48 protein-coding genes, 1 tRNA gene and 1 pseudogene (1 of these 50 only partly in view) are annotated in these 56,363 nt (G+C 63.7%); 25 read left to right on the top strand and 25 right to left on the bottom strand.

Annotated features, from left to right (window positions below; all coding sequences use genetic code 11):
- Positions 1 to 993 carry the 5' portion of a S1C family serine protease gene (locus AC0L3K_RS00930; protein ID WP_473365388.1) on the bottom strand. 249 nt of this gene lie to the left of the window's left edge, so only the first 993 of its 1,242 coding nucleotides appear in the window; it begins with the start codon at positions 991 to 993; its stop codon lies beyond the left edge, outside the window.
- 203 nt (positions 994 to 1,196) lie between these two features.
- On the opposite strand from AC0L3K_RS00930, the gene AC0L3K_RS00925 reads away from it, so the two are divergent.
- The 5 genes from AC0L3K_RS00925 to AC0L3K_RS00905 all read left to right on the top strand — a co-directional run bounded on the left by AC0L3K_RS00925 (position 1,197) and on the right by AC0L3K_RS00905 (position 4,160).
- Entirely contained in the window at positions 1,197 to 1,814 is a 618-nt protein-coding gene (locus AC0L3K_RS00925; protein WP_219679873.1) for a hypothetical protein, read from the top strand.
- Positions 1,801 to 2,175, top strand: coding sequence for a winged helix-turn-helix domain-containing protein (locus AC0L3K_RS00920; RefSeq protein WP_007598229.1), 375 nt, complete (start codon positions 1,801 to 1,803; stop codon positions 2,173 to 2,175). The genes AC0L3K_RS00925 and AC0L3K_RS00920 overlap by 14 nt, the downstream gene beginning before the upstream one ends.
- A 31-nt stretch (positions 2,176 to 2,206) precedes the next feature.
- Positions 2,207 to 2,947 (top strand): di-trans,poly-cis-decaprenylcistransferase, encoded by a 741-nt coding sequence (locus AC0L3K_RS00915; RefSeq protein ID WP_473365387.1) that lies wholly within the window; start codon positions 2,207 to 2,209, stop codon positions 2,945 to 2,947.
- Between the two features lie 121 nt (positions 2,948 to 3,068).
- Positions 3,069 to 3,617 (top strand): GNAT family N-acetyltransferase, encoded by a 549-nt coding sequence (locus tag AC0L3K_RS00910; protein ID WP_473365386.1) that lies wholly within the window; start codon positions 3,069 to 3,071, stop codon positions 3,615 to 3,617.
- A 57-nt stretch (positions 3,618 to 3,674) separates the two neighbouring features.
- Positions 3,675 to 4,160: a Crp/Fnr family transcriptional regulator gene (locus AC0L3K_RS00905; protein ID WP_473253889.1), complete on the top strand. Its 486-nt coding sequence runs from the start codon at positions 3,675 to 3,677 to the stop codon at positions 4,158 to 4,160.
- Here AC0L3K_RS00905 and AC0L3K_RS00900 read toward each other — a convergent pair.
- Complete coding sequence (locus AC0L3K_RS00900; protein ID WP_473253888.1) at positions 4,099 to 4,926, bottom strand: metallophosphoesterase family protein; 828 nt, start codon at positions 4,924 to 4,926, stop codon at positions 4,099 to 4,101. The genes AC0L3K_RS00905 and AC0L3K_RS00900 overlap by 62 nt on opposite strands.
- Positions 4,927 to 5,145: 219 nt before the next feature.
- Between AC0L3K_RS00900 and AC0L3K_RS00895 the strand changes: the two genes are divergently transcribed.
- Entirely contained in the window at positions 5,146 to 5,832 is a 687-nt protein-coding gene (locus AC0L3K_RS00895) for a DNA-3-methyladenine glycosylase I (protein ID WP_473365385.1), read from the top strand.
- A gap of 240 nt (positions 5,833 to 6,072) precedes the next feature.
- Positions 6,073 to 6,366 (top strand): hypothetical protein, encoded by a 294-nt coding sequence (locus tag AC0L3K_RS00890; protein WP_007598221.1) that lies wholly within the window; start codon positions 6,073 to 6,075, stop codon positions 6,364 to 6,366.
- 115 nt (positions 6,367 to 6,481) lie between these two features.
- Here the strand turns inward: AC0L3K_RS00890 and dinB are convergent, their stop codons facing one another.
- Positions 6,482 to 7,585, bottom strand: a complete 1,104-nt coding sequence (gene dinB / locus AC0L3K_RS00885; protein WP_007598220.1) for a DNA polymerase IV — start codon at positions 7,583 to 7,585, stop codon at positions 6,482 to 6,484.
- 167 nt (positions 7,586 to 7,752) lie between these two features.
- On the opposite strand from dinB, the gene AC0L3K_RS00880 reads away from it, so the two are divergent.
- Complete coding sequence (locus AC0L3K_RS00880) at positions 7,753 to 7,962, top strand: hypothetical protein (protein ID WP_007598219.1); 210 nt, start codon at positions 7,753 to 7,755, stop codon at positions 7,960 to 7,962.
- A gap of 83 nt (positions 7,963 to 8,045) precedes the next feature.
- Here AC0L3K_RS00880 and AC0L3K_RS00875 read toward each other — a convergent pair.
- The 10 genes from AC0L3K_RS00875 to AC0L3K_RS00830 form a co-directional block, all read right to left on the bottom strand.
- A tRNA-Arg gene (locus tag AC0L3K_RS00875) sits at positions 8,046 to 8,122 on the bottom strand.
- Between the two features lie 73 nt (positions 8,123 to 8,195).
- Positions 8,196 to 9,251 carry a sensor domain-containing diguanylate cyclase gene (locus AC0L3K_RS00870; protein WP_473365384.1) on the bottom strand — a complete coding sequence of 352 codons (1,056 nt, stop codon included), beginning with the start codon at positions 9,249 to 9,251 and terminating at the stop codon, positions 8,196 to 8,198.
- Between the two features lies 1 nt (position 9,252).
- Positions 9,253 to 12,363 (bottom strand): bifunctional diguanylate cyclase/phosphodiesterase, encoded by a 3,111-nt coding sequence (locus tag AC0L3K_RS00865; protein ID WP_473365383.1) that lies wholly within the window; start codon positions 12,361 to 12,363, stop codon positions 9,253 to 9,255.
- A gap of 136 nt (positions 12,364 to 12,499) precedes the next feature.
- Complete coding sequence (locus tag AC0L3K_RS00860) at positions 12,500 to 13,585, bottom strand: branched-chain amino acid ABC transporter permease (RefSeq protein WP_354200238.1); 1,086 nt, start codon at positions 13,583 to 13,585, stop codon at positions 12,500 to 12,502.
- Entirely contained in the window at positions 13,582 to 14,592 is a 1,011-nt protein-coding gene (locus AC0L3K_RS00855) for a branched-chain amino acid ABC transporter permease (protein WP_354200237.1), read from the bottom strand. Before AC0L3K_RS00855 ends, AC0L3K_RS00860 begins: the two co-directional genes overlap by 4 nt.
- Complete coding sequence (locus AC0L3K_RS00850; protein ID WP_473365382.1) at positions 14,589 to 15,311, bottom strand: ABC transporter ATP-binding protein; 723 nt, start codon at positions 15,309 to 15,311, stop codon at positions 14,589 to 14,591. The genes AC0L3K_RS00855 and AC0L3K_RS00850 overlap by 4 nt, the downstream gene beginning before the upstream one ends.
- Complete coding sequence (locus tag AC0L3K_RS00845) at positions 15,308 to 16,084, bottom strand: ABC transporter ATP-binding protein (RefSeq protein WP_007598207.1); 777 nt, start codon at positions 16,082 to 16,084, stop codon at positions 15,308 to 15,310. Before AC0L3K_RS00845 ends, AC0L3K_RS00850 begins: the two co-directional genes overlap by 4 nt.
- Before the next feature lie 89 nt (positions 16,085 to 16,173).
- Positions 16,174 to 17,340: a substrate-binding domain-containing protein gene (locus AC0L3K_RS00840; protein WP_246648586.1), complete on the bottom strand. Its 1,167-nt coding sequence runs from the start codon at positions 17,338 to 17,340 to the stop codon at positions 16,174 to 16,176.
- A 237-nt stretch (positions 17,341 to 17,577) separates the two neighbouring features.
- On the bottom strand, positions 17,578 to 19,314 hold the full coding sequence (locus AC0L3K_RS00835) for a putative bifunctional diguanylate cyclase/phosphodiesterase (protein ID WP_035993821.1): 1,737 nt from the start codon (positions 19,312 to 19,314) through the stop codon (positions 17,578 to 17,580).
- 208 nt (positions 19,315 to 19,522) lie between these two features.
- Positions 19,523 to 20,488 (bottom strand): sensor histidine kinase, encoded by a 966-nt coding sequence (locus AC0L3K_RS00830; RefSeq protein ID WP_007598200.1) that lies wholly within the window; start codon positions 20,486 to 20,488, stop codon positions 19,523 to 19,525.
- A gap of 195 nt (positions 20,489 to 20,683) precedes the next feature.
- Here AC0L3K_RS00830 and AC0L3K_RS00825 point away from each other — a divergent pair, with 195 nt between their 5' ends.
- Positions 20,684 to 21,526, top strand: coding sequence for an SDR family NAD(P)-dependent oxidoreductase (locus tag AC0L3K_RS00825; protein ID WP_354166223.1), 843 nt, complete (start codon positions 20,684 to 20,686; stop codon positions 21,524 to 21,526).
- A 100-nt stretch (positions 21,527 to 21,626) separates the two neighbouring features.
- Here AC0L3K_RS00825 and AC0L3K_RS00820 read toward each other — a convergent pair whose 3' ends face one another.
- A complete protein-coding gene (locus AC0L3K_RS00820) occupies positions 21,627 to 23,003 on the bottom strand; it encodes a cytochrome P450 (protein WP_354200234.1) in 1,377 nt (458 codons plus the stop codon).
- Positions 23,004 to 23,067: 64 nt separating this feature from the next.
- Positions 23,068 to 24,303, bottom strand: a complete 1,236-nt coding sequence (locus tag AC0L3K_RS00815) for an LLM class flavin-dependent oxidoreductase (RefSeq protein WP_354200233.1) — start codon at positions 24,301 to 24,303, stop codon at positions 23,068 to 23,070.
- A 235-nt stretch (positions 24,304 to 24,538) separates the two neighbouring features.
- On the opposite strand from AC0L3K_RS00815, the gene AC0L3K_RS00810 reads away from it, so the two are divergent.
- Positions 24,539 to 25,951, top strand: coding sequence for an MFS transporter (locus AC0L3K_RS00810; RefSeq protein WP_354200232.1), 1,413 nt, complete (start codon positions 24,539 to 24,541; stop codon positions 25,949 to 25,951).
- A gap of 141 nt (positions 25,952 to 26,092) precedes the next feature.
- A complete protein-coding gene (locus AC0L3K_RS00805) occupies positions 26,093 to 27,259 on the top strand; it encodes an extracellular catalytic domain type 1 short-chain-length polyhydroxyalkanoate depolymerase (RefSeq protein WP_354200231.1) in 1,167 nt (388 codons plus the stop codon).
- A 171-nt stretch (positions 27,260 to 27,430) separates the two neighbouring features.
- Here the strand turns inward: AC0L3K_RS00805 and AC0L3K_RS00800 are convergent, their stop codons facing one another.
- Positions 27,431 to 28,111, bottom strand: coding sequence for an MBL fold metallo-hydrolase (locus AC0L3K_RS00800; RefSeq protein WP_007598186.1), 681 nt, complete (start codon positions 28,109 to 28,111; stop codon positions 27,431 to 27,433).
- Between the two features lie 172 nt (positions 28,112 to 28,283).
- Here AC0L3K_RS00800 and AC0L3K_RS00795 point away from each other — a divergent pair, with 172 nt between their 5' ends.
- The gene (locus AC0L3K_RS00795) at positions 28,284 to 29,882 is read left to right on the top strand and encodes an alpha-amylase family glycosyl hydrolase (RefSeq protein WP_219679821.1); all 1,599 of its coding nucleotides are present in this window, start codon (positions 28,284 to 28,286) and stop codon (positions 29,880 to 29,882) included.
- 155 nt (positions 29,883 to 30,037) lie between these two features.
- Here AC0L3K_RS00795 and AC0L3K_RS00790 read toward each other — a convergent pair whose 3' ends face one another.
- Entirely contained in the window at positions 30,038 to 31,735 is a 1,698-nt protein-coding gene (locus AC0L3K_RS00790) for an alpha-amylase family protein (RefSeq protein ID WP_473365381.1), read from the bottom strand.
- A 241-nt stretch (positions 31,736 to 31,976) separates the two neighbouring features.
- Between AC0L3K_RS00790 and AC0L3K_RS00785 the strand changes: the two genes are divergently transcribed.
- A complete protein-coding gene (locus AC0L3K_RS00785) occupies positions 31,977 to 32,465 on the top strand; it encodes an MmcB family DNA repair protein (RefSeq protein WP_354200229.1) in 489 nt (162 codons plus the stop codon).
- 121 nt (positions 32,466 to 32,586) lie between these two features.
- Here the strand turns inward: AC0L3K_RS00785 and AC0L3K_RS00780 are convergent, their stop codons facing one another.
- Both AC0L3K_RS00780 and AC0L3K_RS00775 read right to left on the bottom strand, forming a co-directional pair.
- On the bottom strand, positions 32,587 to 33,141 hold the full coding sequence (locus AC0L3K_RS00780; RefSeq protein ID WP_007598178.1) for an ActR/PrrA/RegA family redox response regulator transcription factor: 555 nt from the start codon (positions 33,139 to 33,141) through the stop codon (positions 32,587 to 32,589).
- A 103-nt stretch (positions 33,142 to 33,244) separates the two neighbouring features.
- Positions 33,245 to 34,555 (bottom strand): ActS/PrrB/RegB family redox-sensitive histidine kinase, encoded by a 1,311-nt coding sequence (locus tag AC0L3K_RS00775; RefSeq protein ID WP_354200386.1) that lies wholly within the window; start codon positions 34,553 to 34,555, stop codon positions 33,245 to 33,247.
- A gap of 105 nt (positions 34,556 to 34,660) precedes the next feature.
- Here AC0L3K_RS00775 and AC0L3K_RS00770 point away from each other — a divergent pair, with 105 nt between their 5' ends.
- The 4 genes from AC0L3K_RS00770 (at position 34,661) to AC0L3K_RS00755 (ending at position 38,898) form a co-directional block, all read left to right on the top strand.
- A complete protein-coding gene (locus AC0L3K_RS00770) occupies positions 34,661 to 35,464 on the top strand; it encodes an ABC transporter ATP-binding protein (protein WP_354200228.1) in 804 nt (267 codons plus the stop codon).
- A gap of 108 nt (positions 35,465 to 35,572) precedes the next feature.
- Positions 35,573 to 36,391: an ABC transporter permease gene (locus AC0L3K_RS00765; RefSeq protein WP_219679809.1), complete on the top strand. Its 819-nt coding sequence runs from the start codon at positions 35,573 to 35,575 to the stop codon at positions 36,389 to 36,391.
- A gap of 121 nt (positions 36,392 to 36,512) precedes the next feature.
- On the top strand, positions 36,513 to 37,841 hold the full coding sequence (locus AC0L3K_RS00760) for a polyhydroxyalkanoate depolymerase (protein ID WP_007598173.1): 1,329 nt from the start codon (positions 36,513 to 36,515) through the stop codon (positions 37,839 to 37,841).
- Between the two features lie 217 nt (positions 37,842 to 38,058).
- Positions 38,059 to 38,898, top strand: a complete 840-nt coding sequence (locus AC0L3K_RS00755) for a M48 family metallopeptidase (RefSeq protein ID WP_354200227.1) — start codon at positions 38,059 to 38,061, stop codon at positions 38,896 to 38,898.
- A gap of 175 nt (positions 38,899 to 39,073) precedes the next feature.
- On the opposite strand, the gene AC0L3K_RS00750 is transcribed toward AC0L3K_RS00755, so the two are convergent.
- Both AC0L3K_RS00750 and AC0L3K_RS00745 read right to left on the bottom strand, forming a co-directional pair.
- Positions 39,074 to 39,733, bottom strand: coding sequence for a hypothetical protein (locus AC0L3K_RS00750; RefSeq protein ID WP_035993812.1), 660 nt, complete (start codon positions 39,731 to 39,733; stop codon positions 39,074 to 39,076).
- Between the two features lie 352 nt (positions 39,734 to 40,085).
- Positions 40,086 to 42,299: a transglycosylase domain-containing protein gene (locus AC0L3K_RS00745; protein WP_473365380.1), complete on the bottom strand. Its 2,214-nt coding sequence runs from the start codon at positions 42,297 to 42,299 to the stop codon at positions 40,086 to 40,088.
- A 167-nt stretch (positions 42,300 to 42,466) separates the two neighbouring features.
- Between AC0L3K_RS00745 and AC0L3K_RS00740 the strand changes: the two genes are divergently transcribed.
- Positions 42,467 to 42,892, top strand: a complete 426-nt coding sequence (locus AC0L3K_RS00740; RefSeq protein WP_354200225.1) for a DUF1330 domain-containing protein — start codon at positions 42,467 to 42,469, stop codon at positions 42,890 to 42,892.
- 60 nt (positions 42,893 to 42,952) lie between these two features.
- On the opposite strand, the gene AC0L3K_RS00735 is transcribed toward AC0L3K_RS00740, so the two are convergent.
- The 3 genes from AC0L3K_RS00735 to AC0L3K_RS00725 all read right to left on the bottom strand — a co-directional run bounded on the left by AC0L3K_RS00735 (position 42,953) and on the right by AC0L3K_RS00725 (position 46,231).
- A complete protein-coding gene (locus tag AC0L3K_RS00735) occupies positions 42,953 to 44,179 on the bottom strand; it encodes an ABC transporter substrate-binding protein (protein ID WP_007598165.1) in 1,227 nt (408 codons plus the stop codon).
- A gap of 246 nt (positions 44,180 to 44,425) precedes the next feature.
- A complete protein-coding gene (locus AC0L3K_RS00730; RefSeq protein WP_007598163.1) occupies positions 44,426 to 45,652 on the bottom strand; it encodes an ABC transporter substrate-binding protein in 1,227 nt (408 codons plus the stop codon).
- 135 nt (positions 45,653 to 45,787) lie between these two features.
- Positions 45,788 to 46,231, bottom strand: coding sequence for a DUF1304 domain-containing protein (locus AC0L3K_RS00725; protein WP_007598162.1), 444 nt, complete (start codon positions 46,229 to 46,231; stop codon positions 45,788 to 45,790).
- 9 nt (positions 46,232 to 46,240) lie between these two features.
- Between AC0L3K_RS00725 and AC0L3K_RS00720 the strand changes: the two genes are divergently transcribed.
- A complete protein-coding gene (locus AC0L3K_RS00720; RefSeq protein ID WP_007598160.1) occupies positions 46,241 to 46,771 on the top strand; it encodes a methylated-DNA--[protein]-cysteine S-methyltransferase in 531 nt (176 codons plus the stop codon).
- Positions 46,772 to 46,913: 142 nt separating this feature from the next.
- Here AC0L3K_RS00720 and AC0L3K_RS00715 read toward each other — a convergent pair whose 3' ends face one another.
- On the bottom strand, positions 46,914 to 49,703 hold the full coding sequence (locus tag AC0L3K_RS00715) for a [protein-PII] uridylyltransferase (protein ID WP_007598158.1): 2,790 nt from the start codon (positions 49,701 to 49,703) through the stop codon (positions 46,914 to 46,916).
- A 187-nt stretch (positions 49,704 to 49,890) separates the two neighbouring features.
- On the opposite strand from AC0L3K_RS00715, the gene AC0L3K_RS00710 reads away from it, so the two are divergent.
- The 6 genes and pseudogenes from AC0L3K_RS00710 to AC0L3K_RS00685 all read left to right on the top strand — a co-directional run bounded on the left by AC0L3K_RS00710 (position 49,891) and on the right by AC0L3K_RS00685 (position 56,191).
- Entirely contained in the window at positions 49,891 to 50,862 is a 972-nt protein-coding gene (locus AC0L3K_RS00710; protein WP_473365379.1) for an aliphatic sulfonate ABC transporter substrate-binding protein, read from the top strand.
- 202 nt (positions 50,863 to 51,064) lie between these two features.
- On the top strand, positions 51,065 to 51,910 hold the full coding sequence (locus AC0L3K_RS00705) for an ABC transporter permease (RefSeq protein WP_473365433.1): 846 nt from the start codon (positions 51,065 to 51,067) through the stop codon (positions 51,908 to 51,910).
- Between the two features lie 4 nt (positions 51,911 to 51,914).
- The gene (locus AC0L3K_RS00700) at positions 51,915 to 52,700 is read left to right on the top strand and encodes an ABC transporter ATP-binding protein (protein ID WP_473365378.1); all 786 of its coding nucleotides are present in this window, start codon (positions 51,915 to 51,917) and stop codon (positions 52,698 to 52,700) included.
- 70 nt (positions 52,701 to 52,770) lie between these two features.
- Positions 52,771 to 53,280, top strand: a complete 510-nt coding sequence (locus tag AC0L3K_RS00695; RefSeq protein WP_212303282.1) for an OsmC family protein — start codon at positions 52,771 to 52,773, stop codon at positions 53,278 to 53,280.
- A 66-nt stretch (positions 53,281 to 53,346) separates the two neighbouring features.
- A pseudogene (locus AC0L3K_RS00690) lies at positions 53,347 to 54,155 on the top strand (hypothetical protein).
- Positions 54,156 to 54,514: 359 nt separating this feature from the next.
- Complete coding sequence (locus AC0L3K_RS00685; protein ID WP_007598150.1) at positions 54,515 to 56,191, top strand: methyl-accepting chemotaxis protein; 1,677 nt, start codon at positions 54,515 to 54,517, stop codon at positions 56,189 to 56,191.
- The last annotated feature ends 172 nt before the right edge of the window (positions 56,192 to 56,363 follow it).

Raw genomic sequence — 56,363 nt, 5'->3', positions numbered from 1 at the left:
CTGCCCGGCGGTGTCGAACAGCGGGCCGCCGCTATTGCCGGGCTGCACCGGCGCACTGATTTGCAGGAAACGCGAATCGTTGCGCATGCCGCTGAGCGAGCTGACGATGCCAGTCGTCACGGTGAAATCCGAAGTCAGCAATCCATGGAACGGAAAGCCGATCGCGACGACGGAATCGCCGGAGCGGATCGAGCGGTCGCGGATCCGGGCGAACTCCTTGAAAGTGGTCGTCGACGGCGCCTGCAGCAACGCGAGATCGTTGTTGGCGTCGCTCGACACCACGCGCAAAACCATCCCGGCTTCGCCCGTGAGATTGCCTTTGATGTCGCCGACGCAGCCATTGATCACATGGTTATTGGTGACGACGTGTCCGCTGGCACTCACGACAAAGCCGGTGCCGCTCTTGGCTTTGGCGGACTTGCTGGCCGGCGGTGATGCTTGCTTGTCGGGCGCCTGCGGCTTTGCCGCGATCTTCGTAAAGTCTCCGGCCTTGTCCAGCCCGTCGGCTTTCACCTTGGTGACGCAATTGGCCAGTGCAGCAATCACGGGCCCGGCCGAGGTCAGGTCGAAATTCAGGACGGTGCGGCCGCTCGTCGCGACCATGAGGCTCGCCTTCTGAAACGTTCGTACCACGTTCGCAGGCATGACGGAGCTGAGCATGTTCGTCTGGTTGGCCGTGGCGAACAGTCTGGCCTGCTCCTGTCCGTCAAAGATGACGTCGATCGCGGTGTTCTCGCCCTTGGTGAAGCGGTAGCTGGGACTAGCAAAGCTCAATATCCACGAGCCCCCCGTATTCTGGCCGACCACGAGAATGACGCCGTTGGCATAAGGCGCCGTCGCGGCACAATGCGAGAAGGCTCCTGTTTCGTCATTGCTGAACGCGCCGCCGACCCAGTTGCCGATTTTGACGCTGCCGAACGGCCCGGCCGTATGCGCTGCGGTGACGACGCTCAGCTGCAATAAAGACGCAACGATGAATGATTTAAGCCACATACTTTCCCCCCAAGAGCGCGTTCGCGCGCATCTTATCTGTGGGAGGAGCTGTCGCGCAACCGGCAGTTGTCTGGCGAGAGCCGGCGCTATCGGTGCGATGCTCGGGCTTGCCTTTGCTTTGCGATCCTATATACTTTGCAGTACAAAGTAACGGGACCGGTAGTCCCGGGAAGCATGGGCGGAACGAGGTTTTGGCGTTGCCAATGCGCGATCTCGACAAGGCACTGGCCGACATCGTGGCGATCCGCAGCCAGATTGCGGCCGGCACGGCGTTCCGCGGTTACGGCCCGGCGACGATGGCTGCGACCGGCGCGGTCGCGCTTCTCACCGCGATCCTGCAATTCTGGCTGCTCGGCGATCCCACCGGCGAGCCGCTCGGCTTCTTCTTCGGCTGGTTCATTGCCGCCGCACTCTCCGGCCTGATCATCGGCATCGAGATGCGCGCGCGTTCGCGCCGCCATCATTCGGGACTCGCCGATGCGATGATCCACCAGGCCGTCGAGCAGTTCCTGCCTGCAGGCGTTGCCGGTGTGCTGCTTGCGGTGGTGATGTGGAAGTTCGCGGGCGAAACGCTGTGGCTGCTGCCAGGCTTGTGGCAGATCCTGGTGTCGCTCGGCATTTTCGCCTCGGTCCGTTCGCTGCCACGCACCGTGGCGCTCGCCGGCGCATGGTATTTCATGTCCGGTTTTGCGGTGGTGGTGCTCGCGAGCCAAACCCATACGCTGTCGCCCTGGACCATGGGCCTGCCGTTCGTAATCGGGCAGTCGGTGATGGCGGGCATTCTGCATTTCGCATCCGGAGACCATGATGTCGAAGACTGACAGCGCACCCTTCTCTTATGAAGGACTGGACCGCGTGATCCACGAGAAGGCGAGGCTCGGACTTCTGACCTCGCTGATGGCGCATCCGAAGGGTCTGGCGTTCGCCGATCTCAAGCAGCTCTGCGGCCTCACCGACGGCAATCTCAGCCGGCATCTCGCCGTGCTCCAGGAAGCCGGCCTCGTCGAGGTGACCAAGGGCTATGAGGGCAATCGCCCGCACACGACCTGCCGCCTGACCAAGGCCGGCCGCCGCCGCTTCCTCGACTATCTCGCCGTGCTCGAACGCCTGGTGCGCGACGCCGCCAAGGCTGCCGGCCGCGAAGCGGCACCGCTCGGCCGCCTCGGTATCGTCTCGACCTGATCCTCCCCCTTTTTTGACCGGAGACTTTGCAATGCAAAGTGACCTTGTGTCCCGCAACGAGAAGCTTCACGTCGGCATCATCATGGACGGCAACGGCAGATGGGCGACGCGGCGCGGCCTGTCGCGCCTGCGCGGCCATGAGGCCGGCGTCGAGACGATCCGCCGCATCGTCGAAGCCGCGCCCAAGCAGGGCATCGGCACGCTGACGCTCTACGCCTTCTCCACCGACAATTGGCGGAGGCCGAAGGCCGAGGTCGCCGCGCTGATGACGCTTCTGCGCTTCTATCTCGCCAACGAGGTGCAGAGCCTGGTCAAGAACGGCGTTCGCCTCACCGTGATCGGCCGTCGCGACCGCTTGCCCGACGGCATTGCCAATGCGATTTCGCGTGCGGAAGATGCCACCGCGCACGGAAGCTCGCTTCATTTGCGCATCGCCGTCGACTATTCCGCGCGCGATGCCATCCTCAACGCGGCGGCAAAGGCGGCGGCGCTGACGAGTCTCACCCGCGAGGCGTTTTCGCAGCTCGTCACCGGCGAGGCCGGTTTGCGCGACGTCGACCTCATCATCCGCACCTCGGGTGAGAAGCGGCTGTCGGACTTCCTGCTCTGGGAAGGTGCCTATGCCGAGCTGCACTTCACCGAGCGGATGTGGCCCGAATTCGACGCGGGCGATCTCGCCGCGGCCCTGGCCTCCTTCTACGGCCGCGAGCGTCGCTTCGGCGGCCTGCAGGCGATCGTGCCGGAGGAGGTGCCTTCACTCTCTCGCGTGTGACGCTCGGCACCGAGGAACGAACTGTTCGTTTTCGGCCGCAAGATTGGCAGCACCGTCCAAGCGGTCAGCGCGTGGTCTCGGCTAGGTGTGCATTCGATGCAACCTGCCGAGAGCCTCGCGCATGTTACGCTTATTGCTGGATGCCATTGTCGAGTCCGCCGAAGCGAACGCCACGGTCCGTATCAGGCCGGCCAGCGCGTTCGATGTCGAGGGCCTCTCGATCTATTTCACGAGCCTCTCCACGACATCGCGCAACAAGCGCTTCATGGGCGCGCGCGCGGCCTTTGCAATGGTCGCGGCCGAATGCGTCGCCAGGATTAGCCATCCCGGTCATTTCACCCTGCTCGCCGAGATCAGGCAGGAAGGGCAAGGCACGATCGTCGGCGAAACCAGATACGCCTACGATGTGGCTGCACGGCATGGTGATTTCGCCATCTCCGTTGCCGATGTCTTTCAGCGCAAGGGCGTCGGCCTCCGCATGATGACAGCCATGGAGAAGCACGCGAGCGATCTCGGTCACGAGATGATTGCGGCCGAGACCGCGCGTGTGAACGCGGAGATGCGCGGCCTTGCGAAAAAGGCAGGGTTCGAGGACACTGGTCTCGGAGACTGGCAGTCGGTCCATCTTGCGAAGCATCTGTCGCGGGTGCGGGGCTTGCCACAAATTTGAGCAAGCGCGCGACGCCGATCGTGCCCTAGTATCTCCCTGCGACGGGAGCTTGGTCGGATGCGTGCAGTTCTGGATTATTGCACCGGTGGGACGGAGCGGCAGGTTGCGGCCGGCACGACTATCGTGGCCGAGGGCGGCACCACCGGTCATCTCTATGTGCTGATGCAGGGCAAGCTCGAAGTGCTCAAGGGCGAGATGGTGGTCGCCACGGTGGCCGAGCCCGGCGCGGTGCTGGGCGAAATGTCGGTGCTGCTGGGGCAGCCGCACACTGCGACCGTACGGGCCTGCTCTGACTCCGTCGTCTACGAATTCGAGGATGCCGCCTCGTTCCTCAAGCAGGAGGCGGGCGTGGCACTCCTGATCGCCAAGATGCTGGCGCAGCGGCTCAATGTCGCCAACACCTATCTCGCCGATCTCAAGCAGCAATACGCCGGCCACGGCACGCATCTGGCCATGGTCGGCGAGGTGCTCCAGAGCATGATCAACCTGCCGCCGCTCGAGGTCTCGCCAGGCTCGGATCGGCAATCCGATCCAAGAATGTGAGCCAGTCGGGCGGCGTCTCGATCGGAGCGGCGGGCCGATTCAGCGGCGCGCCAAGATCGATCCATTGCGCCTCGCCGGCCGCAAGCCAGAACGCCCTGTCCGCATCGAGGTCCAGCACGATATACGTTGGCGGTCGGTCCGGCTGCAGGCCCGCGTTGAACACCCAGGTCTGGCCGAGCCGGTCGAACCACGAACCATCGGTAATGAACGGCGATTGATGCACATGCCCCGAGATCACCATCGAGGGCTGATACTGCATGATCCATTGCACCAGCTCGACGTCGCCGAAGAAGCGTTTGCCGCCCCAGCTCGTCGGTGAATCCGCCGGCGGCGCATGATGGATCCAGATCCAGCGCCGTGGCCGGCCGGCCGCGGCCGCGCCGAGCTGCGCGACGAGGCGTTGCTTGACTAGAGGCCCATCCCACCATGGGCACACCGTGAACAGCGTGTCGCCGACGGTGAGGCCGTCGCCGTCGCAGGCAATGCCCAACTCGCGCACCTCCGAAATCCAGCGCGAGATCTTTTCGCCTTCCGCATTGCGCTCGTCGAGATCGTGATTGCCGGAGCAGAGGATCACGCGGGTCTTCGCTGCGAGCAGCGCGAGGTACTTCTTCACCACCACGATCTGCGCGCGAAAATCCACCATCGAGCCGATGTCGAGCGCATCGCCGGCGAAGATCACGAGGTCGAATTGCGGAGCGGCGCTGACGAGCCAGTCGAGCTGAGGCAGCGAATAGTGCAGGTCGGCCACGACCAGACAGCGCATTGGAAATCCAGGGGTGAGACGTCAAGAATGCTCGGGATTGCAAAATATCTGAACGCAAGAAGCAGACCAGCCGCGTCTCTCGCCAATTCAACGCGGGCAGTATGCTGCGGCGCATCCGCGGCTGCAAGTATCGAAGCGTCGCCGGGCTGGACCGGATCATCGAATTCTGATGTCGTGGCGTATCCTCAACAGCTCGTGTCCCCAACAGCTCGTCTCCCCATGACCTCCTTCAAGACCATTCGTGCGCGCGCCGAAAAACGCAAGGGCGGGGCCAAGGCGCTGGAAAAGCTGATGCCCGAAAAGCCCGACCTGAAGGGCCTCGCCAAACGCGGTGACGATCGCATCCTCGCCGAGATGACGAAGCGTGTGTTTTGCGCGGGCTTTGCCTGGAGCGTGATCGAGACGAAATGGGACGGGTTTGAAGAGGCCTTCCTGCGTTTCCAGCCGGCCAAGCTCACCTTCCAGCCGGAGGATTATTGGGAGGGCCTGCTGCGCAACGCGCGCATCGTGCGCAACGGTGCCAAGATCAGGTCAGTGCGCGACAACGCGGCCTTCGTCCAGGAGATCGCAAGAGAGCACGGCAGCTTCGGCAGGTTTCTGGCGAAGTGGCCGCCATCCGACCAGATCGGCCTGCTCGATCTCCTGAGCAAGCGCGGCAGCCGGTTGGGTGGCAATACCGGCCAGATGCTGCTGCGGTTCGTCGGCTGGGACGGCTTTGTGACGTCCAGGGACGTCGTGGCCTGCCTGCGCGATGCCGGTCTCGACATCGCCGAAGAGGTCAAGTCGAAAGGCGATCTGGCAAAAGTGCAGGCGCAGTTCAATGCCTGGGCCGAGGAGACCGGGCTCCCCTACACATATCTGTCACGCATCTGCGCGCTGTCCGTCGGCGAGAACAGAAGCGAGTAGCGAATTCGGCTCTTGGAATTTGGCTCTTGGATTCGGCTCTGGGGATGCCGAATCATGTGCGTCCTGTGGCGATCTCGTGCCGCAAGCGCGGCAGGGCGGAACCCGTGATCACGAAATGCATTTTTCGGGAACATTTGTGCGGAGCACCTGTTCGGGAGATAGGCCAGGCGAACATCGGCGCAGGGAACGCCCGGTCTGGCTCAGCTCAATGAAACCGACGTGACAGAAACGGAGCAGCTCATGAAGCTCACATCCGAACAGGTGAAGCAGACCGTCAACCAGCTCGGCGCTCAGGTGCTGCCCGACGAGCATCCCGCCATGCCGCAGCTCAACAGCATGTTCGGCGAACACACTTTCTTCGTCGATGAGACAGGGCTGAAGGTCGTCGAGCCCACGGCGCCCCCCGGCACCGAGCGCCAGAGCGGCGAAGTCGTCAGCCTCGCCGATTGGGGCGATTCCGAGCTGACACGCCTGATGGCGCACGAGCCCGAGCCGACCGGCGTGATCGTCGTGTTCGAGCACGTGAGGCATTGATCGGGCCCAGGGGATCGACCTTCGGTGGCGAGTCTGAAAACCCGCCACCGTAGATTCGCGTGGCGAGCGCGCTCTACGTGGCTGTCTGCGTCCGCGGAAAGCCCGTCAGTTTGGTTCAGATGCCGAGAGTCAGTTGCGGCGGCTCCGCATCGTCCCCGGCCTGGAGGGAAGACAGCGAGACTCCTAGGAGCCTGACGCTCTTCGGCAGCGGCATCTCGCCTTCGAGCAGACCGCAAGCCAGCCGCTCAAGATCGTCCCGGCCTGCAACCGGCGAAAGAGCGGACCTGCTGCGCGTGATGATCTCGAAATCGGCAAACTTGATCTTCAAGGTGACGGTGCGGCCGCGGCTGCCCGTCGCCTCGCAATGGCGCCACACCTTGTCGACGAGCGGCTTGAGCTCGGCGACCAGCGTGTCGAATTCGGTGAGATCGCTTGAGAACGTGGTCTCCGCGCCGATGGACTTGCGGACCCGGTTGGCCCGGACCGGCCGTTCGTCGACACCGCGCGAGATCCAGTAGTAATAGGCGCCCGACTTGCCGAAATTCGCATTCATGAACTCCAGCGTCTGACGACGAATATCGAGACCGGTGAACATGCCGAGCGCGTTCATCTTCGCGCCCGTGGCCGGGCCTATCCCATGGAATTTGCCGACGGGCAGCGTCTCGACGAAGGCGGGTCCCATCTCCGGTGAGATCACGAACTGACCGTTGGGCTTGCGATGATCGGAGGCGAGCTTGGCCAGGAACTTGTTGTAGGAGATGCCGGCCGACGCGTTGAGACCCGTCTCGGCCTTGATCCTCTCGCGGATCTTGAGTGCAATGTCGCGTGCCAGCGGAATGCCTTGCAGGTTTTCGGTCACGTCGAGATAGGCCTCGTCGAGCGACAACGGCTCGATGATGGCGGTATGCTCCGCGAAGATGTCGCGGATCTGCCTGGAGATCGCCTTGTAGACCTCGAAGCGCGGCTTGACGAAGATCAGATCGGGACATTGTCGCTTCGCCGTCACGGACGGCATGGCGGAGCGAACGCCGAACTCGCGGGCCTCATAGCTGGCGGCGGCGACGACGCCACGTTCCGCGGAGCCTCCGACCGCGACCGGCTTTCCGCGCAGCTCCGGATGATCGCGTTGTTCCACGGACGCGTAGAAGGCATCCATGTCGATATGGATGATCTTGCGGACGGGCGAGGTCTCGCCGGTCACCGTGTCGGATTCGCTCATGGCAAGATGATACAATTGAGCGATGAGAAGCGCGAGGTGATGTGATTCAGCGGTCGACACAGGCTGGCCGCCGCTGCGGGATGTACCAGTCCATCAAAAAGCAATCTCAGGCTTGTGAGTGGCAAGCATGGGCATGCGCTCTAATATGAGCCGCCGGAGGACAGTCCATGCAATACAGCTCCGAACTCATTCGAACCATGCGTCAGGCGCTGGAGGCCGTGATGGCGAGCGTGCCGCCCGATCAGTCGGTCTTCGGTCTGAAAGCGGCCGTAGCCGAATGCATCCTGAAGGCGGCCGCACACGGCCAGACGTCGTACGACGGACTGGTCACGTCGGCTTCCGACCAGGTCCAGGCGATCATCTCGATGCTGAATTGAGCTTGCGCTGAGCCGGCGATGACTTGAGCGCGGGCGGTAACAAGGCCACTCGGGTGGGGGCTCCAGCGCGGACTGGAAGAGACTGGCGCACCCGACACGATTCGAACGTGTGACCTTTGCCTTCGGAGGGCAACGCTCTATCCAGCTGAGCTACGGGTGCAACGAGGGTCCATTTAGCCGATTGGCGGGGGGCCGGCAACCGCTTCCACAGCTTCCGGCTTGGCTGATTTGGGCTAGGCTGATTTACGGGTCGCGCGGCCAGGAACCGGCACGCCGTCCCGCCCGAGCTTGGCGAACTCGGCGAGCAGCCGTTCGGCACACATGACGCGGTTGCGGCCGAGCCGTTTGGCCGCATAGAGCGCCTCGTCGGCCGCCGCCAGCAGGCGGTCGGGGCTGCCGTCGGTTTCGCCGGGAATGTGGCTGGCGACGCCGACGCTGAGGGTGACGTGGTCGCCGGCCCCGATGGCGCCGTGGGTGACCCGCAAGGCCATCACAGCGCAGCGGATTTCGTCGGCGATGGCGCAGGCGGCGTCGCAATCCATGTCCGGGAGGATCAGCGCGAATTCCTCGCCGCCATAGCGGCTGGCGAGATCGAGCGGGCGCACGGCATGCCGGCTGACGACGGACGCGACCGCGCGCAGGCATTCGTCGCCGCTCTGGTGGCCGTGGCGGTCGTTGAACAGCTTGAAATGATCGACGTCGACGAACAGCAGCGCCATCGGCTTCTGCGTCCGCTGGGCGCGGGCCCATTCGCTCATCAGCATCTGGTCGAACGCACGGCGGTTCGACAGGCCGGTCAGCCCGTCCTTGGTGGCAAGCTCCTTCAGGGCCATCTCGGCGCGCTTCTGGTCGGTGAGGTCGCGCAGCGTCTCCACCACCGCGATCAGATGGCCGGCCTCGTCGTGGATAGGACCGGCGTCGATCGCGAGGTAGAGCTGGCTGCCGAGCTTCGGCATCACGCACCAGTTTTCGGCGCTGAAGCCGAGCCCGTTATGGCCGCGCGCGGCATATTCCGAATAGAACTCCGGCAGCTGTTCCGGGCGGTCGAGCGAGACGAGGTCGGCGAGGCAAGGGCGCCTGGTCTCGTAGAAGGCCTGCCAGTGCTTGTTGGTGCCGATCACCTCGGAGGCGGCAACGCCGGTCAGCCGCTCGCAGGCTCTGTTCCAGATCACCACGCGGCGCTTGGGGTCGATCACGAAGGTCGGCACCACCAGATGCTGCATCAGCCGCACGGCGTAGGAATCCGCAACGTCGACCGTCTTGGCTGACGTTTTCCCCGGCTTCGCCATGTCAGGCCACCGCCGCCACCGGCAAGGCGTGGTTTGGGCCGAACAGCTTTCGCACTTCGCTGGCCGGCTTCGGTCTGCTGAAGAGATAGCCCTGCATCTCCGTGCAGCCGAGCGCGCGCAGCATCTCGCGCTGCGCCTCGGTCTCGACGCCCTCCGCGACCGTGGTCATGTTGCTGGCGGCGGCGATGTTCACCACCGCCTGCACGATCACAGGCGCGCCGCTCGTCTCGGCGATATCAGCGACGAAGCAGCGGTCGATCTTGATCTTGTCGAACGGGAAGCGCTTGAGATAGCTGAGCGAGGAGTAGCCGGTGCCGAAATCGTCGAGCGCGATGCGCACGCCGATGGCGCGGAGCTGGTGCAGGATCGAGAGCGCCGCCTCGTCGTCGCGGATCAGCACGGCCTCGGTGATCTCGAGCTCGAGCCGGCACGGGGAAAGTCCGGAATCCGCGAGCGCGCCGGCGATCCGCAGTGCCAGCGTCTCGCATTTGAGCTGCACCGGCGAGACGTTGACCGCGACACGCACATGCGCCGGCCAGGTCGCGGCCTCGTTGCAGGCCATGCGCAGCACCCAGTCGCCGAGCTCGTTGATCAAGCCGGTGTCCTCGGCAATCGGGATGAACTCCGCCGGCGACACCATGCCGCGCTCGGGATGCCGCCAGCGCAGCAGCGCCTCGCATCCCGAGACTTCGTTGGTGCGCAGGTCGACCAGCGGCTGATAGTGGATCTCGAAACCGCCGTTCACCAGGGCTTGGCGCAGATCCTGCTCCAGGCTCAGGCGCGCCTTGGCGCTCGCATCCATCTCCGGCTCGAAGAAACGGTGAGTGCGGCGTCCTTCGGCCTTGGCGCCGTACATCGCGAGATCAGCATTCTTGATGAGCTGGTCGAGATCGGTGCCGTCCTGCGGTGCCATGGCGATGCCGATGCTGGCGTCGGTGGAGAGCTGATGGCCGAAGCAATGATAGGGCCGGCGGATCGCCTCGAAGATCCGCGTCACGAATGACACCACGTCGGCGGATGATTTGATCCCGGTCTGGATCACCGCGAATTCGTCGCCGCCGAGCCGCGCGATCAGGTCGCCCGGTCCGAGGCAGCTGCGGATGCGGGCCGCGATTCCCTTCAACAGCTCGTCGCCGACGTGATGACCGAGCGAATCGTTGATGCCCTTGAACTCGTCGACGTCGATATAGAGCAGCGCAAACTGGCTGCCGCCGCCGACCTTCTCCAGTTCGCGCTCGATCTGCTCGCGGAACAGCGCCCGGTTGGGCAGGTCGGTCAGCGCATCGTAATGCGCCATATGCGCGATCTTCTCGTCGGCGCGCCGCCGTTCGGTGACATCTTCGACGACGTTGATGAGGTAACGCGGCTCGCCGGATTCGTCGCGGATTCCGATCCGGGTCGAGGTGATGTAGCGCATCCCCTTGGCCTGGCTCTGCCAGGCATGCTCGTCCTTGAACAATCTCTCGCCCGACTTCAGCGCCTTGCTGTCATCGTCGGTGACGACTCGGGCGGAGGCATCCGGGTATATGTCGAAGGGAGTCTTGCCAACGATGTTTTCACTCGATTGGCCGAATTGCTCTTCGGCGGTCCGGTTGACCAGCAGATATTGCCGCGTTTGAGCATCCTTCACGGTGATCTGCGACGGGATGTGGTCGATGATCTCGCGCAGGAACATGTAGTTGCGGTCGCGTTCCTGCTCCAGCTTGCGCCGCTCGGTGATGTCTTCGATCGTGGCCACCCATCCGCCCTGCGCGAGCGGAGTGTTGATGACCTGGAAAGCTCGGCCACTCGGCAAGTGATGGCTTCTCGTGGAGACCGTGCCCTCCGCGACGATCCTCATGACGTCGGCGCAAAATGCCTCGACATCGCCTTCGAACGCGCCGCGCTCCTTGCGATGATACATCGCCTCGCGGATGTGACAGCCGGGCTTGATGACATCGTGAGAGAGGCCGAACATATCGGCGTAGCGGCGGTTGCAGGTGACGATGTATCCGGCGGCATCGTACAGGATCAACCCTTGCGACATGTTGTTCAAGGCGGTGTCGAGCCGCCCGCGCTCCGCTTCCAGCCGTTGCTGCGCCTCACGGTTCTGCCGGTTGATCTGGCGAACGATCAGGAACAGGATCAGCGCAATCACGGTGGCCGAAAGCGCAGCGGTGGTGACCATGAAACCGGTCTGCTGCCGCCAGTCGGCCAGCGCGGCTCTCGTGGTGTTGGTCGCGACGATGACCAGCGGGAAGTGCGACAGCGAGGCCCCGGAGCCGAGGCGCTCGTCGCCGTCGATCGGGCCCCTGACGCGCAGGGTGTGCCGGCCACCTTCGGCCAGCATCTTGCGCATCAGCGGTGCGTCCTTGAAGTCCCTGCCGATCAGCTCTTCGACATGCGGGTAGCGCGACAGCATCTTGCCATTGCGGTCGAACAGCGAGATCGCCGTGCCCTCCGCAAGCGCAACGGACGCGAAATAGTTCTGGTAGCTGTCCGGATCGATCCGGCGGACCATCGTGCCGAGGAAGCTGCCGTCCGCGCCGCTCAGCCGACGCGCGACAATCGTGGTCCATTTTCCGATGATGAAGCTGCGGACCGACTCCAGCGCCACCGGTTCGGCCATCGGATTCGATTTGAAGGTCTGAAAATAGGCCCGTGAGGAGATGTTGATCTTGGGCAGCGGCTGGGGCCGCGACCAGTTGATCAGTTCGCCGTCGGCATCGTAGATCGCGATGTCGCCGAGGTAGGACACCGGGCCGATCTTGCTCCGCAGCATCTGGTTCGTCGCGGGTCCGGACATGCGCTCGCGGAACATCGCGGCCGAACTGATCTCCGGCAGATTCATCTGCCCGATCACATCGGCGGCGACGATGTCGGAATCTTCAAATTGCTGATCGAAGTGCCGCGCGATCAGCTGCACCGTATTTTCCAGCTCGCGCTCGCGGTTGGTCAGGGTACGTTCGCGAAATTCGCCGACGGCCATGGCGGTCACCGCGAAGATCCCCGCGACCAGCAACACGCCGCACAAAGTGAGCCACAGCACCGGTCCGCGCCGAATGGCTGCCTCCCAGCCGTGCTTCGCGGCTAGGAACATTCCGGCTGCAATTCCTGCAAAGACCTGGCGCATTCCCCCTCCCTGGAGGGACAGGAATACAGCACACAAATGGCGTAAAGCTTAGGAAAGCCAGTTACCTGAGCGTTAATCTCGTTGCGTGATCGCAGTCGTGTCCAGCGAGCCGCCGCGCTGCATCATGAATCGCGCGTTAATGCGAGCTGCCCGCGCTCTTGTCGCTGCCGAGATTACGCAGCCGCCCGACCACGCCCGTCGGAAAGAAGTAGACGCTGGCGATGAAGAGCAGCCCGAGCCACAGCAGCCATCGGTCGGGATGCAACAGTCCGGGCAGCAGCGGCAGGCCGGCTTCCGACGCCGCCTTGGAGGCGACGCCCATCAGCGACTGCAGATAGTTCTGGGCGAGGATGAAGATGGTGGCGCCGATGATCGCGCCGTAGATTGTGCCCATGCCGCCGATCACGACCATCAGCAGGATGTCCAGCATGATCGAGAAGCTGAGCGAGGTATCGGGGCCGGCATAGCGCAGCCACAGTGCATTGAGAATGCCGGCGCCGGCGGCGACCAGTGCGGCGATGCAGTTGGCGTAGCTCAGGTGGAAGACGGTGCGGAAGCCGAGCGCCTCGGCGCGGAAGCGGTTCTCGCGGATCGCCTGCAGCACGCGCCCGAACGGCGAGTTCACCACCCGCAGCAGAGCGAGGATCATCAGGGCCGAGACGGCGAACACCAGATAGTACGTCAGGATGCGGCCGTTGAACTCGAATCCGAGCACGTTCTTGGAGATCAGCACCGTGCCGGGCCTGAGCAGCTCGGGCAGCTGAAAGCTGCGTCCGTCCTCGCCGCCGGTCAGCCAGGACAGCTGCGAGGCCAGCACCTGGAAGGCGGATGCGACCGCGAGCGTGATCATGGCAAAGAAGATCGCAGCCACCCGCAGCGAGAACAGCCCGATCGCAAGCGCAAGCAGCGCGGCAAGCGGCAGGCCGACCACGATGCCGGTTGCAACCGCACCCCAATTCGGGCCCATCCCGTACAGCGCGATCGCGATCGCGTAGCTGCCGATCCCGTAGAACATGGTGTGTGCGAACGACACCGAGCCGGTATAGCCGAGCAGCAGATCGTAGGAGGCGACCAGCGCGGCGAAGACGCAGATCTTGGCCGCGACGTTCAGCGCCTTCGCCCCGGGGAACAGGAACGGCGTCGTCACCAGCGCCAGGATGATGAGGACGAGAACGAGCGTGAGCACGCGGTTGCGCGGCGGGTCGCCTGACAGGATCATCATCGGCTGGTCACCGCATAGAGGCCGCGCGGCCGCCACATCAGAATGGCGACCATCAGCAGGATGTTGGAGACGAGGGCGAGCTTTGGCACCAGGAAGCCGCCGTAATTGGCAATCATCGCCACCAGGATCGCGCCGATGAAGCAGCCGCCGATCGAGCCGAGGCCGCCGATGATGACGACGATGAAGATCAAGACGGTGAGGTCGTCGCTCATGGAGGCGTGGACCTGCTCGCGATACAGTGCCCACATCACGCCGCCGAGGCCGGCCAGCGCTGATCCCGTCATGAACACGCCGAGGAACAGGCGGCGAATGCGATAGCCGAGCGCCTCGACCATCTCGCGGTTCTCGACGCCGGCGCGGATCAGAAGCCCGAGCTTGGTTCGGTTGAGCACGAGCTGAATCGCGATGAAGACGGCAAGGCCGATCAGCGTCGCCAGCACGCGGTATTTCGCGATCGCGACGTCGCCGAGGATGAAGGAGCCGCGCAGCGACGTCGGCAGCGGCGTCGGGATGATCTGCGGTCCCCACACTGCATAGAGCGTCTGCTCGGCGACGATCAAACCGCCCGTCGTCATCAGGATCTGCTTCAGATGCTGGCCGTAGACGGGCAGGATCAGCACCCGCTCGACAATCAGGCCGAGCGCGCCGGAGACCGCCATCGACAGCAATGCCGCCGGCGCCAGCACTGCGAGGTTCATCCACAGCGAATCCACCTGGAGCGAGGTCGCGAACGGCGCCAGCACCAGGGTCGCGACATAGGCCCCGACCGCGATGAAGGCGCCATGGCCGAAATTGAGCACGTCCATCAGGCCGAACACGAGCGTGAGGCCGGAGGCCATGATGAAGATCATCATGCCCATCGCGAGGCTCGCGGCCGTCAGCGTCAGCCAGGTGCTGGGCGAGCCGATCAGCGGGATCATCACGAGGGCGACGGCGATCGGCAGCAGGATCGGCGCGATGTCGCGCTTTGGCTTCGGCAGCGGATCATTTGCGGCGAGCTCGGTCATTGATGAGTCTCCAGGCTCAGGCCGAGCAGCCGCTCCTGCAGCGGCACGTCGGAGGCCAAGGCTGCCATCTCGCCGCGATGAACGATGGTGCCGTTGTCCATCACCAGCACGTCGTCGCCGAGCTCGCGGGCCGCAAAGAAATTCTGCTCGACCATCAGGATGGTAGCGCCCTTGCGCTTGATCTCCTTCAGACACTCGATCAGCGCCATCACGATCGCGGGCGCCAGCCCCTTGGTCGGCTCGTCGATCAGCAGGAGCTTGCGCGGTTCGATGATGGCGCGGGCAATCGACAACATCTGCTTCTGTCCGCCCGAGAGACTTCCCGCGCGCGACAGCCAGAACCGGCGCAGCGCGGGGAAGAAGCCGAAGATCCAGTCGAGCTGGGTGTCGTCGAGCGGCCCGTCGCGCGCCGCCAGCACCAGATTTTCCTTCACCGTGAGATCCGAAAACACCGCCATGCTCTCCGGCACGTAGCCGACGCCGAGCCGCGCGATGTCGGGCGTCGCGCGGCTCTCGATGCGCTCGCCGGCGAGTCTGATCTCGCCGGAGGAGGCCTGCCAGAGGCCCATGATGGTGCGCAACGTCGTGGTCTTGCCGGCGCCGTTGCGGCCGAGCAGCATCGTTGTCTGCCCCTGCGCGACAGCGAGATCGATGCCCTGGAGGATGTGATAGCGGCCGATATGAGTGTGCACACCGGAGAGCTTCAACAGATCGGTCATGCTGCGCTCCCTCCAACTTTATTGGGCGCGACGCCGAGATAGGCTTCCTGCACGATCGGTGATGCGATCACCTCGGCCGGAGGGCCGTCCGCAACAAGCTGCCCGTTATGCAGCACGATGATGCGGTCGGCGAGCGATCGCACCACGTCCATCTTGTGCTCGACGAGGAGGATGATCCTGCTCTTGTCCTGCTTGAGCTGCGCGATCAGGTTCAGCACGACCGGCACCTCGTCGATGCTCATGCCTGCGGTCGGCTCGTCGAACATGAACACCTTTGGTTCGAGCGCCATCATCAGCGCGACCTCGAGCTTGCGTTGGTCGCCATGCGACAGTGCGGTGGCGGCGACGCCGCGGCGGCCGCCGAGCGCGACCTGATCCAGGATCGTATCGGCGCGCGCAATCAGATCACGGCGGACCATCCAGGGTCGCAGCATGTCGTAGTGAGTGCCGTCAGCGGCCTGCACGGCGAGGCGGACGTTTTCCTCCACCGATAGATTCGGAAAGAGATTGGTGAGCTGGAAGGCGCGCCCCAGGCCTGCGCGCGTCCGCATCGGCGCGGAATGCTGGGTGATGTCGGTGCCGTCGAACAGGATGCTGCCGCTCGATGCGCGGAGCTGACCGGAGATCAGGTTGAAATAAGTGGTCTTGCCGGCGCCGTTCGGGCCGACGATGGCGGTGAGCTCGCCCGGCCGGAAGCTGCAGGTGACGTTGTTGACCGCGACATGGCCGCCGAAGCGGATGGTGAGGTCGCGGGTTTCGAGGGAGAGCGTCATCGAAACTTTCGATCGGGTTTGGTTGGAAGTGTATCCGCGATCACGCTGCGCCCCCTCCCCCGCAAGCGGGGGAGGTGAAGGAAGAAAGATCAGCGCTTGTTCTTGATCGGAACGTCCATGTCCTCGATCTTCAGCTCGCGCACCGGCTCGAGCACGGCCCAGGCGACATTCGGATCGACCCTGACCTTGAAGTGATACATGCTCTGGAGCGCCTGATGGTCTTCCTTGCGGAACATCATCTTGCCCTTCGGCGTGTCGAACTCCAGGCCTTCCATGGCCGTGATCAGCTTCTCGGTGTCGGTCGACTTCGCCTTGGTGACGGCGGCCACGACAGACATCGCGGCGGCGAAACCGCCCGCGGTGAAGAAGTCCGGCGGCGCGTTGAAGCGCTTCTGGTGTTCGGCGACCAGCCAGTCGTTCACCGGGTTCTTCGGGATCGAATAGAAGTAATAGGTGGCACCTTCCATGCCGGGCAGACCCTTATAGGCGGCGAGCGCCGGCAGGATGTTGCCGCCGGTGGACAGCTCGATGCCGTAGCGCTTCGGATCCATGTCCTGGAGTTTCGCCAGCGGATTGCCGGCGCCGGCCCAGATCACCCAGATCACCTTGCGGCCCGGCTTGTCCTTTAGCGCGTCGAACAGGCGCTGGCCGACCGCGGTGAAGTCGGTGGTCGAGGTCGGGGCATATTCTTCGGCGGCGAGCGTCGCGCCGGTCTTGCCGAGCGCCTCCTTGAAGGCGGCGACGCCGTCGCGGCCGAAGGCGTAGTCCTGCGCCAGCGTCGCGACGGTGACGCCCTGCTTGCCGATCGCGACCGCGTTCGAGATCGCGTCCTGCGACGAGTTACGCGCGGTGCGGAAGATGTAGCGATTCCACTTCTCGCCGGTAATCTGGTCCGCGACCGCGGGCTCGACGATCAGGATCTTCTTGTTCTCCTCGGCGACCGGCAGGATCGCGAGTGCGGCGGCCGACGAGGTCGTGCCGATCGCGATGTCGGCCTTGTCGTCCTGATAGGCTTCCGCGAGCGCGGCCTTGGAGAGATCGGGCTTGCCCTGGTCGTCCTTGGTGATGATGACGATCTTGCGCCCGTCGAGCGTCATGGTGCCCTTGGTGGCGTATTCAAACCCCATCTGCAGGCCGGTCTCGGTCTGCTTGGCATAGGCCTCGAGCGGACCGGTCTTGCCATAGATCAGCGCGACCTTGAGATCGTCGGCCTGTGCGGAGGTGCCCGCGGCGAGGGCGAGGATGGTGGTTGCCATGACGAGTGATCGACGCACGGTGGTCCCTCCTGATGAAATGCTTTGGTCATAGCGATTTGCACAACCGTGCGGACATTGCAATTCCACCTTCCGGCGGACCACGCGACGGGCATGTGTGACATTGTCCCGGCCCGGCCGCGCCGGATCGCTTCCGCCGAGGAAATCGGCAGATGCAATTGTTGACCTCACCCCCGGAACGGGCTGCTCAGGCTTTGCAAAGTAACCAAAGGCGCGGGGTTACCGCCGGTATCCGTTCGCCCGGGAATAGCCCTGCCGGTTCTGTTGCGTCGAGCGGTTTGTGACACTGGCGCGTGCTTCGCTGGAGATCGGCGTTGCGAGCTTCAGCTCCTCCAGGAAGATCGGCCGGGAGAAATAATAGCCCTGCGCGTAGCGGATCTTGGTCGCAGCCTGCAGGTAGGCGAGCTCCTCGTAGGATTCGATGCCTTCGGCGATCACGGTCATGCCGAGCGCTTCGCTCAGGGATTCGATCGCGCGCAGGATTCCCTGGTTGCGTGGGCGCTTATGGATATCGGTAATGAAGGAGCGGTCGATCTTGATCTCGTCCGCGGTGATGTCGGCCAGCGCCGACAGTGAGGAATAGCCGGTGCCGAAATCGTCGATCGAGATGGCGACGCCGAGCTTGCGGAACATCGGCAGGATCTCGGCCTGGAAATGATTCTTGGCGACGAAGGCGTCTTCCGTAACCTCGATCATGAAGCGCTGCGGAAAGCTGGTGTCGTCGAGCGCCTGGGCAAAGCTGCGCATGAATTCGGGGTTGCCGGCCTGCTTGGCCGCGACGTTGATGCTGATGGTCGCTTCCGCACCGAACGTCTCGTTGATCAGGTCGATTGACTTGACGATCTCGGCGAGCACGAGATGGGTCAGCTCGTCGATCAGCCCGAGTTCGGTGGCAAGATTGATGAACGAGCCCGGCGCCTGGATCACGCCCTCGTCGTCGCGCAGCCGAACCAGGGCCTCGATGCCCTTCACCTCCTGCGTGCGGATGTCGACCTTGGACTGGAAGGCGCAGCAGAAGCGCTTCTCCAGGATGGCCTGCCGCAGCGACTGCTCGATTTTCATCCGCGCCAGCGCCTCGCGCTCCATGCTGGAGTCGAAGAAGGCCGCCGATCCCTTGCCGTCGTTCTTGATGCGGTACATCGCGATGTCGGCGTTCTGGCGCAGTGTCTCGAAGCTGCTTCCGTGATCGGGGTACAGGCTGATGCCGACGGAGGTTGAGGCGAACACTTCCGAATTGTCGATGAAGAACGGCGCCGTCAGCCGCTCCAGCGTCGATTGCATGAATTCGGCGACTTCCTCCTGATTCTTGATCGGCGACAGCAGCAGCAGAAATTCGTCGCCGGAGATGCGCGACAGCATGTCCGAATCGCGCAGGCCGCGTCCAAGCCGCTTTGACAGTTCGACCAGCAGGGCATCGCCCACGGTGTGACCGTAATAGTCGTTGATGTGCTTGAAATTGTCGACGTCGAGAAAGGCGAGCGCAAAGCGCTCGCCGGCGCGACCCTGCGCGAGCAGGCTGGTGGCGCGATGTTCGATCACCCGCCGCGAGGGCAGGCCGGTCAGCTCGTCGAAATAGGCCGAGCGGAACAGCTGGTCCTCGAAATTCTTCTGCTCGGTGATGTCGGAGGAGGCCGAGATCAGCAGCTCACGTCCGTCAAGGCGGATCGGACGATGGGTGGTCAGCAGCACCTGGCGTGCGGCTCCGTCGTGGAGCGCTTCCTCGGCGACCACCGCCTGACCGGAGCTCAGGGCCTGCCGGCAGGCTTTCTGGCGCGGCGCGAGATCGCGCGAGGGGCGGCTGCCGTCCATGCCGAGCTGGGCGGCCGCGACATCGTTGACCAGGAGAAGTTCGCCTTGCGCGTCCTGCACGGTCAGGCCGGCAGGCAGCATTCTAACGATTTCCTTGAGGAATCCGAGTTCGGCTTCGCTCGCGCCGGAATATTTGTTGTCGTTCATAGAAGTCATGAATCTTGTTGTTTCAGCGCGCCTTTGCAATGGGCGCGATCTTGCGCGGTTCCCTCTTAAGTTTGGTTAAGGGGCCCGGAGAATTACGGTGGTGTTTTGCGTCGATGCGACGCGCGCAGCCCATCGTCATTAACGGGGCGTCAACGCGTCCGGCGAAACCGCGAACGACGCACGCGAACGGATTTCGTTTGCGCCGTGTCTAACCGTCTTTGGGGATACGGCATTGCATGGTGCAATGAAGTCCGGTCCTGAGATAGGAGACCTCCGTCTTGCCGTCGAAGGCCGACAGCGCCGACTTCAACAGCTTGGTGCCGAAACCCGGCTCGGAGATCTTGTCGACACTCGGGCCCTCGGTTTCATCCCAGGTCACGGTCAGACGGTCGTCGCTGACGGTCCATGACACCTGCAACAACCCGCGCGGCGCGGAGAACGCGCCATATTTCCCCGCGTTGGTGGCGAGCTCGTGAAACATCAGGGACAGCGTGACCGCAAGCTTCGGCGGCAGGAACAGCCGGTCGCCGTTGAGCGTGAAGCGGACATGGCCGTAAGGGCCGAGCTCGGAGATCAGCAGGTCGCGGATGTCGCAGCCGGCCTTGTCGATCCGCGAAATCAAATCGTCGGTCGCTGCAAGCGACCGCAGCCGCGGATCGATCCGGGCCCAGATTTGCGGCTGATCGTGCAGCACCTGATGCAGCACGGCATGCACTGTCGACAGCTTGTTCTTCAGCCGGTGCTGGAGTTCGTCGACCAGCAGCTTGCGGTAGTCTTCTTCCTCGATCAGGCGCCTGGAAATCCGGCGCTGCTCGACGAGTAGCGAGCGATAGTGCTCGACGCCCCAGATGGTGAGCGCGCAGACCGCCCAATAGAGTGCCAGCAGGGCGAATCGCGCGTTATCGGCAAGCGCATCGCCAAAGTTCACGACGACGCCGAGCACACCGCCGACCAGCGCCGTGATGATGCCGATGCGGAAGCCGCCGAACGCGGCCGCAAAGAACACGGCCGGGAAATACGGCGTGAAATAGACGTCGGGCCGCACATGGGCGAGAGCCCAGCGCGCCAGCGTCGCAACCAGCAGGCAGGCGACCGCAAACGCAAGGCTGAGGCCGAGCGATGGCGGTGCCACGCCCTGCCAGCCCTTGCGGAATTCGTCGATCAGCTTCGCCATGCGCAGTCCGGTCGCGATATGCGTTCGACAATCGAGCGGTCGCCAGGAATGTTACGCATGTCGCCGGCCCCAAGCAAAGCTTGCCTTGTCGGAAGCCGGCAGGAATAGTGCCTGCTGCGGCGCCGACCGTCGCGGCGCCGTCGTCGATCGGTGTCCGCCATTTGGCGTCAAGGGGTTCGAAAACAGGGACATTCCATGGGCAGGCTGGATGGCAAGGTCGCGGTGATCACGGGCGCGACGAGCGGGATCGGGTTGCGGACTGCAGAAGTCTTCGTTGCCGAAGGTGCCAAAATTGTGATCGCGGGGCGGCGTGTACCGGAAGGCGAGGCGCTGGCGAAGCAGCTCGGGTCGAATTGCGTCTTCCGCCAGACGGATGTGACGGCGGAAGCGCAGATGCAGGCGTTGATCGCGCTCGCGATCGAAAAATTCGGCCGCATCGACTGCCTGTTCAACAATGCCGGCGGCCCGGCGCAGACTGGCGGCATCGAAGGCCTCGAGGTCGAGCGCTTCGATGCGGCGATGGCGACCCTGCTGCGCAGCGTCATGCTCGGCATGAAACACGCCGCACCCCACATGAAGAAGCAGGGATTTGGCAGCATCATCAACAATGGCAGCATCGCCGGCCGTCTCGCCGGCTTCTCGTCCTCGATGGTCTATGGTGCGGCCAAGGCGGCGGTGATCCATCTCACCAAATGCGTGGCGATGGAGCTCGGCGAATCCAATGTCCGCGTCAACTCGATCTCGCCCGGCGCCATCGCGACCGGCATTTTCGGCAAGGCGCTCGGGCTTTCGACCGATGCGGCGGAGAAGACGCCGGCGGTGATGCGCGAGATCTACAAGACCGCGCAGCCAATCCCGCGCGCCGGGCTTCCCGATGACATCGCCCATGCAGCGGTGTTCCTGGCCAGCGACGAATCCAGCTTCATCAACGGCCATGACCTCGTCATCGACGGCGCGATGACCGGCGGCCGCAACTGGAGCCAGCAGCAGCAGGGCTACGTGGCCCTGCGCAAGGCGTTCGATCAGGGGGCCGGATAGTTTTCGTCATTGCGAGGAGCGAAGCGACGAAGCAATGCAGGCTGCTTCCGCGGACGCAGTCTGGATTGCTTCGCTTCGCTCGCAATGACGACTGCAATGCTCACACCGCCTTCACCCGCACCCGCAATCCGTCGCGCGGCTTCGGGATCGGCCACATCTGCCAGTCCGGCTTGTAGCCAGGCTCCAGCGATACCTCGATGTTCTGCAAGAAGTGCCGCGCGAAGCATTTGGCCTGCATGTAGGCGAAGTGCAGGCCGAGGCACATATGCGCGCCGCCGCCGAACGGCACCCAGGCGAAGCGGTGGCGGTTGCGCTGGGCCTCCTCGGTGAAACGCAGCGGATCGAAGCGGTCCGGCTCCGGCCAGATGTCCTTCATGTGGTGCGTGTAGAGCGGATTGACGCCGATCGCGGTGCCGGCGGGAATCGAAAAACCCTTGAAGGTGAAATCGCGCATGGCGCGGCGCGGCATCGAGGGCACCGGCGGCTTGATCCGCAGCGCTTCCTTGAACGCCATCTCTGACAGCGGCATCTTTTCGAGATCGTCGAAACTGCTCGGCGCGTCAGGGGCGAGCCCCAGTGCCATGACTTCCGCGCGAAGCTTGTCCTGCCAGCCGGGATTTGCCGCGAGCTCGCCGATGAACGACGTCAGCGACGAGGTCAGCGTGTCGTGCGCCGCCATCATCAGAAAGCTCATGTGGTCGATGATGTCCTGTTCCGAGAGCAGGGCGCCGTCCTCGTGGGTTGCGCGGCAGAGCTGCGAGAACAGGTCATCGCCGCCGTGATTGCCGCGTCGCAGCGGAATCTGCTCGCGGAAATAAGCGACGATGCGCTTGCGCCCCCTGACGCCGGCCGCCATCTGCGTGCCGGGCAGCGGTCGGCGGATCGGGGCGACGGCCGCGGCGACCATATCGATGAAGGCGCGGTTGATCTCGTCGACCTCCGGCCCGATATCGGCGCCGAGAAAGGATGCGGCGGCGAGATCAAGCGTGAGCTGCTTCATCGCCGGATAAAGCTGCATCTCGCCGGGTTTCGCCTTCCACTGCGTGACGCGGGCGGCGATGCCGCGGTCGAGATCGCTCAGATACGACTTCATCGGGCCGGACTTGAACGCGACCGACAGCGCCTTGCGATGCAGCCGGTGCTCCTCGAAATCCAGCAGCATCAATCCGCGCGGGAACAACAGGCCGAGCACCTTGTTCCAGCCATGGGTCGAGGAGAACAGCTTTTGCTGGTCGAACAGCACGAGCTCGTTGGCCTCGGGGCCGAGCAGCACGACATTGGTCTCGCCGAAGAAATGCGTGCGATAGACCAGGCCGTATTTGGCGCCGTTCGACTCGATGTGCCCCTTGGGGTCGGCGAGGACCTGAAAGGTCTTGCCGATGATCGGCCAGCCTTCGTCGCCGGGGATATGTGTCAGCTCGTTGCGCTTGGGCGGAGTGAAGCCGAGCGCAGGGGCGGCCACATTCTGCATCGACATGACGATTGCTCCGGTTGGCTGGACCCGGCCAACATAGCACAATTCGGTGACGATGATTCCGCGCTTACCGCTTCGCCGCTTCCTTCTGCAAATCCGGGGCATTGACGGCCGGAATCGCAACGCGGCCCGCGCCGGTCACCTTCAAAGCCTCGGCGGCCTTCTCGTTTTCCATGATCTTGGCCATCACGGCCTGTCCCGCACGCTCGAAGATCGCGCGGTTCTCGATCACGAATTTTTGCGACTTGCGCAAGCCGTCGATGTAGCCGTTGATCTCGGGCACGACATAGCGCGCGACAAGGTCCCAGCTCCGGCGCGTGTTCTCCGGGTTGGCCCAGTCGTGCACGAAGCCGATGACGGCGCCGACGCCGCTGGAGACCTGCATCACGTTCTTGATCATCTTGACGAGATCGTCGGGCGTGCCGATGACGGAGGCCGCGCCATCGACGAACGCGGTCTTGTCCACGGCCTCGTCGGGTGAGGCGAACGCCGTCAGACCCGGCCGCTGCAGCGTGCCGACATTATATTCGTTGTGCCAGCGCATCAGCCCGGCGCCGGCCTCGCGACGCGCCTGCTCGCGGGTCTCGGCGATGTGCCAGGTCAGCAGCACGCGCCAGTTCGCACGATCGACCTTGGTGCCGTGCTTTTTCGCCGCGTCCTCGGCGAACTGCCATTGCTGCTGCAGCGACATCAGCCCCTGCGTCGTCATCGAACCCAGCGAGATGATGCCGATGCCATATTTGCCGGCGAGCGTCATGCCGGAGGGCGAGATCTGCGAGGCCACCACAAACGGCATCTCTTCCTGCAGCGGCAGGAGCTGCAGCGCGGCGTCGTTCATGGTGAACCAGTCGCTCTTCGCGGTGACGCGCTCGCCATTGAAGAGGCGGCGGATCACGCCGATCGCCTCGTCCTGGCGGTCGCGCTGCGTCATCGGATCGATGCCGAGCGTATGCGCGTCGGAGGCGAGCGCGCCGGGGCCGGAGCCGAAGATGGCGCGGCCGCCGGTCATGTGGTCGAGCTGCACCATGCGCTGCGCGACGTTGTAGGGATGGTGGTAGGGCAGCGACACCACGCCGGTGCCGAGTTTGATCCGCTTGGTGCGCTCGCCGGCCGCAGCCAGGAACATCTCCGGCGAGGCGATCATCTCCCAGCCGGAGGAATGATGCTCGCCGCACCAGAACTCGTCATAGCCGAGTGCATCGAGCTGCTCGACCAGATCGAGATCGCGCCGGAACTGGAGCATCGGATGCTCCCCGATCGGATGATGCGGGGCAAGGAAGGCTCCGAACTTCAGGCGCGCCATGGCGTTCTCTCCAGCTTACATTTTTTGTTTGTTTGTGGCGCGAAGCTACGTGCTGGAGGCAGCGAACGCAATCGCGCGATGTCCCGCACGGCGGAATGCAGCCATGCATGTGTCGTCTCCCTCTCGCGGGCACGCGGAGAGAGGCGGAGCGCGCGAGGATCCTACCTTCGAGGTAATCGCGGCGCCGCATTGGGCCTGCGATGATCGGCAAGGACATCCGAAGGGTCGCGCGCCGATGCACCAAACCGTCACAAAGCAGGTCGATACGTCCCGTCGCTGGTGGGTGCTGGCGATCGTCGTGGCCGCCCAGTTCATGTTCGGCGTCGATGCCTTCGTGGTCAACGTCGCCATTCCGACCATCGCGGTCGAGTTGAAGGCGTCGCCGGCGCAGATCGAATCCGTCATCGCGATCTACCTGATCGCCTATGCCACGCTGGTCGTCACCGGCGGCCGGCTTGGCGACATTCACGGCACCAGGAACGTGTTCCTGGCTGGCCTGCTCGGCTTCACCCTGACGTCGCTGTGGTGCGGACTAGCGCGATCCGGTGCGGAGTTGATCGTGGCGCGGTTGACGCAGGGTGCCTCCGCCGCGCTGATGGTGCCGCAGGTGCTGGCAACGCTGCATCTCCTGTTCACCGATGAACAGCGCAGCCGCGCCTTCGCCATCTACGGCATCGTGCTGGGGCTCGCGGGTGCCGCGGGCTTTCTGCTCGGCGGTCTCCTGGTCACGATTGATCTCGCCGGCACCGGCTGGCGCTCGGTGTTCTTCGTCAATGTGCCGTGCGGTCTCGTCATCGCGGTGGCGGCTTGGCGCATCATGCCCTCAGTGCCGCACCGCGCCGGCACGCGGCTGGATATCACGGGCAGCATCGTCCTGTTTGCCGGATTGCTGTGCATGATCGGTCCGCTGCTGCTCGGTCACGATGTCGGCTGGGCACCGTGGTTGTGGCTGGTGATGGCGATCGGCGCCGTGATCCTCCTGGCGTTCCCGAAACTGGAGCATGCGGTGGCACGCGCCGGCGGCATGCCGCTGATTGATCTCTCCCTGCTGGCGGACGCCGCTTTCCTGCGCGGTCTCGGCGCCGCGTTCTTTTTCTTCTTCGCCAATCTCTCGTTCTATCTGGTCATGACGCTGTTCATGCAGCGAGGGCTGAAAATCCCGCCGCTCGCGGCCGGCATAGCCTTCATTCCGCTCGCGCTCGCTTTCGTCGTGGCCTCGCGCCATAGCGGCGCACGGGCGCGCCATCGCGGCACCAGGGTCTTGATCGAAGGTTGCGCGCTTCAGATCGCGGGCCTCGCGGCGCTTGCGCTTGTCGCGTTCTCTGTCGATGCGCCGTCCGCGCTCCTGCTCGCGCTCACCATGATCGTGTTCGGCTACGGTCAGGGGCTGGTGATGGCGCCGCTCTCCGGCGCGGTGCTCTCGACGGTGAAGCCCGTGGCCGCAGGTTCTGCCTCCGGCATTTACGGCACCACGGCGCAGATTGGAAATGCGGCCGGAGTGGCCGCAATCGGCGCGGTGTTCTTCGCCGTCGAAGCCGTGCAATCAGCGCGCGCAGGATTTCTCGTCTCGCTCGCGCTGTTTGTGACGTTAATCATGATCTGCGCCGCATTCCTGGCGTGGATGCGCCGTGTATCTGCACGAAGTTGAGGCATTGCGGTTAATACGTGCGGATTTCTGCAGGTTTTCCTGCGATTTACTCGTCATTGACAGCACACGGTCTTTTTATTTTGCGCTGCAGCAACTATTTGGTTTGGGTGGACGTTGGGACGTCGCCTGCCAGGAGCTGCCGTGTCGTTAACCAGAAATGTCGACCTCTTGAGACGTCTGCCAAAGCTGGACGGATTGCGCTTCGCCGAGTTTGGCCGGAGCGCCGATGCCTCGAGTCCGTTGCAAGAGGTTACGGGCTTCGGTGACAATCCCGGCAATCTGCGCCTGTTCGCGTTCGTGCCGCCGCAACTGCAGAAGCCGCGCGCGCTCGTCGTCGTGCTGCACGGCTGCGGCCAGACGGCGGCAAGCTACGATCTCGGTGCCGGATGGTCGACGCTCGCCGAGCACTACGGCTTCGCGCTGTTGATGCCCGAGCAGCAGCGCGTCAACAACAGCAACACCTGCTTCAACTGGTTCAATCCGGAAGACACGGCACGGGACAGCGGCGAGGCGTGCTCGATTCGCGAGATGATCGCGCACATGATCGAAACGCATCGCGTCGATCCCAAGCGCATCTTCATCACGGGCCTGTCGGCCGGCGGCGGCATGACATCGGTGATGCTCGCGACCTACCCTGAAGTCTTCGCGGCCGGGGCGGTCATCGCGGGACTTCCCTACGGCATTGCGACGAATCTGCGCGAGGCGCTCGACGGCATGTTTCATTCCCCGGAGCGGCCGGCGCGCGAACTTGGCGATCTGGTGCGGCGGGCCTCGAATCATCGCGGGCCCTGGCCCAGGATCTCGGTGTGGCACGGCAGCGCCGATCGCACCGTCAATCCCGGCAATGCCAACGAGATCGTCAAGCAATGGCTCGACCTGCACGATCTGCCTGACGCGCCGATGGCAGAAACCAACATCGACGGCTATCCGCGCCAGGCCTGGTGGAACAAGGACGGCGAGACTCTCGTCGAATCCTACGCCATCACCGACATGGCCCACGGCACGCCGCTCGGCCTTGCCGACAACGACCAGCGCTATGGCGTGGAAGGCGCGTTCCTGATCGAGGCCGGCATCTCCTCGTCCTATCACATCGCCAAATTCTTCGGCCTCACCGGCTGGATTCCCGACGCGGCGAAGAAGGCCGAACCAAAGCCGACGCCGGCCCGCTCGCCCGCGCCGCATCTGGCACGCTCGATCCGCGCCGCGGTCGCCGAAGAGACGGCCGAGTCGAAGCGCGAGGAGGCCCGCGGCTTCGATCTCGGCCAGATCATCACGCGCGCGCTCACGGCCGCGGGATTGATGAAGTAACTCAGGCCGTCGCGCCGATAAGGCAAGAGTTTTGTGCCCGTCGTCGCTGCGATCCGCGAATGGGGCGACCGCAACCTGAACCAGCCCGCGGCGTTCGCAGACGCCGCGGAATAGAGCATGATCCGGAAAAGTGTGAAGCGGTTTTCCGAACAGATCATGCTCAAACAAAAGCTACATCTCGCCGGTGATGAACGGATTGGTCATCCGCTCCTGGCCGATGCTCGAGCCGGCGCCGTGGCCGCAGATGAAGCCGACATCGTCGCCAAGCGGCAGCAGCTTGGTCTTGATCGAGTCGATCAGGGTCGCGTGACTGCCGCCGGGCAGATCGGTGCGACCGACCGAGCCCGCGAACAGGACGTCGCCGACATGGGCGAAGCGCAGATCCTTGTTGAAGAACACCACGCTGCCGGGCGAGTGGCCGGGGCAATGATAGATCTCGAACTGGAGATCGCCGATCGCCACGCTGTCGCCTTCGTCGAGCCAGCGGTCCGGTTCGAAATTGCGCACCCCCGTCATGCCGAACCGCGCGCCGCTCTCGACCACGTTGTCGAGCAGGAATTTGTCCGCGACATGCGGGCCCTCGATCGGCACCTTCAGCGCGTCGCGCAGTTCAGCCGCGCCGCCGACATGGTCGATATGGCCGTGAGTCAGCCAGATCTTCTCCACGGTGACGCCGGTCTGTTTGATGGCGTCGAGGATCTTCGGCACGTCGCCGCCGGGATCGATCACCACGGCCTTCTTGGAAGGCTCGTCCCAGATGATAGTGCAATTCTGCTCGAACAGCGTCACGGGGACGATGATCGCGCCCGCTTTCGCGCCTGCCTCGGCTTGTGTCTCGTTTTGCTCTGTCATGGTGTCACAATGCCGATTTTTGCCATGCCGCCAAGCAAAAGATTTGTCCCCGGGGCACGGGAACAGCCGCGGACATCGTCACACGGCGGTCTCAATTCGCCTGCTGTTTTGAACCGGGGCGCTCCTTCCGCGTTCTCCCGCGCGAGAAGCAGTTTTTGGATGGATTTCCCGCATGACTCAGGGCGGCAGCAATTGGTGGCGCGACGGCATCTTCTATCAGGTCTACCCGCGCTCCTTTCAGGATTCAAACAGTGACGGTGTCGGCGATCTCGCCGGCATTTTGCAGCGGCTGCCCTATGTGAAATCGCTCGGCGTCGACGCGATCTGGCTGTCGCCGATTTTCCCCTCGCCAATGGCCGATTTCGGTTACGACATCTCCGACTACACCGGCATCGAGCCTCTGTTCGGCACGATGGTGGATTTCGATGCGCTTCTTGCCGCCGCGCATGACAACGGCCTCAAGCTGATCCTCGACCTCGTGCCGAACCACACCTCGGACCAGCATCCCTGGTTCGTGGAGAGCCGTTCCTCACGGGACAATCCCAAACGTGACTGGTACATCTGGCGCGACCCGGGCGAGGGTGGCGGCGTGCCGAACAATTGGCTGTCCGAGTTCGGCGGCAGCGCGTGGCAGTTCGACGAGACCACCGGTCAATACTACTATCACGCCTTCCTCGCTCAACAGCCGGATCTCAACTGGCGCAATCCCGATGTCCGCGCCGCGATCTACGACGTGATGCGGTTCTGGCTGGAGAAGGGCGTCGACGGCTTTCGTGTCGACGTGATCTGGCATCTGATCAAGGACGCCGAGTTCCGCGACAACCCGCCCAATCCGCATTATGTCGAGAGCCGGCCGCCGAACGAAAAGATCCTCACGCAATATTCCACCGACCAGCCCGAGGTGCACGACGTCATCGCCGAGATGCGCCGCGTCACGGATGCCTATGATGCCCGCGTCCTGATCGGCGAGATCTATCTGCCGCTGCATCGCCTGATGGCCTATTACGGCAACGACCTCACCGGCGCGCAGATGCCGTTCAATTTCGCGCTGCTCTCGACCTTCTGGAGCGCGCGCTCGATCGAGAAAATCGTCGAGGACTACGAGAAGGCGCTGCCGAAGGGCGCCTGGCCGAACTGGGTGCTCGGCAACCACGATCGCCCACGCGTCGCAAGCCGCGTCGGGCCGGAGCAGGCCCGCATCGCCGCCATGCTGCTGCTGACGCTGCGCGGCACGCCGACGCTGTATTACGGCGACGAGATTGGCATGCATCAGCTCGCGATCGCGCCTGAGGACGTGCGCGACCCCTTCGAGAAGAACGTGCCCGGCATTGGTGTCGGCCGCGACGGCTGCCGCACGCCGATGCAGTGGGATTCGTCCAACTTCGCCGGTTTCTCGGAGGTCAGGCCATGGCTGCCGCTGCCGGAGGATCACATCCGCAACAATGTCGTCGATCTCGAGGCCGATTCACGTTCGATCCTGACGCTCTACAAGCGCCTGATCGCGTTGCGAAAGGGGTGTCCGCCGCTGGTCGCGGGCGACTATCATCCGGTCTCGGCCCAAGGCGATCTCCTGGTCTATCGCCGCGAGGCCGAGGGCAGGGCGGTGATCGTGGTGCTCAATCTCGGCCCCGAGCCGATCGCGGTCACCACCAGCGCGATCAAGTTCGGCAGCGAGGTTCTGCTGTCGACATTCCTGGATCGCGAGGGGGAGCGGCTCGAAGGCGTGCTGGATTTGCGCGGCAATGAGGGCGTGATCATCACGCCGCCCTGACCGTCGTCCTGGACAAGCGAAGCGCAGATCCAGGACCCATTACCCCAGGAGTAGTTTGGCGAAGATCGTGGTTATCACTTCGTACGACAATCACCTATTGGGGTAATGGGTCCTGGCTTTCGCCAGGACGACAACGGAGTGTGTGGTCGCACCTCCTATCCCGGATGCTTGTTACGCCGCAACGTCTTGTCGATATCACTCCTCTTCAACAGATAATCCAATCCACCGACGCGATACCAGCGATACCCATAAGGCTCCAGCACGACGCGATGCTGGCCGCGCTCGTCGGCGTGGCTGTGGTCCTCCGCGAGCAGATTGATGAGGTGCGCGCCGGCCTCGCCCGGCAGCCCCACCGAGAACGCAGTCTCGCGCGGCTTCTCGTCGAGATTATGCACGAACAGCACGGAATTGTTGCGCCAGTCGTAGCGCATGATGAACACGGCGGGATCGCGCGTCGCGATGATCGAAAAATCGCCCCAGCCGATCTCCGGCACCTCCTTGCGCATCCGGACGATGCGCTCGGTCCAGTTCAGCATCGAGTTGGGATCGCGCCGCTGCTTGGCGACGTTGACGTGCGGATAGCCGTACGGTCCTTCGTCGATGACGGGCAAGGCCGGCTTGTCGCTGGTGGTGAAGCCGCCATGCGGCTCGGTCGACCATTGCATCGGCGTGCGCGCGCAATTGCGTTCCGGCAGCGACAGATCATCGCCCATCGCGATCTCGTCGCCATAGCGGATCACCGGCGTCCCCGGCAGCGTGCACATCAAGCTGTAGGCGAGCTCGAGCCGCCTGCGGTCGCCACCCAGCATCGGAGCCAGGCGACGGCGAATGCCGCGGTCGTAGAGCTGCATGTCCTTGTCGGGACCGAAGCTTTTGAACACGGTGTCGCGCTGCGCCGGGGTCAATCGCCCGAGATCGAGCTCGTCATGATTGCGCAGGAACAGGCCCCATTGCGCCGAGGCGGGCCGCGGCCTGGTCGCCTTCAGCGCTTTCCCCAGCGGGCGGGAATCGGACGAGGCCAGCGCATAGAACAGATGCTGGTTGACCTGGAAATTGAACATCATATGCATGCGGTCGGCATCGCGGCCGAAATATTCCATGTCCGTCTTTGGCAGCACGTTAGCCTCGGCGAGGATGATGGCATCGCCCTGCCGCCATTGCAGGAATTCACGAAACGTCCGCAGCATGTCGTACTGCTCGGCCGGTTTCTTCACCTTGGCGCCTTTGGTCGCGATGACGAAAGGCACGGCATCCATGCGAAAACCCGAGACCCCGAGCTGGATCCAGAAGCCCATGATCTTCAAGATCTCGGTCTGCACACGTGGGTTCGAGGTGTTGAGATCGGGCTGGAAATCGTAGAAGCGGTGGAAGTACCAGGCGCCGGCTTCCTTGTCGCGCGTCCAGGTCGATTTCTGCACGCCGGGAAACACCATGCCCTGATTGGCGTTGGCCGGCTTCTTGTCGGACCAGACATACCAGTCGCGATAGGGCGAATTCCTGTCGCTCCGCGCCGCCTTGAACCAGGGATGCTGGTCGGAGGTGTGGTTGACGACGAGATCGATGATGACGCGAATGCCGCGCTGTTTGCAGCCATGGGTGAACTCGACGAAATCGCCGAGCGTGCCGTAGCGGGCATCGACACTGTAGTAGTCGGCGACATCGTAGCCATCGTCGCGGCCGGGCGAGGTCTGGAACGGCATCAGCCAGATCGTGGTGATGCCGAGGCCGTGCAGATAATCGAGCCGGCGCAACAGGCCCTTGAAATCGCCGATGCCATCGCCGTTGGCGTCCATATAGGTGCCGACGGACAGGCAATAGATGATGGCGTTCTTGTACCAGAGATCGTCGATCATGCGCGCGCAGCCTCGGTGGTTCCGCCGAGGTGCGGCGGCTGCGTGATAAGTGTTAAGAGCGAGAGCGGTTCCGTACTCCGCCGTCGTCCTGGACAAGCGAAGCGCAGATCCAGGACCCATTGCCACAGGCCAAAATTTGACGAGGACTGGTGGTTATCAGCTCGTGCACCAACGAACTCTTGGGGTAATGGGTCCTGGCTTTCGCCAGGACGACGACGGAGGAATCGGTTATCCTCTCCCCATGGACAATCCCGCCCGCATTGCCCTCGTGCCACCACCCGACCGCCGTCAATCCGAGAGGGCGCTGGCGATCGCGCGCGGCACGGCGCGGTTGCTGCGCTCGCTCGGCTTCACCTGCATCAGCGAATTGCCGCTGCCCTCGGGGCGGCGCGCCGATCTCGTCGCGCTGAACGAGCGCGGCGAGATCTGGATCGTCGAGATCAAATCGTCGGTGGAGGATTTGCGCGCCGATCAGAAATGGCACGAATACCGGGCGCATTGCGACCGGCTGTTCTTCGCCTTCACGCAGGACCTGCCTTGCGAGATCTTTCCGCAAGACACCGGCCTGATCATCGCGGATGCCTATGGTGCGCACCTGCAGTGCGAGGCGCCCGAGCACAAGCTCGCCGCGGCCACGCGCAAGCAGATGACGGTGCGATTTGGCATGGCTGCGGCGTTGCGGATCAACCGGCTGGTCGATCCGCAGGGGCATGCGGAGTTTTGGGAGTAGCGGCGCCGCGCGCGGGATGTCGTAGGGTGGGCAAAGCGTAGCGTGCCCACCATCCAGGTCAAAGATTGAAGCAGGCACGGTGGGCACGGCGCTTTGCGCCTTTGCCCACCCTACGACACCGTTATCGCGGCGCGCGCTTCGCCAGAATGCGCTGCAGCGTGCGCCGGTGCATGTTGAGGCGCCGTGCCGTCTCGGAGACGTTGCGGTTGCACATCTCGTAGATGCGCTGGATGTGTTCCCAGCGCACGCGGTCGGCCGACATCGGGTTCGCCGGCAATTCGGACTTGTCCGAGCCGGTCGACAGCAGCGCTGCGACGACGTCGTCGGCGTCCGCGGGCTTTGAGAGATAATCGACCGCGCCCATCTTCACCGCGGTGACGGCGGTGGCGATGTTGCCATAGCCGGTCAGCACGATTGCGCGGGCGTCGGGGCGCTTCTTCTTCAGCGCCGAGACCACGTCGAGACCGTTGCCGTCACCGAGCCGGAGATCGACCACGGCAAATGCCGGCGCCGCCTTGCCGATCTGCGCCAGGCCGTCCGAGACGGTGTCGCATGACGTCACCGCAAAACCGCGCGTTTCCATGGCGCGCGACAGCCGCTCCAGGAACGGCTTGTCGTCCTCCACGATCAGAAGCGAGCGGTCGGTCTGTTCGTTCAGTTCGGCGATGGCGTTCAAGGTGTCGTCCTCTCTCCAGCGCGTCTACATATGGCGGCGCAATCGGGCGGTGCCAAGGGCGCCAATAGTCGATCGACCCCGTCGTGCGACGCAAGGTCGCGGCCTATCCTATTGTTTCTTCGAAGGTCTCGATAGCCTCAAAACGCTCTCTCGGCCACGTGATCTGGACCACTGCGCCGTGGTCGGGAAAGGTTCGGTTGGTAAACGAGACCTTGGCGCCGGTGCGCTCCAGCAAGGTGCGCGCGATGAACACGCCGAGCCCGAGGCCGCCGCCTTCGTCCTGGTTGCGCCGCCGCGACAAATAGGGCTCGCCGATCCGGTTCAGGATGTCAGGCGGAATGCCGGGACCGTCATCGGAGATCACGAGCTCGATCGTGTCCTTGTTCCACCACGCATTTACTTCAACAGTGGTGCGGGCAAAATCGACCGCGTTCTCGACGATGTTGCCGACGCCGTAGAGGATCGCCGGATTGCGCGAGCCGACCGGCTCGGCCACGATGGCGACGGCGATGCGCACCTTGATATCGACGCCGAAATCGCGGTGCGGCGCCACCACCTCCTCGATCAGCTCCGACAGTTTCATGCGGTCGAACGGCGCGCCGGTGGAGGAGAGCTGGGTGATCTTGCTCAATATGTCGCGGCAACGCTGCGTCTGCTCGCGCAGGGTCTTCAGGTCGGCGGCAAAGTTCGGTTCCTTCACCGTCTTCTCGAGCTCGCGCGAGATCAGGAAGATCGTCGCGAGCGGCGTGCCGAGCTCGTGCGCCGCGGCCGCCGCCAGGCCGTCGAGCTGGGTCAGATGCTGCTCGCGCGTCAGCACGAGCTCGGTCGCGGCCAGTGCGTCGGCGAGCTTGCGCGCCTCCTCGGTGACCTGGAACGAGTAGAGGCTGGTGACGCCGATCGCGAGCGCGATCGAGAGCCAGACGCCGACGAGATAGATCGGCGGCAGCACCAGCGGATCGTCGGAATCCCAAGGCAGTGGCAGATGGAAGAAAAACAGGACCGAGGCGCAGGCGACAGCCAGCACGCCGAGGCCGAAGGTGAAGCGGGCCGGCAGCGCGGTCGCCGAGATCAGCACGGGCGCGAGGAACAGGAACGAGAACGGGTTCTGGAGTCCGCCGGTGAAGAACAGGAGACCCGCCAGCTCCACGATGTTGAGCGCGAGCAGTCCGGCCGCCTGCATCGGCTCCAGCCGCTGCAGCGGATTGGACACGGTCTGGAGTGCCAGATTGAGCGCCGCCGACAGGGCGATGATGCTGACGCAGGGGACGATCTCGACGTTGAATTCCAGCCCCTGCGCCACGATGAAGATCGCGGCGAGCTGGCCCAGCACCGCGAGCCAGCGCAGCCGCAGGATCGTATCCAGGCGGATATGCCGCTGCGCGGGGCGAAAGTCGGAAGCGGCAAGTTCGGTCATTTCGGCCAAGGGGGCGGTGCCTTCTCGATCACAAGCGCGCGGCTCACGGAACCACCGGATTACAAGCCTTGCGCTCTCCGCTGCAATAGCAGAAGAACGCCCAGCATGACCGAGAATGACCAGGGTTCAAGCTGGCCGACTGTCGCGGATCGCAGCCTCTCCGCGGCCATCGCGGTCGATCACCTCGTCAAGGTCTACAAGCAGACCCGCGCCGTCGACGACATCTCCTTTTCGCTTCCGCGCGGCAGCATCACCGGGCTGCTGGGCGGCAACGGCGCAGGCAAGACCACGACCATCGCGACGATCATGGGCCTCGTGCTGCCGACCTTCGGCCGCGTGCAGGTGCTCGGGCATCGGATGCCGGAGGACAGCGCTTCCGTGCTGGGACGGATGAATTTCGAGAGCCCCTATGTCGACATGCCGATGCGGCTCACGGTGCGTCAGAACCTCACCGTGTTCGGCAAGCTCTATGCGGTGAAGAACCTCTCCGACCGCATCGCTGAGCTGGCCTGCGATCTCGATCTCACCGAGTTCATCGACCGCGCCAACGGCAAGCTCTCCGCAGGACAAAAGACGCGCGTTGCGCTTGCCAAGGCGCTGATCAACCAGCCCGAGCTGCTGCTGCTGGACGAGCCGACCGCCTCGCTGGATCCCGACACCGCCGACTGGGTCCGGGGTCATCTGGAGCGTTATCGCAAGGCGAACAACGCCACCATCTTGCTGGCCTCGCACAACATGCTCGAAGTCGAGCGGCTCTGCGACCGCGTCATCATCATGAAGCGCGGCCGTATCGAGGACGACGATACGCCCGAAGCCATCATGGCGCGCTACAACCGCACCACGCTGGAAGAGGTGTTTCTGGACGTCGCGCGCGGAAGGGTGAACGGCGCACAGGAGGCGGCACGATGAGAAGGCCGTATGTTGCGAACGTAGCCCGGGTGAGCGAAGCGATACCCGGGAACGCCGCCAGCAAGGTCCCGGATGTCGCTTCGCTCATCCGGGCTACGGGAGTGCGCGATGAGTGAGGCCTCCCTCCACCGCGGCATCTCCCTCCATCGCATCGGCGCGATGATCCTGCGCTATTGGTACCTCCTGCTGTCGTCCTGGCCGCGGCTGCTCGAGCTGCTCTACTGGCCGGCGCTGCAGGTCATCACCTGGGGCTTTCTTCAGCTTTATATCGCGCAGAATGCAAACTTCTTCGCACGTGCCGGCGGCACCCTGATCGGCGCCGTCATCCTCTGGGACATCCTGTTTCGCGGGCAGCTTGGCTTTTCGATCTCGTTTCTGGAAGAGATGTGGGCGCGCAACCTCGGCAATCTCATGATGAGCCCGTTGAAGCCGATCGAATTTCTGCTGTCGCTGATGATCATGAGCCTGATCAGGCTCGCGATCGGCGTCATCCCGATGACGCTGCTTGCGCTGTTCCTGTTTCACTTCAACGTTTATGCGCTCGGTGTGCCGCTGATCGCGTTCTTCTGCAACCTGATCTTCACGAGCTGGTCGGTCGGCATCTTCGTCTCCGGCCTGGTGCTGCGAAACGGTCTCGGTGCCGAGAGCATCGTCTGGACCTTGATGTTCGGCATCATGCCGCTCGCCTGCGTCTACTATCCCGTCAGCGTGCTGCCGGTCTGGCTGCAGTATATTGCCTGGACGCTGCCGCCGACCTACGTGTTCGAAGGAATGCGCGCGCTGCTGATCGAAAACACCTTCAGGACCGATCTGATGCTGAGCGCGTTGGCCATCAATGCGGTGCTGTTGATTGCATCTTTTGGGGCATTCCTTGCCCTTTTGCGCAGCGCCAGGATGCAGGGCTCGCTGCTGTCAGGCGGCGAATAACGTAACTTTCTCGTGGATTCAGCCCGGTTTGGGCGACTGGGCCACGTAAATGTACGGAACCATGCATTGACGCAATATTACGCATTCGGCAGTATGCTGCGATGCGAAGAGGAATATAGCGATGCCGATTGGCGAGTTTGGCGGCGCGCCACCCCTGGTGGCCGAAGGCAGTCCGGTCCTGACGACGCCGATGTACTGGATGTACGAGATGGGGCAAGCCTCTCTCAATCCGGCGCGTGCGATCACGGACGCGACCAAGCTGCTGTTTCAGAATCCCCTCAATCCATGGGCACGCACCGAGGTCGGCAAGTCGGTTGCCGCGGCCTGCGAATTGTTCGAACGCACCACGCGCCGTTACGGCAAGCCGGAATGGGGCCTCAACGACACCGAGGTCAACGGCATCCGCGTTCCCGTCGAGGTCCGCTCGGTCTGGGAAAAGCCGTTCTGCCGCCTGCTCTACTTCGATCGCAAGTTCACCCGTCCGCTGCGCAGCCCGCAGCCGCGCGTGCTGATCGTAGCGCCGATGTCCGGCCATTACGCGACGCTGCTCCGCGGTACGGTCGAGGCTTTCCTGCCGGGGCATGAGGTCTACATCACCGATTGGGCCGATGCCCGCATGGTGCCGCTCAGCGACGGCCGTTTCGATCTCGACGACTACATCGACTACGTCATCGAGATGCTGCATGTCCTCGGCGGCAACACGCATGTGCTGGCGGTGTGCCAGCCCTCGGTTCCCGTTGTCGCTGCTGTTTCGATCATGGAAGCGCTGCGTGATCCCTTCGTGCCGACCTCGATGACGCTGATGGGCGGCCCGATCGACACCCGGCGCAATCCGACCGCGGTGAACAACCTCGCCCAGGAGCGCGGTATCGACTGGTTCCGCAACCACGTCATCACCAAGGTGCCGTTCCCGCATCCGGGCATGATGCGCGACGTCTATCCGGGATTCCTGCAGCTCAACGGCTTCATCAGCATGAATCTCGACCGGCATATGGATGCCCACAAGCAGCTGTTCGCCAATCTGGTGAAGGGCGACGGCGACCTCGTCGACAAGCATCGCGACTTCTACGACGAATATCTCGCGGTGATGGATCTCTCCGCCGAGTATTACCTGCAGACCGTCGACACCGTGTTCGTGAAGCATTCGCTGCCGAAGGGCGAGATGACCCATCGTGGAACACGCGTCGATCCCTCCAAGGTCACGCGCGTCGCGTTGATGACGGTCGAAGGCGAGAACGACGACATCTCCGGCATCGGTCAGACCGAAGCAACGCACACATTGTGCAGCTCGATTCCCGATCACCGCCGCGTTCATTACGTCCAGAAGGGCGTCGGACATTACGGCGTGTTCAATGGCTCGCGCTTCAAATCGGAAATCGTGCCGCGCATCCATGACTTCATGGTCTCGGCGGCGAATCCGAGCTCATTGCAGGCACTCGCGGCCGAATAATCGCGTATTTCGGCTTTCCCGCTGAAAATCGACGCCCTGTCGGAGGCTCCGACAGGGGCGAGTTCCCGCCAGATTCGCGGTATTTAGGTAGCTTTGTAGGAGTGAGTCCAACCTCACCCCTTGGGGGTGCCGCATGCGCCTGACGGGGGCGAAAAAAGCCGGTTCCAACCCCAGTCTGTAGGGTCTCCCGGACGCCAGACCCCTGTATATTGGGCAAATGATTTGTTTTTGCGCCGAGCGCTTTCCCTGGCGGCGGTTATGGCAGAATCCGGGCGCCCTCCTGCCCCCCGGACTGACAGACATGGCCACTCGCGCACTCCTCTATCGGCGGCCCCACGAGCCGAAGACCCTCCTGATCACCCACGGATCGCAATATTTTGCGATTCGACTGCGCCGGCATCGCCGCGCGCGCCGTTACACGCTCAGAATTCATCCGAGCGATCGCGAAGCCATCCTCACCATGCCGCCGCGCGGCACGCTCGCCGAAGCAAAAGACTTCGCGCAGCGCCACGGCGCATGGATCGCGGCACGTCTCGGCCGTTTGCCGAAGGCCGCACCGTTTCAGCCTGGCACAGTGATACCGCTTCGCGGCGTTTCTCATCGCATCGTTCATCGCGCCGGCACGCGCGGTACGGTGTGGACGGAAGTGCGCGATAGCGGTGAACGCATTCTCTGCGTCGCCGGTGGCGTCGAGCATGCGGACCGTCGCATCAGCGACTTCCTCAAGCGCGAGGCTCGCCGCGACCTTCAGCGTGCCGCGGAATCCTATGCCGGCGAGCTCGGCGTCAAGGTCAAGCGGCTCTCGATCCGCGATCAATCGAGCCGCTGGGGCTCCTGCACCTCGGCCGGGTCGCTGTCGTTCTCCTGGCGCCTGATCCTCGCGCCGCCCTACGTGCTCGACTATCTCGCCGCGCACGAGGTCGCCCATCTCGTCGAGATGAACCACTCGGCGCGGTTCTGGCGCGTCTGCGGCAAGGTCTGCCCGTCGATGGAGCGCGCCAAGAAGTGGCTCGATACGTATGGGAACGATTTGCACCGGTACGGGGTCGAGGATTAGGTCCTCGCTGCCAGCCTCCATCTGCCGCTGTCATCGCCCGGCTCGACCGGGCGATCCAGTATTCCGAGGCGGTTGTTGTTGAACCGAGAGGCCACGGCGTACTGGATTCCCGCGTTCGCGGGAATGACAGTTGAGAATGCGGCGAGGTCCGCGCGAACTCAATTCATCCCTCTGCTCAGGCGCTGACATCCGCGCTTGTCCCCGGCTGCGTGCGCGAGGCGAGATAGGATGACTGCAATTGCGCGGCCGCCTTCTGGCCCTCGGCCAGCATCGCCTGGAAGGCCGCATCGAGTTGATCGCGGCTATAGGTTGCGGAGCTGCTTTCACGCGGGGTCCATTGCGATTGCGTGATCGCGGTGGAAGCTTTTTCAACGGTGCCACCGAGCCGCTCGGCATAGCTATCGGCCCGCCACTGCGCCAGATCCGGTCCACTCAGACCGGGTGGATCCTCCAGCTTGCCGATCTTTGCAGCCGCCTCGTTGGTCATCGTCGAGGACCCGCCATTGTACAGGGTGGCGACCACCTTGCCGTCGACCTTCACCTGAGCATAGGTATTCTCCGGTGCACCGTCCGAGACGGCCGATTGAGTCGCGCTCGTATCATGGGTCATCAGCCAGTTCGTTGCCATGAGGTCGCGCAGGTGAGGATTGTCCGCCGCGGATATCGACTTGGCGCCTGTCAGGGGCTTGACCTGCGAGACGTCGATCCGAAAGCCGTCGGTCGCAGCATCAGTCGCATCCGGTCCCGCCGGCTGAAGACTCGATGTCCTATTCGAAGCGGACGTTGATGCGGGCCGCAGATGAGGCAACGCCGCGCTGGATACACCTGACATGATGGAACGCTCTCCGATACTTGCTCAACCTATGAGAGCAAATCCCGGGCCGCCGCCCCGAGCTTGAAGAGACTGGTTTTTTTGCGTTCCGGGAGCTGCGGGGATCGGTCGATTTCGCCATGGTAGGCAGGACTTGCCGAAGACGAGACCGGTGGCGAACAGGGATAGCCGAGATAGTTGCCCCGTTCGGGATGATGGCGGGACGGTTCTGTTTTGCCCGACGTGTCAAATGGCCTTGCTGCCAGAATCAGCCGTCTTGCGACTCGCGTAAGCCGTTGATTCCGCTATCACTGGCTACTGTGCATGGGGTTGTTTTCGCGATTTTGTTTTGAGGCCACAAGGACCCACGCAGAACCTAGCGATTTCCGCCAAACAGCCGGTCCATCAGCCAGCCATCGAGTCCTGCGGCTGCTTCCGGTCGCGCATTGGCGCGCGTCGGCGGCGGCCGATAGCCGCCGTTGCTGGCCGGTGCCGGTACGGGCGCTGCCGCTGTTGGCGGGGACACCTGCGACGTCGCCTGCGCGAGGTTCGACAGGCCCCAGCTGCCTTGCGAGCTCGGCAAGGCTGCCACCGGCACGCCCTCGTGCGCCGTCTTCATGAAGCGGGACCAGACTTCGACCGGCAAGCCGCCGCCGGTCGCCTTCTTGGTCGGCGAGTTGTCGTCATTGCCGAGCCACACGCCGGTGACGAGGTTGGCGGTGTAGCCGATGAACCAGGCATCGCGGTAGTCCTGGCTGGTGCCGGTCTTGCCGGCCGCCGGCCAGCCCGGGATCTCCGCCTTCTTGGCGGTGCCGCTGATCAGCGTTTCCCGCATCATCGCGTTCATCATGCCGACATAGCGCGGATCGACCACCTGGTTGTGCTCGTCCGCCTGGCGCATGTAGAGCAGCTTGCCACTGAGCGTCCTGATCCGCGTGACGACATGCGGCGTCGCCATGAAGCCGCCATTGGCGAAAGGTGCGTAGGCGCCGACCAGCTCGACCATCGAGACTTCGGAGGTGCCGAGCGCGATCGAGGCGTTGGGCTCGAGTTTCGACGAGATGCCGAGCCGGTGCGCGGTGCGCACCACGTTCTTCGGACCGACCTCGAGGCCGAGGCGGATGGCGACTGTGTTGAGCGACATCGCGAGCGCCTGGGTCAGCGTCACCGCGCCGAAATATTCGTGGGTGTAGTTCTCAGGTTTCCAGCCCTTGACCTCGATCGGCGCATCCTGGCGGAGCGTGTCGGGCGTCAGCCCCTGCTCGAGCGCGGTCAGGTACACGAATGGCTTGAACGAGGAGCCCGGCTGGCGCCTGGCGGTGACGGCGCGGTTGTACTGGCTCTCGGAATAATTCCGCCCGCCGACCATGGCGCGAACCGCGCCGTCCGGCGTCATCGCCACCAGCGCGCCCTGGCTGACATTGAATTTCACGCTCTTGGCCGCGAGCTCGTCGATGATGGCGGCTTCCGCCACGCTCTGGAGCTTCGGATCGATCGTGGTCTCGACCTTGATGCTCTCGTCGATCTGGCCGACCAGATCGTCCAGCACCTCGCCGATCCAGTCGGCGACGTAGTTGACCGTGCCGGCGCCGACCGGCTTCACATTGTAGGAGGGTTGGCCGATCGAGGCCTGCGCCTGCGCTTCGGTGATGAATTTGGCATCCGCCATCGCCGTGAGCACGATTTTCGCGCGCGCTTCCGCGCCCTCGGGGTTGCGGTTCGGCGCGAGCCGCGAAGGCGATTTGACGAGGCCGGCCAGCATCGCGGCCTCCGCGATGGTGACGTTCTTGGCCGACTTGCCGAAATAGCGCTGCGCGGCGGCTTCGACGCCATAGGCGCCGGAGCCGAAATAGACGCGGTTGAGATAGAGCTCCAAGATCTCGTTCTTGGAATGCTTGCGCTCCAGCCAGATCGCGAGCTCCGCTTCCTGCAGCTTGCGCGCCATGGTGCGCTCCTGGGTCAGGAACAGGTTCTTCGCCAATTGCTGCGTCAGCGTCGAGCCACCCTGCGACACGCCACGATGGAGCACGTTGGTGACGAGCGCGCGCAGGATGCCTACGGGATCGATGCCGAAATGCGAATAGAAGCGGCGATCCTCGATGGCGATGAACGCCTTGGGCAGATATTGCGGCAGATCCTTCAGCGAGACGTTGGCGCCGGCCATCTCGCCGCGTTGCGCCAGCATGCTGCCGTCGATGCCGACGATCTGGATCGTCGGCGGCCGCTTGGGGATCTCGAGCGACTGGATCGGCGGCAGATGAGCGCCGACCCAGATCACGACGCCGATCACGGCGATCGCGCCCCACAGACCCAGCACCGCGCCCCAATAGACCAGGCGGCCAAGGTTCGCGCCGATGCGTGACTTGGATCGCCGCTTGGCACTGCCGCGACCGGCCGGCGCCTTCCGCTCGCGCGGCGGCTCGTCGCCGGCATCCTCGCTCTTGCGCCTGGCAGATGATTTCGTTGATTTCTTCGGCTTGTCATCGCCGCCGGGAATGCGGTCGGCCGCCGTCAGGCGCAGATCGGCGAGCGCAGCAGGCAAGCCGAACAACGGCTCCTTCCGCCCACCCTTTTTCTTTCCCAACCCCATACGCAAAACGCCCGGTCAGCCCGCCCCGCCGCACGCTAGCGGTCGCTGTTTAAGGCCCGGTTACCCCGACGTTAACGCGTGATTAGGAGGTGCGGCATTCGCTGGCCGCAGTTCCGCTGGTTTGCCGGCGGAGCTAGGATCGCCGGCATAAACAAGAGGGAGCACGCATGGGCCACATCGATCCGACCAAGGAGATTTTTTCGCAGTTCCGGGAGAACGACCGCCCCGGCCCGATCCACATGCTCAACCTGGTGCGCTTGCGCAAGGAGGCGGCCTATCCGGACGGCCGCAAGACGAGCGGCGCGGAAGCCTATGCGGCCTATGGCCGCGAGAGCGGCCCGGTGTTCGAACGCCTCGGCGGCCGCATCGTCTGGCAGGGCAAATTCGAGCTGATGCTGATCGGCCCCGAGACCGAGCGCTGGGACCATTGCTTCATCGCCGAGTACCCAAGCGTCGCCGCCTTCGTCGAGATGATCCGCGACCCCGTCTATCGCGAAGCGGTGAAGCACCGGCAGGCCGCGGTGGAGGACTCACGGCTCATTCGGCACGCGGTGCTGCCGGTGGGGAAGAACTTTGGAGAGATACCGGATTGATTTTCCGTCATGGCCGGGCTGGCCCGGCCATGACGGCGTTGAGGCAGTTGCTTCCGAGAACTAACCCGCCGGACTCGCATCCTCAATGATCGGGCCGAACAGCTCCCAGCGTTCGCCGTTGAACTTCATCATCTGAAGCTGCTTGTTGACCCGGTAGTCGGTCGGTGAGGTATTGGCCTTGATGCCGGGCAGCGCGGTGTCGCTGGTCACGTCCTTCAGCGAGGCGGCCTGCTTCATGACGTTCTCGCGCGTCAGGTCGTCGCCGCACTGCTTCAGCACATGGACCAGCAGCTGCGCCGTGCTGTAGCCGTAGGTGTTGAAGTTCGAGTCCTTGTCGCCATCCGGATAATACTTGGCCATGAAGTCGAAATACCTCTTAAGGCCGGCATCGTCCTTCCAGGTCGGATCGAGTGGTTCCTTGCCGTAATTGACGCTGATCAGGCCCTTGGCGGCGTCGAGGCCGGCCGGCTTCAGCACCGCGCCGACCGAGGTGGCGTTGATGTCGACGATCTGCACCGGATGCCAGCCCATCTCGGCGATTTTCTTGATCGCCTGGGCCGCCTGCTTCGGCGTGGTGGCGCTGAAGAACAGATCGGCGCCGGCGTCCTTGATCTTGAGGATCTGCGAATCGACAGTCGGATCGGAGACTTCGTAGGAAGCTTCAGTCACGATCATCTTGGCAGCTTTGTCGCCGAGACCGGCCTTGATGCCGTTCAGATAGTCCTTGCCGAGGTCGTCGTTCTGATAGAGCACGCCGATCTTGGCGTTCGGATGCTCCTTCAGGATGTACTGTCCGTAGATGCGGCCTTCGACGAAGTAGTTGGGGTTGAAGCCCATCGTCCACGGAAAGTTCTTCGGATCCGTGAACCTCGAGGCTCCGGTCGCCGCGAACAGTTGCGGCACCTTCTTCGAGTTGAGATATTTCTGCACGGCTGCGTTCACCGGCGTGCCGATGATCTGGAAGGTCAGCAGGACCTCGTCACTCTCGACCAGCTTGCGAATCTGCTCCACGGCTTTCGGCGGCGAGTAGGCGTCGTCATACTGGATCAGATTGATCTTGCGGCCGTTGACGCCGCCCTGGTCGTTGATCATCTTGAAATAGGCGGCTTGGGTCTTGCCGATCGACGAATAGGCCGACGCCGGTCCAGAAAACGGCATCGTCTGGCCGACCTTGATCTCGGTATCGCTGGCGCCCGGATCATATTTCTTCTGGGCATTGGCCGCCGGCATCGACAGCGCCAGGGTCAGCGCCGTTGCAGTGGCCAGATGCAGAATTCCATTCCTCATTCGCATTTCCTCATTGTTTATTGCCGGTGATCAATCGGGTGCGCTCATGCGCACCTGATGTCACCGCTGAGGGCGAGTGTGGATGAGGCGTTGTTGCAACGCAAGTTGGGCGTGCGCCCGCAGTTCGTAGGGTGGGTTAGCCTTGCGGCTGCGCAAAGCGCAGTCCGCTGGGCGTAACCCACCACTTCTGTTTCCGCGGAAATCAAAAAGGTCGGTTACGCTGCGCTAACCCACCCTACCCAGTAACTAACCCGCTGGACCCGCATCCTCCATGATCGGGCCGAACAGCTCCCAGCGTTCGCCGTTGAACTTCATCATCTGCATCTGCTTGTTGACGCGGTAGTCGTTCGGCCCGGTGTTGATCTTGATGCCGGGCAGCGCGAAGCTCGGGGTGAAGTCCTTGATGTTGGCGACCTGCTTCATCACGTTCTCACGTGACAGGTCGTCGCCGCACTGTTTCAGCACTTGCGTCAGCAATTCGGCGACGGAATAAGCATAGGTGTTGACGGTATTGAGCTTGTCGCCTTCGGGGAAATACTTGTCCATGAAGGCGAAGAAGGCTTTCACGCCCGGATCGTCCTTCCACTGGGGATCGCCGGGCTCCTTGCCGTATTGGGTCGAGATGATGCCCTTGGAGATATCGAGGCCGGCCGGCTTCAGCGTCGCCGAGATCGGGCTCGCATTGATGTCGAGAATGTGCACCGGCGTCCAGCCGAGCTCGGCGACTTTCTTGATCGCCTGCGCCGCGAACTTGGGTGTCGAGGCATCATAGAAAAGATCGGCGCCCAACGACTTCAGCTTGACCACCTGCGAGTCCACCGTCGGATCGGTGACTTCGTAGGAGACTTCGCCGACGATCATGCCGGCGGCCTTGTCACCGAGACCGCTCTTGAGGCCGGCGAGATAGTCGCGGCCCATATCGTCGTTCTGGTAGAGCACGCCGATCTTGGCGTTCGGATGCTCCTTGAGGATGTACTTGGCGTAGATGCGTCCCTCGGACACGTAGTTGGGATTATAGGCGATGGTCCAGGGATAGTTCTGCGGATCGTTGAAGCGCGCGGCGCCGGTCGAGGCCAGCAGCTGCGGGATCTTCTTGCCGTTGAGATATTTTTGCACGGCGGCGTTCGCGGCGGTGCCGATGATCTGGAAGGTGAACAGCACCTCGTCGCCTTCGACGAGCTTGCGCACCTGCTCGACCGTCTTCGGCGGCGAATAGGCATCGTCATACTGGATCAGATTGATCTTGCGGCCGTTGATGCCGCCCTGATCGTTGATCATCTTGAAGTAGGCGGCCTGGGTCTTGCCGATATTGGCGTAGACGGAATAGGGCCCGGAGAACGGCACGGTCTGGCCGATCTTGATCTCGGTGTCGCTCGCGCCGGTGTCGTATTTCTTCTGGGCGAGAGCTTGGTTGGCGGAGAACGCGAAGGCGAGCGCCGCCGTGGCAGTGATGAAGGCTCTGCGATTGCTCATGTGGGGTTGTTCCTCCTGACGGAATTTCCGACCGACGGTCTTGTCCCGTTGATTGCCAACGGTCGCCATCGCTGTCGCAGATTGTGGAGGAACGGCAGGCGACGCGCAAGGATCGCGGCGCCGCGCTATGGCGTCTCAGGTCAGGAACAAGACTGACAGTGCGAGCGCCGCCGGCAGCGCCTGCACCATCAGGATGCGCGTGCTGACGGTCGCTGCGCCATAAGCGCCGGCCACGATCACGCAAAGCAGGAAAAACGCCTTGATCTGGAACGCGAAGGCCGGATTGCCGTGCACCAGCCCCCATACCAGGCCTGCGGCCAGGAAGCCGTTATAGAGCCCCTGGTTGGCGGCCAGCACCTTTGTGATCGCTGCCTTCTCCGGCGTGTTGCGGAAGACCTTCAAGCCCTGCGGCTTGTCCCAGAGAAACATCTCCAGGATCAGGAAGTAAGCGTGCAGTGCGGCGACCAGCGCCACCAAAATATTCGCGATCCAGATCAAGTTGAGCTCCCCCAGCGTCAGCTTTCGGGTGGACGTTAGCACGGTGGGCGTGGCAAGTGCGATGGCGTGTTTCGATGCCATGGTGCTGCAATGCCCGCGCGACCGACCAACCCACCTGTAACCTTCGGCCTCGATCGGCTGGCGACGCCGATCGGGATTGCGCTGCTGGTCACCGACGCCGCGGGCGCCTTGCGCGCGCTCGACTGGGAGGATTACGAGCACCGCATGCGCGAGCTCTTGCGCCTGCATTACGGTGTGGTGGATCTGAGTGACCAACCCGCGCCCGCGGCCATGCGGACCGCGCTGTCGGGCTATTTCGACGGCGACCTCGGCCAGCTCTCAGGCATCGCCTGGCGCATCGCCGGCACGTCGTTCCAGCAGAAGGTCTGGAATGCGTTGACGCAAATCCCTGCCGGCACCACGATGAGTTACGGCGCGCTCGCTGCCAGGATCGACATGCCCAAAGCCATTCGCGCCGTCGGCCATGCCAACGGCTCCAACCCGATCAGCGTGGTGCTGCCGTGCCACCGTCTGATCGGCGCCGATGGTTCTCTGGTGAAGTATGGCGGCGGCCTCGCGCGCAAGCGTTGGTTGCTCCGGCATGAAGGCGTGGCGGTTTAGATATCCGCCTGTGGTCATTCCGGGGCGTGCGTAGCGCGAACCCGGAATCCATTTCTCCGCGTCACCAGTGGCACGATGGATTCCGGGTTCGCCGCTGCGCGACGCCCCGGAACGACGCGAGGAGAGAGGTGCGCAGCCGCCCTCACGCCGCCGGCTGAACCGCCTTGTCGCCGGCCATCACATGGGTCAGCGCGCTCTTGATCGCGGCCTGGCGTGTTGGCGCGCTGATCTGCGCGCCCAGGAGATCGGTGACATAGAACACGTCGCGGGCGCGCTCGCCGAAGGTCGCGACATGGGCCGAGGCGATGTTGAGGTTGAGCTTCGAGATCGCGGTGGTCAGCTCATAGAGCAGGCCGGGCCGGTCGAGGCCGGACATTTCGATCACTGTGTAGCGGTCGGACCATTGGTTGTTGATCGTCACTTCCGGCTCGATCACGAACGGCCGCGCCTTGCCGCGCACGGTGCGCCGCGCCACCACCTCGGGCAGACGCAGCTTGCCTTCCAGCACGTCCTCGATCATCTCGCCGATGCGCGTGGCGCGCCGTCCCTCGTCCTCGTCACGGTCGTATTCCCTGGAGATCGAGATGGTGTCGAGCGCGCGACCGTCGGTCGTGGTGTAGATCTGGGCATCGACGATGTTGGCGCCGGCCGAGGCACAGGCGCCCGCGATGATCGACAGCAGCCAGGGATGGTCGGCGGCGAAGATGGTCAGCTCGGTGACGCCACGCACCTCGTCGAAGCCGACATTGATCGCAAGCTTGTGGCCGGCCTGCTCGCTGGCACGGACGAAGCGCGCATGGCGGATCTTGCGCGGCAGCTCGACCTTGAGCCAATAGGCCGGATAGTGCCGGCCGATATAGGCGTCGAGCTCTTCCGCCGGCCATTCCGCGAAGGCGTTACGGAATTCGGCGTATGCGGCCGTGAGGCGCTTGCCGCGGTCAACCTCCGAGAAGCCGCCCGTCAGCACCGGTTCGGTCTCGTAGTAGAGGGAGCGCAAGAGCTGCGCCTTCCAGCCGTTCCACACGCCCGGGCCGACGCCGCGGATGTCCGCGGTGGTCAGGATCGTCAAGAGCTTCATCTGCTCGACCGACTGCACCACGGCGGCGAAATTCTCGATGGTCTTGCGGTCGGAGAGATCGCGCGATTGTGCGACCGTGGACATCGTCAGATGCTCCTCGATCAGCCAGGCCACGAGCTCGGTGTCGGCCGGGCTGAAGCCGAGCCGCGGGCAGAGCCGTCGCGCCACCTTGGCGCCGGCGATCGAGTGGTCCTCGGGCCGGCCCTTGGCGACGTCGTGCAGCAGCGTCGCGATGTAGATCACGGAGCGATGCTCCGGCCGGATCTTGCGCATCAGGTCGCTCGCCACCGCGAATTCCTCGATGCCGCCGCGTTCGATGTCCTGAAGGAAGCCGACGCAGCGGATCAAATGCTCGTCGACGGTGTAGTGATGATACATGTTGAACTGCATCATCGAGACGATCTTGCCAAAGGCGCGGATGAAATGGCCGAGCACGCCGGTCTCGTTCATCCGCCGCAGCACGATCTCCGCGTTGTCGGACGTCAGGATCTCCATGAACAGCCGGTTGGCCTCGGGATTCTCGCGCATCTGCGCGTTGATCAGGCCAAGCGAACGCGTCACGTCGCGCATCGCGTCCGGATGGAAGGCGAGATTGTTCTTCTGCGCCAGGCGGAAGATCCGGATCAAATTGACCGGATCGTGCTTGAACACGTCGGGCGCCGCAACGTTGATGCGGTTGTTGTCGACGATGAAATCGTCGCTGTCGGGCACCCGCCGCTTCGCCGCGGTGGGGCGCAGCCGCGCCATCATCCGGCTCAGCACCGGCGCGGGCTTGGCCTGCTGGTCCTCGAGCTTGGCGCAGAGGATGGCAGTGAGGTTGCCGACTTCCTTGGCGACCAGGAAGTAGTGCTTCATGAAGCGCTCGACGTCCTGCATGCCGGGGTGCGAGGTGTAGCCGAGCCGGACCGCGATCTCGCGCTGAAGGTCGAAGGAGAGGCGCTCTTCGGCGCGGCCGGAGTAAAAGTGAAGATTGCAGCGTACCGACCAGAGGAAGTCGGCGCAGCGGCGGAAGGTGCGGTATTCCTGCGCGTCGAACACGCCGCGGTCGACCAGCTCGTCGGTGTCGCTCACGCGGTAGACGTATTTTGCGATCCAGAACAGCGTGTGCAGGTCGCGGAGCGCACCCTTGCCGTCCTTGACGTTGGGTTCGACCAGATAACGCGATTGACCGCCGCGGCGATGCCGCTCCTCACGCTCGGCGAGTTTGGCGGTGACGAACTCCGACGCAGTGCCTTGCACGACCTCCTTGTCGAAGCGGGCGACCAGCTCGTCATAGAGCGGCCGGTCGCCGGTAAGAAAGCGCGTCTCCAGGATCGCGGTGCGGATGGTCATGTCGCCTCGCGCCTGCCGGATCGACTCGTCGACCGAGCGGGTGGCGTGACCGACCTTCAGCCCCATGTCCCAAAGACAATAGAGGATGGCCTCGGCGACCTGCTCGCCCCAGGCGGTCTGCTTGTAGGGCAGGATGAAGAGCAGATCGATGTCGGACTCGGGAGCCATCAGGCCGCGGCCATAGCCGCCGGTCGCCACCACCGCCATGCGCTCGGCACCGCTCGGGATCGGCGAGCGGTAGAGATGGCGGGTCGCGGCCGAATACAGGATGCGGATGATCTCGTCCTGCACGTGGCACAGCCGCTCGGCGCAGCGCCGGCCGTGACGGTCCTTCAGCAGGATCGTCTGTGCCGCGGCGCGCGACGCAATCAGCTCGGCCTTGAGCAGTTGCGCCATGGCCGTGCGGAATGCGTCCTCGCGTCCCTGGTGCTTCTCGGCAAGCGCATCGACCGCGGCGGTGATCCGCGCGGTGTCGAAGCGATCGTCCACCTCGGCCTTGTGCTCAGTCGCGACGCTGTCCATGTCTCACCGGATATAAGAGGCGGCAGGCGCTGTCACCCGCCATTCTCTCGCAATAGTCGTTCCATGCTGGAAAGGTGCGGCTTTGGGTAAAGCTGTTCTCGGCCGGCGCGCTTTCGAGGGACGGATTTTCTCGTTGACCTCTAGATGTAACTCATTGAAAAACAATGAAGTTTCGAGGAGACCGGGCATGACCAGGATTACACGACGTATACTGCTGGCGGGAGCGGTCGCTCTTGCCGTGTCCCCCGCGGCGCGGGCGGCGGATCCACTCAAGGAAATCCGTATCGATTGGGCGACCTATAATCCGGTGTCGATGGTCCTGAAGCAGAAGGGGCTCCTGGAAAAGGAGTTCGCCAAGGACGGCATCACCGTCACCTGGGTGCAGTCGGCCGGCTCCAACAAGGCGCTCGAATTCCTCAATGCGGGCTCGATCGATTTCGGCTCGACCGCGGGCTCGGCGGCGCTGGTCGCACGTATCAACGGCAACCCGATCAAGTCGATCTACGTCTATTCGCGTCCCGAATGGACGGCGTTGGTGACATCAAAGGATTCCAAGATCGCCGATGTGGCCGGCCTCAAGGGCAAGCGCGTCGCGGTGACGCGCGGCACCGATCCGCATATTTTCCTGGTGCGCGCGCTGCTTGGCGCAGGTCTCACCGAAAAGGACATCACGCCGGTGCTGCTCCAGCACGCCGACGGCAAGACCGCGCTGATCCGCGGCGACGTCGATGCCTGGGCCGGGCTCGATCCGATGATGGCGCAGGCCGAGGTCGAGGACGGCGCGAAACTGTTCTACCGCAAGGCCGACGCCAACACTTGGGGCATCCTCAATGTGCGCGAGCAGTTTTTGAAAGACTATCCGGACGCCGCCCGCCGCGTGCTCGCCGTTTACGAGGAAGCGCGAAAGTATTCGCTGGCGAATTACGATGAGCTCAAGAAGACCTTCATCGCCGTGACCAAGCTGCCAGAGCCTGTCGTCGACAAGCAGCTCAAGGAGCGCACCGAGCTGACCCACAGCCGCATCGGCGCGCCGCAGCGTGAATCGATCCTCGCCGCGGGTCTCGCGCTGCAACAGGCCGGCGTCATCGATGCCAAGGTCGATGTGAAGGCGACGCTGGATGCGTTGATCGACGATCAGGTGCCGTTGCCAACGAATTGAGGGGGCTCTTTCCCTCCCCCCTTGTGCCTCGCGAAGCGAGGCGGGTGAGGGGTTCTTTCCTCACGATCAGTATTGCGAGCCGAGAGAACCCCTCATCCGGCGCTTCGCGCCACCTTCTCCCGCAAGGGGAGCAGGGAAAAGCAGCGGAGGGCGTGGCAAGAGTAGTGTTGCAATCTTGCACAAGACGCGCTTCCTACCGGCCATGATCTCCGACGCGCCAGTGCTGCAACAAACCGCGGAACCGGCTGAAGGCGCCGCCGCGCCTTCGCGGGTCTCGCGCTATGCACGGCCGATACTGGGTGTGTTGTTGCCGCTCACCCTCGCGCTCGGTTGGGAGTTCCTGGTCTGGCGCGGCTGGTCCAACGGCCGGCTGGTGCCGCCGCCCTCGCGCGTGTTCGCCACCATCACTGATCTTGCCCGCTCCGGTGAGTTGGTCCGTCACATCGCCGCGACACTGTGGCGCGTCGGTCTCGGCTTTGCGTTCGGCGTGGTCGCGGGCACCTTCCTCGGCGCCATATCCGGCTATTGGTCACTGGCGCGGAGGCTGCTCGATCCGACCGTGCAGGCGCTGCGCGCAATTCCATCGCTGGCCTGGGTGCCGCTGTTCATCCTCTGGCTCGGCATCTTCGAGACCTCGAAGATCGCGCTGATCGCGGTCGGCGTGTTCTTCCCGGTCTATCTCGGCGTGATGGGCGCGATCCTCATTGTCGATCGCAAGATCGTCGAGGTCGGTCGCACCTTCCGTCTCTCCGGACCTGCCATGATCCGTCGCATCCTGCTGCCCGCGGTGCTGCCGGCCTATGTCGTGTCGTTGCGCGTCGGTCTTGGTCTGGGCTGGATGTTCGTGGTGGCGGCCGAGCTGATCGGCGCGTCCGAAGGGCTCGGCTATCTCCTGCTCGACGGCCAGCAGCTCGGCAAGCCCGCGCAGATCCTCGCCGCCATCGTGATCTTCGCGATCCTCGGCAAGCTCACGGATTGGTTGATCGAGATCGCGGCTGCGCCCTTCCTGCGCTGGCAGGACGCCTTCGGGCGTACGACGGGAGCATAAGGCGATGCTGGCGCTCGACCGGGTCAGCAAGACCTATCCCAACGGAGTGCAGGCGCTGGCGCGTTTTTCCGCCGAGATCAGGCAAGGCGAGATCGTCGCCATCATTGGCGGCTCGGGCTGCGGCAAGTCCACGCTGCTGCGCGCCATTGCGGGCCTCGACCGCGCAAGCTCGGGCACGGTGACGCTGGACAACGAGGCGATCGCCGCGCCGCATGCCAAGATCGGCATCATCTTCCAGGAGCCGCGGCTGCTGCCCTGGCTCAGCGTCGCCGACAATATCGGCTTTGGTCTTGCCGATGGGCCCGCGACCGAGCGGCGCGAGAAGGTGGCGCGTGCGCTCGATCGCGTCGGGCTCGCCGAGAAGGCGCAGGCCTGGCCGCGCGAGCTCTCGGGCGGGCAGGCACAGCGCGTCGCGATCGCCCGCGCCCTGGTGCCGCAGCCCGAGGTGCTCTTGCTCGACGAGCCGTTCTCGGCGCTCGATGCCTTCACCCGCAGGGACCTCCAGGATCATCTGCTCGATCTCTGGGCCGACACGCGGCCGACGCTCATCCTCGTCACGCATGACGTCGACGAGGCCGTGGTGCTGGCCGACCGCGTGCTGGTGATGCGACCGCGGCCGGGCCGGCTGTTTGATCAGATCGAGATCAATCTCGGCCGGCCACGCGACCGCAATGCGCCGCTGTTCGAGAATTTCAAGCGAAGTGTGCTGACGTCACTCGACCGCTCGCTCGACCGCAACGTGCCCGACCGTGACGCAACCCAGGGTCCCGGTCAGGCCATGTGGTGGTGACAATTTCTCTCTGAGCCGGTACATCGCAAGCCGGTACTTCGTAGAGACGATTTTTCCGGGAGAGAACAAGATGGACGCCGCAGAACTGCGCCAGATGCAGGCCCCGATCAAGGAGCGCTATAAGACCGATCCCAAGACCGCGATGATCACGCTGAAGGCCAAGGGCTCGACCGACAGCGAAGGCATCGCCTGCAAGGTCGAGACCGGCCGCGCCATCGCAATGGCCGGCCTGCATCCCGCAACCGGCGGCTCCGGCCTCGAGCTCTGCTCCGGCGACATGCTGCTCGAGGCGCTGGTCGCCTGCGCCGGCGTCACGCTGAAATCGGTCGCGACCGCGATCGAGGTGCCCTTGAAGACCGGCAACGTCTACGCTGAGGGCGATCTCGATTTCCGCGGCACGCTCGGCGTCGACAAGGAGACCCCGGTCGGCTTCGCCGAGATCCGTCTGCGCTTCGAGGTCGACACTGATGCGCCGCAAGACAAGCTCGACCTGCTGCTCAAGCTGACCGAACGCTATTGCGTGGTCTATCAGACCATCAAGAACGGCCCGAAGGTTTCGGTCTCGATGCAGCGGATGTAGCGAGCGAAGGCCGCTCGCCCCACAATTAGTGTCGTCTCGGCGAAGCCCGGGACGACAAAGAAAAAAATGTCCCCCGAGCTCCACTTCATCCTCATCCTCGTTCTGCGCATGATGGTCGCGGCGGCGTTCGTCGTGACGGCGTCGATCATCACCGAGCGCTCGGGGCCGGTGATCGGCGCGCTGGTCGCGACCTTGCCGGTCTCGGCCGGACCATCCTACGTCTTCCTCGCGCTCGACCACGATGCCGCCTTCATCGCGCAGGGCGCACTGTCGAGCTTGCCGGTCAATGCAGCGACGATCTTCATGTGCGTTACCTATGTGGTGCTGGCACAGCGGCGTAGCCTTCTGGTGAGTTGCGGAAGCGCGGTCGCAGTCTGGATCGTGTTCGCATCGATCATCAAGCAGTTCGATTGGCCGCTCACCGCCGGGCTCGCCGCCAATCTGATCGCGTTCGGCATCTGCATTCCGTTGCTCGCGGGCTATCGCCACGCGAAGATGCCGCTGGTGACGCGGCGCTGGTATGACGTGCCGATGCGGGCTGCGCTGGTCGCGACCCTGGTCGCGATCGTCGTCTCGACCTCGGGCTGGGTCGGTCCCCGGATCAGCGGCATCATCGCGCTGTACCCGGTGGTGTTCTCCAGCATCATGGTGATCCTGCATCCCCGCATCGGCGGCCCTCCGACTGCTGCCGTGCTCGCCAACTCCGCCTGGGGCTGCTCGGATTCGGCATGGCGATCGCCACAATGCACGTGGCGGTGGAATGGTTCGGTTCGGCCATCGGTCTTGGGCTTGCACTCGCCACATGCATCGTTTGGAACCTTACGCTATGGGGGATCGGGCGCAGTACGTTGCACAAGGCGCGGCAAGCACCGTGACACTACGGACATGCGGCACGGAGTCGCCGGATTCTTCCGTAGCAAACTCGCCATGACCGATCACGAGACGCTTTCCTTCAAACCCCTGAAGGACCAAGGCCATTTCAATTCAGCGCGGACCGAGCAGCGTGTAAGGCGTGCCGTCGTACAGCTTTAGGCTGCTTTGTCGGCCATCGCCTTTCCCAGAATTCGTTAGCACTTTATTCGAGTCTTATAGGTATTGAATCATCTTGCGTACCCGCCTCGGTCTTCGCAACGCGAGTTTACCGGCGGAATTTTCGATTGGAATTCGGTGCGTGTGCCGCGCCGTCACGTCCCCTGATCCCGTCACGCAATTTCATGATTTTGGAGATTCACTGATGTTTGGTCGCAAGTCCCGCAACGACGCGGACGCTCAGCTCGCAGCCATCGGGCGCTCGCAGGCCATGATCGAGTTTGCCATGGACGGCACGATCCTTCACGCCAACGAAAATTTCTTGAATGCCCTCGGCTATTCCCTCGACGAAATCAAGGGGAAGAAGCACGCCATGTTCATGCCGGCCGATCAGCGCGATAGCGCCGAGTACAAGGCGTTCTGGGCCGCATTGAACCGCGGCGAGTATCAGGCAAGCGAGTTCAAGCGGATCGCGAAGGGCGGCCGCGAGATCTGGATCGAAGCATCCTACAATCCGGTGCTCGACGGCGACGGCAAGACGGTGATGGTCGCCAAGATTGCGACCGAAATCACCGAGAAGAAGATCCGGAGCATGACGGACGCTTCGAAGATCGCTGCTGTGGGCCGCGCCCAGGCCGTGATCGAGTTCAAGCTCGACGGCACCATCGTCACCGCGAACGAGAATTTCTGCAAGGCGCTCGGCTATTCGCTTGCCGAGATCCAGGGCAAGCATCACAGCCTGTTCGTGCCCCAGGCCGAGCGCGACGGCGCGGCCTATCGCGAGTTCTGGGCCAAGCTAAACCGCGGCGAATACCAGGCTGGCGAGTTCAAGCGCATCGGCAAGGGCGGCCGCGAGGTTTGGATTCTAGCCTCCTACAATCCGCTACTCGATGAGAACGGCAAGCCCTTCGGCGTCGCCAAGTTCGCCACCGACGTCACCGCCGAGAAGATGAAGACCGCCGATCTCGCCGGCCAGATCGCGGCGATCGAGAAGGCGCAGGCGGTGATCGAGTTCAACATGGACGGCACGATCATCACCGCCAATGCCAATTTCCTCGGTGCCCTCGGCTATTCGCTGGCGGAGATCAAAGGCAAGCACCACAGCATGTTCGTCGAGCCCTCGGAGCGCGATGGCAATGGCTATCGCGAGTTCTGGGCCGCGCTCAACCGCGGCCAGTACCAGGCGGCCGAATACAAGCGCATCGGCAAGGGCGGCAAGGAGGTCTATATCCAGGCCTCCTACAACCCGATCATGGATCTCAACGGCAAGCCGTTCAAGGTCGTGAAATATGCGACCGACGTCACGAAGCAGGTGCTGGTCCGCATGGGCAACGAGCGCGTCCGCAGCATGATGGAATCGGTCGCCGCGGGTTCGGAGGAGCTGAACGCCTCAGTGCGGGAGATTTCCGAGGCCATGACCAAATCGCGCGAGACCGCGATGAGCGCGGTGGAGCAGGTCGCTTCCGCTGATGCCCAGGCCCAGCGCCTCACTGAAGCGGCGCTGGCGATGAGCGGGATCGTCGAGCTCATCAACAACATCACCGGGCAGATCAATCTCCTTGCACTTAACGCCACCATCGAATCCGCCCGCGCCGGCGAAGCCGGTCGGGGCTTTGCAGTGGTGGCCTCGGAGGTCAAGAGCCTCGCTAACCAAGCCAAGCAGGCCACTGACAAGATCGGCGCTGAGATCGGTAGCCTCAACGGTATCTCCGGAGACGTCGTCACCGCCCTGGCTTCGATCAAGACGGCCATCAGCAACGTCAGCGAATATGTGACGTCGACGGCCGCGGCAATCGAAGAGCAGAGCACCGTGACCAACGAGATGTCGACCAGCATGCAGCGCGCCGCAGCGGAAGCAGCGGCGATTTCGGCGAGGGCATAGCCAGCGCTCGGAACGGGGGTGGGTTAGCGGAGCGTAACCCACCTCTTTAGTTTCTGCGGTGACGGAAGTGGGGGGGTTGTCCCTTAGCGGACCACCCCCCCCCCCCCCCAAGCCCGAAGCCCCGCGGGCGGGCAAAACAAACACGCCCCCCGAGCGAGGCGGCGGGCCCGCG

The organism is Bradyrhizobium sp. MI1.10, from assembly GCF_055811035.1.
The sequence above is the reverse complement of the archived record's forward strand: the minus strand, read 5'-3'. Positions and strand labels throughout refer to the sequence as shown.

Excerpts from the sequence above, each read along its gene's own strand:
- AC0L3K_RS00685 (WP_007598150.1), top strand. The coding sequence starts at position 54,515 with ATGTTTGGTCGCAAGTCCCGCAACGACGCGGACGCTCAGCTCGCAGCC.
- AC0L3K_RS00725 (WP_007598162.1), bottom strand. The coding sequence starts at position 46,231 with ATGGCATCGAAACACGCCATCGCACTTGCCACGCCCACCGTGCTAACG.
- dinB (WP_007598220.1), bottom strand. The coding sequence starts at position 7,585 with ATGAGCGAATCCGACACGGTGACCGGCGAGACCTCGCCCGTCCGCAAG.
- AC0L3K_RS00905 (WP_473253889.1), top strand. The coding sequence starts at position 3,675 with ATGCGTGCAGTTCTGGATTATTGCACCGGTGGGACGGAGCGGCAGGTT.
- AC0L3K_RS00830 (WP_007598200.1), bottom strand. The coding sequence starts at position 20,488 with ATGGCGAAGCTGATCGACGAATTCCGCAAGGGCTGGCAGGGCGTGGCA.
- AC0L3K_RS00755 (WP_354200227.1), top strand. The coding sequence starts at position 38,059 with ATGATTTGTTTTTGCGCCGAGCGCTTTCCCTGGCGGCGGTTATGGCAG.
- AC0L3K_RS00720 (WP_007598160.1), top strand. The coding sequence starts at position 46,241 with ATGCCCGCGCGACCGACCAACCCACCTGTAACCTTCGGCCTCGATCGG.
- AC0L3K_RS00815 (WP_354200233.1), bottom strand. The coding sequence starts at position 24,303 with ATGGCGCGCCTGAAGTTCGGAGCCTTCCTTGCCCCGCATCATCCGATC.
- AC0L3K_RS00865 (WP_473365383.1), bottom strand. The coding sequence starts at position 12,363 with ATGCGCCAGGTCTTTGCAGGAATTGCAGCCGGAATGTTCCTAGCCGCG.
- AC0L3K_RS00790 (WP_473365381.1), bottom strand. The coding sequence starts at position 31,735 with ATGATCGACGATCTCTGGTACAAGAACGCCATCATCTATTGCCTGTCC.
- AC0L3K_RS00900 (WP_473253888.1), bottom strand. The coding sequence starts at position 4,926 with ATGCGCTGTCTGGTCGTGGCCGACCTGCACTATTCGCTGCCTCAGCTC.
- AC0L3K_RS00850 (WP_473365382.1), bottom strand. The coding sequence starts at position 15,311 with ATGACCGATCTGTTGAAGCTCTCCGGTGTGCACACTCATATCGGCCGC.
- AC0L3K_RS00740 (WP_354200225.1), top strand. The coding sequence starts at position 42,467 with ATGGGCCACATCGATCCGACCAAGGAGATTTTTTCGCAGTTCCGGGAG.
- AC0L3K_RS00710 (WP_473365379.1), top strand. The coding sequence starts at position 49,891 with ATGACCAGGATTACACGACGTATACTGCTGGCGGGAGCGGTCGCTCTT.
- AC0L3K_RS00795 (WP_219679821.1), top strand. The coding sequence starts at position 28,284 with ATGACTCAGGGCGGCAGCAATTGGTGGCGCGACGGCATCTTCTATCAG.
- AC0L3K_RS00775 (WP_354200386.1), bottom strand. The coding sequence starts at position 34,555 with ATGACCGAACTTGCCGCTTCCGACTTTCGCCCCGCGCAGCGGCATATC.
- AC0L3K_RS00730 (WP_007598163.1), bottom strand. The coding sequence starts at position 45,652 with ATGAGCAATCGCAGAGCCTTCATCACTGCCACGGCGGCGCTCGCCTTC.
- AC0L3K_RS00835 (WP_035993821.1), bottom strand. The coding sequence starts at position 19,314 with ATGAACGACAACAAATATTCCGGCGCGAGCGAAGCCGAACTCGGATTC.
- AC0L3K_RS00920 (WP_007598229.1), top strand. The coding sequence starts at position 1,801 with ATGTCGAAGACTGACAGCGCACCCTTCTCTTATGAAGGACTGGACCGC.
- AC0L3K_RS00880 (WP_007598219.1), top strand. The coding sequence starts at position 7,753 with ATGCAATACAGCTCCGAACTCATTCGAACCATGCGTCAGGCGCTGGAG.
- AC0L3K_RS00810 (WP_354200232.1), top strand. The coding sequence starts at position 24,539 with ATGCACCAAACCGTCACAAAGCAGGTCGATACGTCCCGTCGCTGGTGG.
- AC0L3K_RS00760 (WP_007598173.1), top strand. The coding sequence starts at position 36,513 with ATGCCGATTGGCGAGTTTGGCGGCGCGCCACCCCTGGTGGCCGAAGGC.
- AC0L3K_RS00855 (WP_354200237.1), bottom strand. The coding sequence starts at position 14,592 with ATGACCGAGCTCGCCGCAAATGATCCGCTGCCGAAGCCAAAGCGCGAC.
- AC0L3K_RS00840 (WP_246648586.1), bottom strand. The coding sequence starts at position 17,340 with ATGGCAACCACCATCCTCGCCCTCGCCGCGGGCACCTCCGCACAGGCC.
- AC0L3K_RS00915 (WP_473365387.1), top strand. The coding sequence starts at position 2,207 with ATGCAAAGTGACCTTGTGTCCCGCAACGAGAAGCTTCACGTCGGCATC.
- AC0L3K_RS00765 (WP_219679809.1), top strand. The coding sequence starts at position 35,573 with ATGAGTGAGGCCTCCCTCCACCGCGGCATCTCCCTCCATCGCATCGGC.
- AC0L3K_RS00745 (WP_473365380.1), bottom strand. The coding sequence starts at position 42,299 with ATGGGGTTGGGAAAGAAAAAGGGTGGGCGGAAGGAGCCGTTGTTCGGC.
- AC0L3K_RS00700 (WP_473365378.1), top strand. The coding sequence starts at position 51,915 with ATGCTGGCGCTCGACCGGGTCAGCAAGACCTATCCCAACGGAGTGCAG.
- AC0L3K_RS00770 (WP_354200228.1), top strand. The coding sequence starts at position 34,661 with ATGACCGAGAATGACCAGGGTTCAAGCTGGCCGACTGTCGCGGATCGC.
- AC0L3K_RS00910 (WP_473365386.1), top strand. The coding sequence starts at position 3,069 with ATGTTACGCTTATTGCTGGATGCCATTGTCGAGTCCGCCGAAGCGAAC.
- AC0L3K_RS00715 (WP_007598158.1), bottom strand. The coding sequence starts at position 49,703 with ATGGACAGCGTCGCGACTGAGCACAAGGCCGAGGTGGACGATCGCTTC.
- AC0L3K_RS00785 (WP_354200229.1), top strand. The coding sequence starts at position 31,977 with ATGGACAATCCCGCCCGCATTGCCCTCGTGCCACCACCCGACCGCCGT.
- AC0L3K_RS00735 (WP_007598165.1), bottom strand. The coding sequence starts at position 44,179 with ATGAGGAATGGAATTCTGCATCTGGCCACTGCAACGGCGCTGACCCTG.
- AC0L3K_RS00825 (WP_354166223.1), top strand. The coding sequence starts at position 20,684 with ATGGGCAGGCTGGATGGCAAGGTCGCGGTGATCACGGGCGCGACGAGC.
- AC0L3K_RS00890 (WP_007598221.1), top strand. The coding sequence starts at position 6,073 with ATGAAGCTCACATCCGAACAGGTGAAGCAGACCGTCAACCAGCTCGGC.
- AC0L3K_RS00845 (WP_007598207.1), bottom strand. The coding sequence starts at position 16,084 with ATGACGCTCTCCCTCGAAACCCGCGACCTCACCATCCGCTTCGGCGGC.
- AC0L3K_RS00870 (WP_473365384.1), bottom strand. The coding sequence starts at position 9,251 with ATGGCGAAGCCGGGGAAAACGTCAGCCAAGACGGTCGACGTTGCGGAT.
- AC0L3K_RS00860 (WP_354200238.1), bottom strand. The coding sequence starts at position 13,585 with ATGATGATCCTGTCAGGCGACCCGCCGCGCAACCGCGTGCTCACGCTC.
- AC0L3K_RS00695 (WP_212303282.1), top strand. The coding sequence starts at position 52,771 with ATGGACGCCGCAGAACTGCGCCAGATGCAGGCCCCGATCAAGGAGCGC.
- AC0L3K_RS00820 (WP_354200234.1), bottom strand. The coding sequence starts at position 23,003 with ATGTCGATGCAGAATGTGGCCGCCCCTGCGCTCGGCTTCACTCCGCCC.
- AC0L3K_RS00895 (WP_473365385.1), top strand. The coding sequence starts at position 5,146 with ATGACCTCCTTCAAGACCATTCGTGCGCGCGCCGAAAAACGCAAGGGC.
- AC0L3K_RS00800 (WP_007598186.1), bottom strand. The coding sequence starts at position 28,111 with ATGACAGAGCAAAACGAGACACAAGCCGAGGCAGGCGCGAAAGCGGGC.
- AC0L3K_RS00925 (WP_219679873.1), top strand. The coding sequence starts at position 1,197 with ATGCGCGATCTCGACAAGGCACTGGCCGACATCGTGGCGATCCGCAGC.
- AC0L3K_RS00705 (WP_473365433.1), top strand. The coding sequence starts at position 51,065 with ATGATCTCCGACGCGCCAGTGCTGCAACAAACCGCGGAACCGGCTGAA.